Below are 44,490 nucleotides of genomic sequence, written 5' to 3'. Positions count from 1 at the left end.
CCCGGTCGCGCAGGCCTGCCGGCACTCTTAGGGGCCATGCACGCACCGACTGCCGCAGGACCGGTGGCCGGTTTGCGGTGGGTGCCGCGTCGCTCGTGATCGCTTCGATTTCGGCACCGAGCGCGGCGACCATCGCCGTATTGCGGTGCCGGACCGTCATGGCCGTGCCGTCCTGCGCCTCCTCGAAGAGGCCCACTGTCAGCGACTGCCCCGCGACCTCGACCCGGCGTATCTGCGTCCCCGGCACGGTGACGCTCGTACGCCCCCGCCTCCAGTGCAGCGCACCCCGCTCCACCCACACCCGGGTACGGCCGGTGGCCAGAACAACCCCTGCCGCACGCCCAGCATTCGATTCCCCCACGCCAGCGCATCCCAGAGCCGGAACGTCAGCCATTGAAGATCTTTAGATGAAGTAGATCGTCGTGGCCATCACGCACTCGCATGGGGCCGTTCCGACCGAGGCCACACTCGCGAGCCCGGTGGCGGCGAGAACACCCGCAGCGCCGCGAGGGCTGCGGCGACGGCGGCAGAATGGTGCGCCCTGTCTCACTGGGGGCGGCCATCTTTCGTTGTGTGACCAGTTTGCACCAATCGTCGACGAAGGCCGTGGGACGTACGGCCCCCTGCAGCATGAGGTACTGGGCCGCACACTCCCCCGCCCCCACTCCCCCGCTCCCCCGCTCCCGCACTTCAATATTTACGCCCAGCTTGGAGCGTTCGGCGCGAAGAGGAGCGCTGCGGCCACACTGCAAGCGTGGGCTCACTTCGACTGCCGGGAAGGCACTTGCTCAAATCCTTGAGCGAGCGACTTGTCCTGGGCGTCTTGCTCGGAGTCGAGCGTGGCTGTCTGCGGTCTCGTCGTACTCCTCAACCCTTGGAGTGTCCTCGGTGCAGCAGCCTTTCCCCTGAGGCTTGCCGAACCTGAAGAGCGGGCCACAGAGCTAGCCGTGCAGCGCACACCCGCCCGCGCTTGCCCGGACAGGACAGTTCGGGGGTGGCCAACCAACTATCACGCCGTGATAATCCGCCGTCGGTGGAGGCCCGGCGGAGCGGTCCGAGCCGTGAGTATCACGCCGTGATAATCCGCCGCGCCCAGTGTCGGCAAGCCGGGGGACTGGACTCCGCGGAGCCGCGAAGCCTGATGGGCGTCGTGGCAGCCGGACTCAGCGACAGGTGCCCCTCCCACCGGGCACCCGCCCTGAGTGGGGGAGTGCAACGGGGGCAGCCTCTTCTCTTCAGCCTCTTGGTCCAAGAGGCTGGCTATCAGGTCGGCGAAACCCGTCCCGGGTGACGATCCGCAACCGCCGCATCGGCGCCTCCATTTCGTACGCCGTCGGACGCGACCAACTCGGCATCGAAGGCCTCGGCGCCATCCGCTTCTGGTGGCGGCGACGAATTGGCCGACCTGCTGAAATGCGGCTCGCGCTGGGTGGAGGTCCCGCGTTGAAGAGTGGCGATTCCCCGTGAACCCTCAGACGCCGACGTCCCCGGTCCGGCTGAGTCCCGGCGGGTTCCCAGTTTGGGAACCCGCCCGCGGGTGAAGATTTCGAGCATGGTGAGGAAGTCGAGCAAGGCCCGTCCCAAGCGGCCATCTCTCCGTCTGGGAGCGATTGATACGGCGGGCATCGCGGAGCGTCTGCGCGAGCTGCATCGTCTGGGCGATGACCCGGAGTTCGAGCGATTCCCCGACCCGGCGGAGCTGTTCCTGATGCTCCGGCATGCGGAGCGGATGGCGGGTGAGCTGAAGCAGCCCACGGAATGCCCGGTCAACGTGGTCGCCGAGGCCGCCGTGCTGCGCGCCGAGCTGTGGCAGTTCCTGCGCGAGCAGGCTGATCGCGGGCAGTTGAAGGCAATCGAGACCGGCCGATCCGCCGGGGTGCCCTGGCACCACTTTGCCCAGGCGCTGTGCGTGACGTCGAAGCAGGGCGCGTACCAGAAGGCACGGCGGCTGAAGGCCGAGCAGGTCCGCGACCCCGGCGAGCGCCGTACGCCCGAGGTCGCGCGTGACCACGAGAAGCGAGTCATGGCCGAAGAGCGGGCGGAGCGGGCGCAGGTCCTGGTCCAGGAACGCCGCTTCCCGCTCGCCCAGCGGATCGGCCGGCTGCTCCTGGAGCACCGCGACGGCATGGCCATGGACAGCTGGTCGACGTACTGGCTCGGCGAGCTCGCCGAGACCATCGACAACCGGGACGACGCCACCAAGCGCGCCCGTTTCACGGGATGGGTCGAAAGCTTCGTCCGGGCCATCCAGGCGCACGCCCGCGAGCGCAACCAGCCCGCCACCACCACCGAAGGTGCGCGCCAGGCGCTCGCGCTCGCTACGGAGTTCACCTGCCAGGAGCGCCCCTGACTGACCGCTGTACGTGGTTGCGGTCGCGCTTGCGAGATGGCTACGTCATCCCAGTGTCTGTGTACGAAGCTGCAGCGGGGCCGAGATCGGGTGCCGTGACCGGGTCATGCCCTTCACCCGAGTCGCCCGCCCCGCAACCGTGCCCTGCCCCACTACCTCGGCGGACGTGGAGTTCCGTACCGACGGCCAGTAGTTGACGCCAACCAGGACGGCCCGCTTCACGGTCATGAAACAGATGAGGCGCGGCGAGGGCGCCTGGAGATCCCGAACTGCTCGGCGTACGCAACGTCATCAGAGCTCGGGTGGGCCGTCGCGGAACACTCCGGCGTACGGCAATGGCCATGCGGGCACGGCACTCATGGCGGCCGGGCGGCCGGGCGGCACCGCCGACAGGCCGCAGGTGATGGATTATCACGCCGTGATAGTCCGCAGACCCATCCGAGCGAACTGCACCAACTAACGTGTCGATGGCTTCCAGTGACCGCCAGCGTTAGTAAGGTGTCTGCCATGAGTTCTCTAGAGACCCCGAGCGACCGCGAGAAGGTCGTCTCCAAACTGCCGGGATGGCTCCGGCAGGACCTCAAGATCCGAACTGCTCAACACGGCATCGACATCCAGTACGCGGTCGAGCAGTCCATCTCCGCCTGGACCGCCCTCGCCGCCAGCCCTGCCCCGGTCGACACCGCCGGCGCGGACTCCTTCGCCACGTGGCTCCCCCCGGGCCAGTGGGAGGACTTCAGGAAGATCTGCACAGATCGCAAGGTCTCCCTGATCCAGGGGCTGGCCCAATCGGTCCAGCTGTGGCTCAACACCCATCCGGCCCCTGAGGTCCAGCGGCCCGCACACCCCCGCCGCCGGATCGTCTGCAACCAGAAGGGCGGGGTCGGGAAGACCGCCATCGCCGCCGGGCTCGGCCAAGCACTTGCCGAGGACAGCAACAGCCTCCACCCGGTGCGCATCTCCAAGCACTTCGCCGCGCACCTTGCGGAGGGGGACACCGAAACCGCCGACCCGCTGAGTGTCGAAGAGCTGCCGGGCCTGGGGGAGAGGACCCTCCTGGTCGACTTCGACCCGCAGCGTCACCTCACCAAGCAACTCGGCCAGGAAGAGCTGCCCATGGGCGGCGACAGCCTCACCAGGCACATGGCCGGCGAAGCCAGGGGCCCCATCAAAGACCTCATCGTGCCCATCGTCGACGACCGCTTCGGTGGCCGGCTGGATCTTCTGCCCGGGTGTCAGGACGGCTTCCTGCTGGATGTCTCCCTGTCCAAGGTACGGGCACGCGAGGCCGCCCTGGAACGGGCGCTGGCCCCTGTCGAAGGCGACTACGACTCCATCATCGTCGACTGCCCGCCCAGCCTCGGCCTGAGCATGGACGCAGCCATCTACTACGGGCGCCGCCGCGACGGAGAGCAGCCAGGCGCGTCAGGCGCGCTGGTCATCGTGCAGGCGGAAGACAGCTCGGCCGACGCCTACGACCTTCTCACCGCGCAGATCGAAGACCTCCGCGACGACCTGCACTTGGAGGTCGACTACCTCGGCATCGTGGTGAACCTCTACGACCCCCGCCGGGGATACATCGCCACATCCTCTCTCCAGGCGTGGATGGACATAAAGGATCCCCGGGTCGTGGCCGTAGTCGGCGACCTGACTGAACAGCGCAAGGCGGTCCGCGTCAAACAGCCGTTGCTCTCCTATGCCCCAAGGAGTGAGCAGGCCGTCACGATGCGCGCCCTCGCCCGGGAGATCTCATGAGCCGCGTAGCCGATGAACTGGGCATCGGAGCCTCCTTCGGCAGGGCCCGTCCCGTCAGCGCCCGCCGCGCCGCCACCGCCGCGGTCACCGGTGCACGTACTGAAGGCGTGCCCGACCCGACGGAACTTCCCGTCCAGGTGATCAGCCAGAACCCCGACAATCCACGCGACCACCTGCGGAACCTGAACGACATGACGCAGTCGGTCAGGGAGCTGGGCGTCATCAACGCCATCACCGTGGCGACGGTGGACGCTTACCTGGCCGAGCGCCCCGAGCGCGCCGACGAAATCGACGCGGACACCCGCTACTTGGTTGTCGACGGGCACCGCCGGCTCGAAGCCGCCCGGCGCGCTGGACTGGCCACCATCAAGGTGATGGTGGACGACGCCCGCGTCGCCACCGATGAAGGGCTCCTGGAGGCAGCGTTCGTCGCCAACTACCACCGCGACGGGCTCACCGAACTCGAAGAAGCCCACGCCCTCGAGTCGCTGGTGAAGTACTACGGCAACCAGTCAAAAGCCTCACAGCGCCTGGGCATGGCTCAGTCCACGATCTCCTCCAAACTGTCGTTCCTGAAGCTCAGCCCTGAGCTGCAGGCGGACCTGGCCGCGGGTCGCCGGAAGATCGAGCACGTCCGTAACCTCGGCAAGCTGACGCCCGAGGAACAGCGAGCCCAGGCCGACGCGCGGGCTGAAGAGGCCCGGCGCGCCGCAGAGGAAACCAAGGCGGGGCACACGCCTCCGGTGTTGCCCGTCCCCGAGCAGCAGGCGAGTGCAGAGGCGGACATCCCACCAGCTGCAGCGCAGAAGAGCAGCCTCGTCCCGGCGCCGTCGCAGAACAGCCGGCGCCCGCGCCGGTCCAAGCCCGCGGAGGAGACGGGGGAGGTGGGGGATGCGGGGGAGAACGTCCCGGACCCGCGTCGCCGACCGACTCCCGGCCAGGACAGCGGCAACAGCGACAACGGCGACAACGGCGATAACAGCGACAAAGTAGCCCTGCCCTGGGAGAGCGGTGACGCCATGGCCGAGGTACTCATTCAGCGCATGGAGGAAACAGCCCTGCGACGCCTCACCATGCGGCTGATCGAGCACAACACCGAGACGAGAGAGGGCCGGCGCGCGGACGCGTCAGCCTGAAACGTACCGGCCCCGGCCCTGCCGCGGCAGGGCCGGGGGACCCAGCCGCCTCCTCTTCCCGCAGAGGAAAGAGGAGGCGGCTGTCTGTCACCGGACCTCTTCGGTTACCCGGCGAGGGGGCGGCGACAGGTGGGGGAGTCGAGGTACGTGGGAAGCCGCTCGATGCAGGACGCGCCCTGATGGAAGCAATTCATGTGATTACTGCATGGAGAAATTTCTCTGCGCCTTCTTTTGATAGTATTCGCGTATGGCGATGACGTTGCGCGAGACCCTGCAGCTGACGGTGGCGGCGTTGATGCATGCCACGGGCGATTCGCAGAGTGAGCTCGCGGACTGCCTCGGTTTGACCCAGACGCAGGTGTCGCGCCGTCAGGCCGGTCATACGGCATGGACGCTGGACGACTGCGACAAGCTCGCCGCGCACTTCAAGCTGCCTGTCCTGGATCTGCTGGCCGGCCCGACGCGCGCCTGCGAAATGCTCCCCTCCGAGCGGCGACGCGCTGCTCGCACCGCACGCACCGCACGCCAAGGACGCGCAGCTGCCGCTCCTGCCGACGCCCCGGCGGTCGCAGCGCAGCTGGGCAGGCCGTCGTTCTCGCACGACGGGGCCGGACGATGACCGGCTTCGAGTCCATTGACGCGCTGCTCGCCTCGGCCCGGCAGGACGTCCAGCTGCCGCCGGCCGAGGAGCGGCGCACCCTGCGCGAGAGTCTGAACCTGTCGCGCGGTCAGGTCGCGGGGGTACTGGGGGTGAGCCCCTCGACGGTCGGCGGCTGGGAGTCGGGCCGGGAACCCAGCGGCGAAGTCCGCGAGAAGTACGCCTATTTCCTGCAGGGCGCACAGGCGAGACTGAACGCCCAGAGCAAGGAAACCGCCACAGTGGCGGAAGCGGACGACCGGCCGCACGAGACACCAGCGGCATCAGCGGCATCAGCGCCACAGGACACCGTCGGCACCGACAGCGGCACGGCAGACGGGGAGCCCGACGAAGTCGACACCCTCGCCTCCCCGCAACCCTGCGTGCTGTGCGGTGGGCCCGCACACCACCAGGTGGCGGGATTCCCTCAGCACCTGGACCCGGCCGACTGCGCCACCACCAGCACCACCAGCACCACCAGCACCCCCGCACCCTCAGCGGCCCCGCCTCCGCCCAGTGGCGAGCGGCCGGTGAAAGTGGTGCCGGTCGGGCATCGCGTCCAGAGTGCGTCCGACATGCCGGATCTGATCGGCCAGGCTGTTGAGCAGGCGCTGGCCCAGCACGGCGGCGATGTCGAGGCCGCATCCGCCGCGTTGATCAAACGGGCCATCCCGGACGCGATGGTCCTGCTGGACGAAACCCGCAAGGGAGCGCGCTACGACATCATCGGCCACCCCTGGATCCCCGACATCCTCCGCAAGAAGACCGCGAAGGGCGCCGACGAGATCTGGGAAGCCCGCCCGAAGTGGACCCGCCGCGCCCTCCCGCCCGGCCGCCACGAGATCACCGCGCTGGACATGAACGGCGCCTACCTGTCCGCGCTCAAGACCCATCTGCCGATCGGACAGCTGGAGCACTCCACCGGCTCCGCACACGACCGCCGCCGCGCCGGCGTCCACCTCATCACCCCGCCCGCCTGGCACCACGAGGACCAGCTCCCCAACCCGATCGGCAACCGCGACGAACCCGGACCGCTCTGGGTCACCGAACCAACCCTGCGTCTCCTGCTGCGCCTGTCGGGCCCGAAGTACGCACTGTGCGAAGCGCCCGAGATCCACGAGTCCTACACCTCCGGGGCCACGGAGAATCTGCTGGAGAAGTTCCGCATCACGCTCAAAGACGCCCGCGACCAGGCGATCGCCGACAACGACGACATCACTCTGGAGTACGTGAAGGCGATGTACTCCAAGTTCGTCTCCACCATGGGGGAGTCGAACTACAACCGGGAGCTGTACCGCCCGGACTGGATGCACCTCATCCGCTCCCAGGCCTTCGCCAACCTCTGGATGAAAGCCCTCAAGGCCCACCAGGAGGGCCTCATCGTCGTGCGGGCCATGGGTACCGACGAACTGCACGTCGTCGGCGACTGGCACAGTGTCTTCCCACAAGGCCGCGGTGTTACCGAGGTCAAGGTCAAAGACATCTACACCGTCGGCACCGACCCCGACCCCGACCCGGCAGCCGCCGGCGACAGCGACAGCGATGAGACGCGGGAGGACTAGCAGGTGCCCGAGCGCAACATCGAGTTCGGCAAGTTCGGCGCCCGCGGCATCAAAGGTTACGAGTTGGTGGCCCGTCAGCTCGACGCCCTCGCCGGTTTCATTGTCACTCCCATCACCCAGAAGCGCGGCCTCATGGCACGCCTGCACTACCTGACCCGCACCACCCACGCCCGCGAGCAGGCCCGCGCGGCTGGCCTCACCGTCACCGACCGCACCCTCAAGTCCTGGCTGGACGGCAAACGCAGCCCCTCGCGCAAGAACCTCGAGCGGATCGACACCGCCTACCGCACCGTGCGACGCCAGAACGTGGCCCGCCACCTGACCCGCCGCCTCAACAACCGTGGCCGCGGGACCAGGGTCGAGATCCACCCGCTCAACCAGTCCCAGGTTCCACGCCCGAACCAGCGCGTACTGGAATACCGCACCCTCAACATCCGCCACTGGGACCGCATCGTCCAGGCCTGGGCCGCGGGCGACGACCAGGGCCTCGACGACGCCTGGATCGACCAGATCGTCGACCTCGGTTCCCAATGGGGCCAGTACGAATACGTGTCGAACATCGGTTTCGCCGCCTGACCGATGGCGTGTAACTCGATGACCCAGATATTGCGCACCGGGGCGCGGCGGCGCCGCGGCAGTCTGGAGATCGAGCCCGGACTCGTACGGGCCGACTCCGACGAGCTGTTGCACGAGTCCCTCGACGCGCTCGGCCTGCCGAGGGAGTACGCCGCCGCGGTGCGCGGCCACCGGGACGCCCTGGACGCCCTGCGCACCTCCAACCGGTTGTGGACCTACTTCAGCCCCGCGGAGGACATCGCGCCCGGCGAGCGTACGGGCCGGTTCCGGATCGGCGGCGATCAGCACGCCGCCGTCGCGTCGGCGGACCAATGGGGGGCAGCGCGGCGCCGCGCCGGTACTGACCGGGTGCTGACGCGGACACGTTCGGGATCCCCAGGGGAAGCCCAGGTCCACATCACCATGGTCGTCTCCGCGGTCGACACAACCGAGGGCCTGCTTATCGCGGCCCCGGCCGACCGGCATCACCGGCCTGTCGTAAGCGCCGGCCGAAAGACGCGACGGGCCCCCTGGGAATCTGCCATGACATCCCAAGGGTCGGCGAACAGGTGAATGTGCTCAGATATGTACGGATGAACGTGCTCAGGAGGGCGGCGCGTCGTGTCCGGGGCGAAGGGGCCGTGGGCAAGGCTCTCGCCTGAGCGGTCCTTCATGGGACAGCGGCCAGCAGGAGGTTGAGGCGGATGCTTGTCCTTGGGCGCTCACAGATCGAGGCGCTGCTTGACGTGGACCGGCTGATCGACGCCTTGGGCCCGGCGATGGCGGACCTCAGCGCGGGCCGCGCCTCCGCGCCGAACCGCATCGCCGCGCTGGTGCCCGAACGGGAGGGGTTCCTGGCGGCCATGCCAGGTTATGCGCCATCGGCGGGGGCGCTGGTGAGCAAGCTGGTCTCTCTCTTCCCGCACAACACCGGGACACTACTGCCGACCCACCAGGCGCTGATCGTTGTGTTCGATCCGGACAGCGGCGAGCCGACGGCCTTGCTGGACGGTACGGCCATCACGGCGATGCGGACCGCGGCTTGCTCGGCGCTGTCCGCCCGGCTGCTGGCCCGTGAGGACGCGGCGGTGCTGGCGGTCCTAGGCACGGGCGTGCAGGCACGCTCCCACGCGCGCGCGATGTGCAGGGTCCGCCCGATCCGCCAGATTCGGGTGGCCGGCCGGGATCCGGCGAAGGCGGCGGCCCTGGCCGATGAGCTGTCGTCCGAGCTGAAGACCGACATCCGGGCGTCGTCCACCTACGCCGAGGCGCTGGACGGCGCGGACCTCGTCTCAACGGCCACCCACGCGCTCGAACCCGTCGTCCGCCGCCCCTGGCTGGCGCCCGGGGTGCACATCACCTCGGTGGGGTTCAATCCCGCCGGCCGTGAGATCGATGACGCCACGATTGCTGAAGCGCTGGTGTGCGTCGAATCGCGGAAGGCCGCGCTGGCGGCCTTCCCGGCGGGCACCAACGATCTGCTGATGCCGATCCGCCACGGCGTCATCACGGCCGAGCACGTCCACGCCGAACTGGGCGAAATCGTCGCCGGCAAGCGACCTGGACGCACCTCGCCGGATCAGATCACCCTCTACAAATCGGTCGGCGTGGCAGTACAGGACGCCGCCGCTGCGGCCCTGGTCGTCACCGCCGCCCGCGACCGGTCAATCGGCGAAGATGTCACGCTGCGATGACACCTGGGCCCGCGTATCGAGTCGGCTGGGGCGGCAGGCAGGAGTCCAGCGCGGCGACGTCGTCGCACAGCCGGGCCCGCCGTGGCGCACCTGGAGCTAAGTACCAGATGGCGGAGGGGACTTGCGGGCCAGGCACCGGGCGCGCGCAGGAGACCTGGGTCGAGGAGCTCCGCCTTGCCGGGCACGTAGGTGTAAAGAGCCATGAAGGGGCGTCCGAGCCGCTCGGCCACCGCGATCGCCGCTTCCGCGATGGCGCCGTCCGGCGCCCCGCGCCCCGCACTCCGCGTCCGGTACAGGGACCGTGCCGACAGAAACGTATTCACGGACACGAACAGCATTCAGGTTGCCGCACCTGTTGACGCGTGGGGAGCGAGTCTCTAGCTTCCGGGAGAAAGCGCTTGCCCCCTGTGGTCCAAAGAGTCTCCGGACCACCCGCGCACAACTGGTCTGCCGCGACCAGCATGCCCAGAGCCGCCATAGAAAGGGCCACCGCCATGCGCTTCGTCCGCCCGCCAGGTACGACATCGCGTCGCGCGGTCTCCCCGTGCGGCAGAGCCGTTCGCACCGGTGCCGCAGGTGGCGTAGCGGTCAGGGTTGCCGTGTTCGCTCTGCTGCTCGGCGCAACAGCCACTACGCCGGCCGCGGCCGCGCCCCCATCCGCGCCCCCATCCGCGCCCCCATCTGCCACGCCAATGCCGGCTTCTGCCTCGGTGGACGGATTCGCCGGTGTGGACGCCCTCGGTCAGAGCGGCACCACCGGGGGCGCCGGCGGACGGGTCGTCACGGCCGCCACCACCGCACAGTTCATCGATTGCATCTCCCGCCATGAACCGCTCGTCGTCCAGGTCAGCGGCACCATCACGCTGCCCACCGGGACCAGCGACGGCATGCACCAGGTGGCCTCGGACAAGACCGTCATCGGCCTCGGCTCCACTGCGCGTCTGACCGGAGGCGGCCTGAACATCGGTGTGGCCGTGGACGACAAGGTCACGTCGCCGCCCCCGAACGCCGTGCACAACGTCATCATCCGCAATCTGGCGATAGACGGCGCGACGGATGATCTGATTAATGTGCAGATGTTCTCGCACCACATCTGGATCGACCACAACGACCTGTCCACCGGCTACGACGGGCTCATCGACATCAAGAGGGGCTCCAGCTACATCACCGTCTCCTGGAATCACACCCACGATCACGCCAAGAACATGCTGCTGGGCCACTCCGACAACAACGGGGCGCAGGACATCGGACGGCTGAAAGTGACGTACCACCACAACTGGTACGACCGGACGTCGCAGCGCAACCCGCGCACCCGCTTCGGTGACCCGGTGCACATCTACAACAACTACTTCCTGCGCAACAGCGACACAGGGCCGGCCTGCAACACGGACTCCGGCTGCTTCATCGAGGGCAACTACTTCCAGGACGTCGAAGAACCGATGACGAACAGCTACTCCGGCCCCGAGGGCAACATCGTCGAACGGAACAACATCTTCGCCGGAGAGGAGGCGGGCGCACCGGTCGTCGGCGGCACCGTGGAGAACCCGGCCCGCGGCTTGCCGGCCGCCCACAGCACCCCGGCGGCCACCCACTGGCGGACCGCGACCACCCCCACCGGGCCGATCACCGGGAACGCCAGCGCTGCCACCGATGCCCCGACCTGGTTGGACAGCCCGCTGCCCAGCATCAACGCCACCCCGCCCAGACGGGGCCCGCCCAGGCCGGGCGCACTGCTGTCGGCGGCGGCGAGGGCCTGCCCGGCGTCCTCTGAGCTCTTCAGCACCATGCCCCCACCGTGGGCCCCCCACGGGGATACGCAAAATGCATCCATGGAACTGTCGATACGCTGAGCGTATGGATGCACGCCGAGGGAACTCCGCCGGTCTTGAGCTGAAGCACCTGCGCTGCCTGGTCGCCATCGTCGACACCGGCAGCTTCACGGACGCGGCCCTTGAACTGGGCGTCTCCCAGGCCGCCGTCTCCCGGAACCTGCTCGCCCTGGAAAAGATCCTCGGGGTGCGGCTGCTGCACCGCACCAGCCGCACGGTCGTCCCCACCACCGCGGGCGTACAGGCTCTCGCCCGCGCACGCCCGCTGCTCTCCGGCGCAGACGAACTCGTCACCGAAGCCTCCACCGGCCACAGCCGCCTGCACATCGGCCACGCCTGGTCCGCCTTCGGCCGTCACACCACCGAATTCCAGCGCCGCTGGCACCACAGCCACCCCGAGACCGAACTCCGGCTGATCCGCCACAACTCCTCCACCGGCGGGCTCACCGAGGGACTGTGCGACCTCGCGGTCATCCGCGCCCCGCTCGACCTCAAGCCCTGGTCACACGCCGTCGTCGGCCATGAGCACCGCTACCTGGCACTCGCCTCCGACGACCTATGGGCCCGCCGCCGCAGCATCCGCCTGGATGAAATCGCCACCCGTACTCTCGCCATCGACCGCCGTACCGGCACCACCACCTTGAACCTGTGGTCCGACACCGCACAGCCCGCTGTCGAGTACACCCACGACATCGACGACTGGCTCGCCGCCATCGCCACCGGCCGTTGTGTCGGCGTCACCCCCCAGGCCACTGCCGCTCAGTACCGCCGTGACGGCATCACCTACCGCCCCCTGCGCGACGCCGATCCTGTCCCCGTCCACCTCATCTGGCGCCGCCAGGATTTCCACCCCGCCACCCACGCCGCCGTCGCTCTCGCCATCGACCTCTACCGCGAGAACCGGCATGCCCCGGCGCACACGCATAAATGACCAGATACGAGAGTTCTGCGAGAGCCCCCGGAAACGATCACATTTCCCCATGTCGCCGTTTGCGAAAAGCCCTCAAACCCTGGGCGTGCGACTGAGTTCTGCGAGACCTCTGCCAGGGATGTGACGCCGATCAGCCGCACTGGCGGTAGAACGTTACGACTCCCCGAACTGTGACGCGCCCCCCATCCATGGCAGCGTTCAGACCCGATATCTGAGTTATGTCCGTCACGTTTGGGCCAAGGATGACGATCCACTGACCCGCGGGTACTGAGCCGCCGCTTCGGGCGGATCCGCTCGCAGCGACAAGCCCTTGAACAGGGGGTTTCAGGCCGGGGGAGTACCGCCGTCATCACCCGCTCAGCCAAGCACCGACTTCCCTGCTGCCCTCCGCACCGGCCCGTTCGTGCACAGCAGCGCGCCCTGGCGTTGCGGTCAGGCAGTTGTGGTCGGTCTGGTTTGTGCGTCCTTGGCCGGAGTACATGATCAGGACGAGACCGTCCGTATTCCGCCTGTCTGGCGAACTCCCAGGTGAGCGACACAGGTTGACGACCTCTCGGCGGCTGGGTCGCCGGAGCCAAGTTGGTTGATGATTCAATCATTGCACGTGCTGAGGGACCCCGGCGGCTCGGCTTCCGCGGTCGATAGGGGGCAGCATCCCCGGGGGCGGGAGCCTGGTGCCGGGAGGTGAATCATCCGCTTCCGGCCGAGAGCCGCAGAAGCTTCGGGATCGAGGAACTGGGTCAAAAATCATGTGCAAAACGTGAGCGAGGGTTTCGCCGAGAGGCGGGCCGGGCGGCTGGTCGGGCGGCAGGGCCAGATGGCGCGCAGTCCGGGCTCGTCACGGCTCAGGCGTACGAGGTCACGCAGGGCTTCCACACGCTGCGCGGCGACCACACCGGGATCGTCGGCGGCGCGATCACCTGGGCGAGCGAGCCGCCTCCCCTCCAGTAGTCCCGTAGGCGCTTGGCCATCATGTCCAGGCCCGCCGTGAGCAGGGGGCGCACACACTCTTCCTTCGAGCGGAAGTAGCGCCACAGGGTGCGCGGACCGCCTCCTCGGCGATCTCCATGCGCGTCGCTTCGCGGCGCCGCTCCGTCAACGACGGACGCCCCGTACTGCCACCGGGTCGCCCAGTCCTGCACCGGCATAGACAGGCATGGGTACTTCCCTCCGCCACTACCCGGACCTGGCGGACTGATCGCCCTCGCCATGCAGTACGGGCGCGTGCGCACCGTCCTCACCGTTCTACAAGCGGGTCCGTAAAGAGACAAAGCAGGTTCCAGAACCCGAGACACGACTCCGGGAGACCGTTGTCAAGCTGAGAAAGAACGTCGTGACCAGCGAGCCGGAATTGAGCAACTCCGCCGCCAGGTCACACCAGAGCAACACGCCGCCGGGCAACTCGGACTCCACGGCAGTACCTGCCGCCCCTGTGACCGGGCGCGTTGTTGACCCGCATGGCCAACAACGCGCTCAGGGAAAGCTGTCGGTGGCGGTGAACGTGCCCCTGCGGCCGGTGACGGTCGTCTGCGGTGGTTGGCCGGGTCAGTGGGGGGCGTGGTTTGTGAGGGTGGCGAGGAGCGTGCCGACCCGGTTTCGGAAGGCTTCATCCTGGCGGATGATCCGGTCTTCCACACCCGAGCGGACGACCCGTGCGTCGCCGTCGGCCAGTGCGGCGAGTCGCCGCATGTGGCCGTTCGGCAGGGCGCTGACGCCCAGGGCTTCCAGGGCTTCGCACGCCCCCGTCGGATCAGCTTCCTGTTCTGCCGCGTCCAGGACAGCCGCGGCGAGACCGGTACGGTCCAGTGAGCCGGGTTCCGCCACGGCCACGAGTGCCAATGCCGCCGCCGGTACCTGCACCGGGTTGCCGAGCAGAGATTCCAGGCGGGGTACCAGCGGCCGCCCGGCGGGGCCCAGAAGCGCCGTAACCCGGGCCGCCCGAACTGCGGACCACCGGGACCAGGGGCCCTGTCCGGCCCGGGCGAAGATCGAATCGAGGGCGTCGACCACCGTGGCGGTGTCCTGCGTGATGCGCCACAGTGCTTCGGCGAGTGCTGTGTCCGCGTCCAGTACGGGGTTGGCAGCACCGCCGTCCGCACCGCTGAGTGCCGCGCGCAGCACCGGAGCCAGGGCCGACGCCTGGGGGCCGAGCGCACCTGCCGTCGCGGCGGCCTCCCGGAGTTCGCGGGAACCGCGGCGAAGGTCCTGGGTAAGGCAGTCCAGCAGAATTCCGTGCTCGCCGGTGAGGTCGTACAGGGCCTTCGCCGCCGGGAGCGAGCCGTTTTCGGCGGTGGCCCGCAGTTCCGTGACCGCCCGTGCGCGCTCGCCGGGCGTACAGTCGCCCGCGATCGCCGTAATGGCCCGGGCGGCCTGCCCCGGAAAGCGGGGGAGCGCCGCGTACAGCTGCGGCAGGGCCGCTGCGGCCCGTACGCCCCATCCGGCCAGCAGGTTCGTCAGCTGCCACGGCTCGTTGCCGCTCAGGGCTTCCGGCTGGGAAAGGCGGCGCCGGACGGAGCCGAGAAGCTCATCGTCGTACGGGAGGGGGGAGCCGGCCGGCATCAGGAACCCGGCAGCGGCATCGAGAGCACGCGGGCGCCGTCCCAGCCCACGAGCCAGGAGCGGAGCACCTTGGTCCGGCGCCACCAGCACGAGCGCCGCCAGGGCCCGGTCCGCACGGTTGTCGTCCTGCCCCGGGTTCCTGCCGGCGAGCGGGGCCAGTGTGTGCGCGGCCTGTGCGGCGGCGGTCCCCAGACGCCCCAGGAGAGACGACACGGCGACCACGGCCTCGTCGTCAACAGCCGCCGCGATCAGGCCGGGCATCAGCCGCTGCGGGGCCCTGCGGGAGAGCATGCAGGCACGATCAGCCGCCCACAGTGCCTCGGCACGCACCTCGGCCCGGTCGTCGTGCAGGGCGGCATCGAGCAGCGCGAAAACAGCCTCCCGGTCCGTGTCACGGTCGCGGCTCAGCAACACCTCCACGACTGCGGCCAGCGGCTCGTTGCGTTCCAGGTCGAGACGGCCCGTGAACAGCGGGTCGGCGGGCAGGAGGGACAGCATCGTCGCGTGGTGTTCGTCAGTCCAGGACAGTCCCGCGTCGAGGCAGGCGAAGACGGCGGCCATGCGCAGCTCGGCCGGCTGGGACGGGCCCAGGACGGTGGCGGCAGCGACGGCGCCGAGTGACGGGTCCAGCCGGGAGATCCCGGTCAGCACCTCGGCGCGCACGAGGGGCTCGGGCTCCTTGTCCCAGCGCTTGCGGAGCGCGGGGAGCGTGGCCGCGGTCGCGCGGGTGTGGGACACAGTCCAGGCGGCGGCCTGACGGACCTCCGGGACCGCGGCATCGAGCAGCGGCAGCAGCAGCGGAAGCTGCTCGGCCACGGCCGCGCGGACCGTACCCGGTGCGACGCCGTGCTCGTCCTCGCTCTCGGCCATGCCACCGAGCAGCATCAGCACACCCTCCGTCTGATGGCCCGCGACCGCGATCCTGGCCAGAAAGAGTACGACCTCCGCGCTGGCCGCGTAGACCGTCCCCTGGTGCAGCACGCTGCCGTACAGCTCCGAGAGCGCTTCGCCCGCCGCGTCCACGTCGGCCCCGGTGAGGGCCCGCAGCAGGTCGGCAAGATCCTCCGCGCTGCCGTAGGCGTGGGAGAAGGCAGACCAGGGATGCGAGTCCAGGCCATCGAGCGGGTGTGCGAGTTCCATGCAGAGCATCGTGCCAGCCGGGTCCGACATCAACGCTGTCGGCCACCTCCAGCGCTCAAGAGACCAACTGACGCGCTCACGGGCCAACTACACCGCCCAATCACAGCCCCCGCCCGCCCCGATCGGATGCACCGTCCATGAGACCGACCCCGAGCGGTTCGCCAATGGAGTACGGGAGTTCCTCTGCTGCCTGGCCGAGCACCAGGGCGAGGGTGCTTGGCCGAGCTGACGGCACGCGGGAGGCTCGTAGGACAGGGGCCCCTCGGGGGCCGCGAATGAGCAGGTCAGGTTTCCGGCAGGGAGGCCCAAGGGCAGCAGATCCGCCACTTCGGCCTCGCGGCCACAGCTCTCAGTCAACTCAACCAGCGCTTTCGCCAGGAACCAGTCCTCGGTGCCCGGGCCGAGCAGCGCGATCACCTCGTCGGTGCGCCCCATATGGGCCTGCAGCCGCGCAAGGTGTTCCAACGCGAGCCGGTCCCCTGCCTCGGCCAGTGGGCGGACGAGGGTGATCGCATCATCGGTGCGTCCCCATCGGTCGAGGAAGCCGGCGGTTGTCTTGACTGCCTGCCACCAGCCACTGTCCGTGAAGGGGGCGAGCACGCTCAGAGCCGCGTCGCGCTTCCCTTGTTCGGCCAGTTCCTTGGCCAGGTGGTGGGCACAGAACCAGTCGCCGCGCTCGGCCCGGTGCCGGAACTCGTCGAGATGGCCGTACTCCACCAGCAGCGCCACCGCCCACGGTGGGACGCAGCCTTCGTGGGTGCGGTATTGCCGGTCGAGTTCATGAACATTCACGACGGTGGATCTTAGGCACCGCCACCGAACCGGGGTCTTCGCCGGCCTTCGCGGCGGCGCACCGAGCGCAGACGGGGCTGGGTGCGGGTGTCCTGCTTCATGTTCTTCCGGTACTGGCCGCAGTGTGGCTGTTGCCACGGGTGCGTGTGGCGGGCTTCTGCCAATGCGTGGGGGTTCGGGTCTCGCAGCTGTTTCAAATACCGTCTCCAGCGTGGCGAGGTTCCACGCCCGGCTCCTCCTTCGCCTGGTGCTCCGAGTAGCGGCGAACAAGCGCGGACCTATAGCGCCTTCACACGTACAGCACGTCACCGGCCCCTGCCCCAGCCGGGCGCGGCCGGCGAGCGCCTTGACCATGCCGACCGGGCCAGGCCCTCACGCCACGCCGGGACCTGTGGCTTCGCCTTCGCCGCCCCCGGCCTGCTCCTCGCCAGCAGGCACCGTCCGGTCGTCCTGAGAGTGGTACTGCCCGGTCTCATCCGCCGGGGCCGGTACCTCGCCGACCGCGAGCAAGGATGACCACTCTTCCCCTTCTGGGCCGGTCACGTCGCGAGCGGTGGTACGTAGGTGCGCCGGCGGCGCAGGTGTAACCGCACCAGCCGCAGGCGGCGCGACTCGCGGGAGCACAGCGCCACCTCGGGTGCGAAGCGGCGGTCGTTGTGTTCGTACACCTGCGTGAAGAGGAGACCGGCTTCAGCCATCGCGTCCACCGCTGCACTCCTGCTGCCCTGCGCTTCGAGGTGGTGGGCGTAGTCGAACAGAACTCGTGCCAGTTCGCGTTTGTGCCAGAGGCTGTGCGGAACCACTTCCCGGTACAGCTCGACAGCCATCCGCATGCTGTCGACCGCCTGGGCGTGGCGTTGGGACGCGTAGTCGGTTCTCGCCTTGTTCGCGTGCGATTCCGCCTGCTTCAGCTGACCCTGCTGATGTCTTCTTCTCGCCTCTTCGATTCGTGCGGCCTGCCGGGTGAGGTCGTTCGCGGAGTGAGTTGCGGAGGTCACATCGGCCAGACCCTGGGCGGCAAGCAGGTCGAGCACCGCCTGACGCCCGGCCGCTACCCGATCAGCAGCCGCCCCACCGCATCCTGCCGCCGGATACGGAACGCATCAGGCTGTTCACGGCGAAGCGCCGGACCCTGGTCGTACGGCGCGACGGCCGCGACCCGACCGGTCTGGGCGACGGGCGCCGCCCCCGCCCCCTGCCCCGGCCGGGCCCTGGATCGCAGCCCGCCGCAGCCCGTCGTAGCCCGCCGCAGGCCTTCCTCAGCCGAACGTCGCCGTGATCAGCGGGGCGGTCATGGCGCGGATCTCCAGGTCGGTGGTGGCGGCGACGGCGTGCAGGGCCACGTAGTCCTCCAGGAGCTGCATCTCCTTGACCTGGACGACGTTGAAGACGGATCCGGCGTGCAGGCCGGCCACCGGCTGGCGGACCTCCTCATCGGAGTTGCGGTGGGCCATGGGGTGATAGCCGCCCCAGTCCGGGACCCGACCACGAAAGCGGCCCGGAAGGTTCTGGGCGGCGCCGATGGCCACCGCCCAGCCGGTCCACCACAGGTCGCGCGCCGCCTTGGTCGTGCCCACCTCCGGCTCCCTCATCATCGCGGCGGCCGGCCAGTCCAACGCCGCCTTGGGATCCGCGGGCTGGTCGCCGGATGCGGCCAGGTGCCCGGCGTCCATCAACTCCAGCACCATCGTCGACTGCGCGGCCGCGCGCGGCGAGCGCACCACCTCGGCGCCGAACCACGTCGCCGCGATCGCCACCTCGGCCTCCGTGGCCCCGGCCGGGCGGGCGCCGTCGACGATCCCGCGGATCCGGCCCACCTGCGTACTGATGGCGGCGAGCGGGGTCGGCGCGCCCAGCACGGCCTGCTCCCCGTCCAGCCGTGCGGCCAGGGCGTCGTACTTGGCGGCGTCGATGCCCAGGGCGCCCACCACGAGCCAGCCGTCGCGGGTCACGGTGATCAGCGCGGGCCCAGCGTTGATCTGGGCCACCACATCCGTCCGGGCGTCGCGCAGCAGGTCGTCGTACTCGTCCTGCGCCTTCGTGACGGCGACCTCCGCCGCCGACAGCTCGGCGATGAGACTCTCGGGCACCGGAACATCCTCGCCCTTCGCCTGGGCCTTCGACTGCCTCACCTTCGCCTGGGCGTTCTGCTGCCTCGCCTTGGCCGCGATCTTCCCCGCGTTCGCCAGCACCCCGTCCAGCTGGTCCCGGTCGGAGCGGAACGCGTCGACCGCGACCGCCACCTGCTTCCACGCCCCGAACCACTGCGCCCGGGACATGGGCGCGTACGGTACGGCCGGGTTCAGCACGACCGCTGGGACCGCCGTCCACGCGGCCGTCGCCAACTCGTCGAGCACCTTCAGCCGATCTGTTCCGCTCACGACGCTCCCCCTCACACCCCGCCCGGTCCGGCCCCTGACCCGTCGACCCCCGACGGCACCGTCAGCGAGGGTGCCCACGTTCCCCTGACTCGGTCCCCGCCGCTACACCCCCGGCCCGGTTGGTCACATTTGGCTTATTCCGGATTGATTTCCACCCCAGTACGTCCCGGCTGTCCCGGCTGTCCCGGCTGTCCCGGCTGTCGCGACCGTGCGCGGACCGGGGGCGTCGCCCGTCTTGGTGGAGTGCGTGCGTAGCCCTCGGCGCCGCCGTGCAGCCACTGACTGGACCGCCTACCTTCAGGCCCGCCGACGAGGGCAAGGAGCCGACCACCGGAACCCCATGGCGCCTGCACGGGTGATCTGCTGGGGTTGCGCCGGCCTCGCTCTGACCGTTGGCGGCAGGCGTCCGGAGTCATGCCGTGCCGGGTGCGCGTGGGACGTCAGGCCGGCGGCGGCGGCGGTGCTTGTTGCGGCGGTGCTTGCGTCGCGGTGATGCGCGCGGCGAGCGTGGTGAGTTGCTGGACCAGCGGGTCGGGGGCGGATCTGGTCATGGTGGTGAGCTCGATGGCCGTCGTCCTGTGGCTGAAGGGCCGGAAGCTGACGGCCGGGCGGACAGCGGCGGCCGCCGCGGGCACGACGGTGACGCCGAGGCCGCACTCGAACATGGCGATCTGCGAGGTCACCGACCGCGCCCAGTGGGCCGGGACAGGGCTCAAGCCGGCGGTTCGCCCATCGCGGCCATGGCGTCGTGGTAGTCGGGCGAGATACGGCGGTGAAGCCACACCCACGTGTCGCCCGAGAGGTCCGCAAGGTCCGCAAGGTCCGCAAGGTCCAGTGGACCGGCGGTGCCGACTGCGGGGTGACCGGCGGGGAGGGCCGCGACGAACCGGTATGACTGTGGGCTGGTGCAGTGGAGACATGAGCAACTCATCTCTTCTGGAGCGTTTCGCGGCGGTCGACTCCGCCGCGGTCAGCGACGCACTCGACCAGCTCGGCCTACCGGCTGGTGTCGGGGGCATTGGGCCGGTGTGGGGCCCGGCATCCGTGGTGGGTTTCGCCGTCGCCGTCGGGCTCGAACCACGCGCCGACGGACCGGCCGGAGCCCACATCGCCACCACCGCGATCGAGGCCTCCGACAGCCAGAGCATGATCGTCATCGACAACCAGGGCCGCGCCGACGTGTCGTGCTGGGACGGCATCCTCAGCCTGGGCGCGGCGCAACGCGGCGCTCGCGGTGTCGTCGCCGACGAAACGGGTCTCGTCGTCGTCCCGCTTCGGGAGCCCCGTCACGGTTGGCGGCATCACGGTCCGCACGCGCGATCTCATCGCCGGGGACATCGACGGCGTCGTGGCGCTCCCCGCGGCCGACGCCGACCGGATCCTCGACCACGCCCACGCCCGGGCGGCCCACGAGAACGAGCTGATGCAGCAGCTGCGGGAGGGCCGCAGCACACTCGATCTGTACGACTTCGACGGCGCCGGTCACGGTCGCGGCCGGAGAGCCACAGGCAGCCACCAGCGAGACACAGCCGCTGAACGCCACACAAGACACCGGCCCACGTCGCCTCGCCTGGAGCAACCGGTTGGGGGCGGATCCTGGCCGAGCAGGGGCCCGTCAGAGTGTCACGGCTTGCGGGCGAGGCCGCCGTGCTCGCCGATGGGTTCCGGGGTGGGGGAGGTGGGATCCGGGCGCCAGAGGGGGACGGGGACGACCCCGGGGTCTATGAGGTCCAGGCCGTCGAAGAACGCCGTGATCTGGCCGACGGTGCGCAGGATGTACGGGACGGCGCCGCTTTCGTTGTAGGCGTCCTGGGCCTGTTCGAAGACCGGGTCGATGCCCCGTGAACCGTCGTTGATGGAGAGGTAGCTGCCGGACGGCAGTGCGTCCATCAGGCGGGTGACGATGGAGCGTGCCTGGTCGTCGTCGGCGACGTGGCCCAGGATGTTGCTGAGGATGAGGGCGGTGGGGCGGGTGAAGTCCAGGATCTCGGCGGCGGCAGCCAGGATGCGGTCCGGGTCCAGCACGTTGGCGTCGACATAGGCAGTTGCCCCCTCAGGGGTGGAGGAGAGCAGGGCGCGGGCGTGTGCCAGGACCATCGGGTCGTTGTCGGCGTAGACGATCCGGGTCTCAGGTGCGATTCGCTGGGCGACCTCATGGGTGTTGTCAGCGGTCGGCAGGCCGGTTCCGATGTCCAGGAACTGCCGGATGCCCGCCTCGGTGACCAGGTACGTGATGCTGCGGCGCAGGAAGGCGCGGCTGCTGCGGGCGATGGTGACGATGCCGGGGAAGACGGCGGTGTACGCGTCGCCGGCCTCCTCGTCGACGGGGTAGTTGTCCTTCCCGCCCAACCAGTAGTTCCAGATCCGGGCCGAGTGCGGCACCGAAGTGTCGAACTTCTGACGCGCTGCGGGTCCGGGCGGCGTCGCATGGTCGGTCATGAGTACGGTCCGTCTTTCAGCCGAGGCATGGGTTGTTCAACGCGCAACAACTTACTGTCCGAACGGCCCGGTTGCATACACCAGTTCACATTTCTGGAGAGTTCGCGGGGCCGAACATCCTCACCCGCACGAAGGGCATCAGGCCCGCGTCGATCCGGGCGGTCACCGTCGGATCGATGATCACCCCCAGTCGTACGAGGTCGTCCCGTTCACCGACTACCACGTCGACGCCGTGGCCCGGTTCGTCAAACCCGGCACCGTCGTCATCAGCCGCCCGCCGACCAGTACCAAGCCGGACCTGTGGACACGGGCCTACCACCAGGCACGCCAGGTCCTTGAGACCGCGACCGACGCACACGGCCGCAAACTCCAAGTTGTCGAGCTGCCCGAGCCCGAACCCACCCGAATCGGTAAGCGAGGACGGTACTTCCTCGCCACGTACGCCAACTGCTACGTCGTCAACGGCGCTGTGATCCTCCCCCGCTTCGGCGACCCGACCGCAGACCAACGCGCCGCCTCCATCATCAAAGACCTCCACCCAGGGCGCGCTGTCGTCCAACTGGAGATCAACACGCTCGCCGAGGGCGGCGGAGGCATCCACTGCGCCACCAAGCAGCAGCCTTCGCCCCTATGACCAGCGGGGACAACCCCTCGTTGACATCTCGCACGAACTGTCAACAGCCCTCTGGCGCAGGACCTCCGAGCGCGCTTTCTTGCCGAGCGGCTGCCCGACCCCGACCCAGTCGTCGCCGGGTACGCCCTGCGCGCCGCCCGTGTCCGCCCGTGTCCGCCCGTGCCGGACGAGGCGGTGGAGGCGGCGTACGACGACGCACCAGCCGCTCTGAGGCACGGGCTGGCACGCCTGCTCTCCGCCGACTGCCCAGGTGACGAGGGCGCCGGTCATGTCGAGCGGGGCCGTCGAATAATCCGGTGCCCTGCCGTCGGTGGAGGTGCAGACTCGCTCCATGGCGGACATGCGGGCGTTCCGGGACGAGGTGAGTGGCTGGGCGGCCGGCGGTCCCGGCGGGCCGGCGAGTGATCTGGCTGTGCGACTGGGGGTGCGGACAGCGGTGCTGCTGGAAGGGCCAAGCGACCTCGCTGCCGTTGAGGCGCTGGCCGCACGGCGTGGCCGGGACCTGGCCGCCGAGGGGGTGTGCGTCGTGCCGATGGGCGGGGCGATGAGCGTCGGCCGCTACGCCGACCTCCTCGGGCCGCCCGGCCTTGGCCTGCGCCTGGCAGGACTGTGCGACGAGGGCGAGCAGCGCTTCTACGACCGCGGCCTGAAGCGGGCACGGGCGCCGCGCCGGGGCTTCTTCGTGTGCGTGACGGACCTGGAGGATGAGCTCATCCGCGCGCTGGGCACGGCAAGGGTCGCGGAGATCATCCGGGCCGAGGGCGACTTCCGTGCCTGGCAGACCTTCCTGCGCCAGCCCGCACACCACGGTCGGCCCCGGCAGCAGCAGTTGCGGCGCTTCCTTGGCACGAAGAAAGGCCGCAAGATCCGCTACGGCCGCCTCCTCGTCGAGGCCCTCGACCCCGAACAGGCACCGGCCCCGCTCGACGACCTCCTCACGAGCCTGTGACTTTGGTGGACGAGGAGGACTGTTGTGACGACAGTGGTTGAGCGCGGGTCGTTAATGAGTTGACCGGGTGGCGCCGTCTGGGCAGGCTCCAGCCACGACCTGGATGAAAGCCTTCTTGCTGGTGGACTGCCCTACCCGATCGGCGGGTGGGACAGCGAGTCAGCAGCTCGGAGATCCCGAAAAATGACTTCTCACCTCCACGCGCTCTGTTTCGACGCGAACGACCCGCTCCGTCTCGCGCGCTTCTGGGCCGGCGTCCTGGGCTGGGAGATGGCCGACGACTCCTACGACGGCATCGCGCTCCTGCCGAGCGATGACACCGGGTTCCGGATCCGGTTTCTTTCGGCCCAGGAGCAGAAGGCAGGCCAGAACCGGATGCACTTCGATCTGACGAGCACGTCCCTTGATGACCAGCAGCAGGTTGTGGCGAGGTCGCTCGGACTCGGCGCCCGGCACATCGACATCGGTCAACGCCCGGAGGAGGGTCATGTGGTGCTCGCCGACCCCGAAGGCAATGAGTTCTGCGTCATCGAGCCGGGCAACAACTTCCTTGCTGACTGCGGATTCATCGGAGCGCTTGCGTGCGACGGTTCGCAGGACGTCGGGTACTTCTGGAGCCAAGCGTTGGGCTGGCCGTTGGTCTGGGACCAGGACCAGGAGACCGCGATCCGCTCGCCGCGCGGCGGTCCGAAGATCACGTGGGGCGGTCCGCCACTGATGCCGAAGACCGGGAATAACCGGCTGCATTTCGACCTCGCTCCACCTGTCCACGGTGATCAGCAAGCGGAGGTCGACCGTCTCGTCTCCCTCGGGGCGACCCGAATCGACAGCGGCCAGGGCGAGGTCAGTTGGGTGGTGATGGCCGATCCCGATGGCCAGGAGTTCTGTGTGCTGACCCCCCGATAACGCGACCGATCCGGGGGCGGCGACCCTCCTCACGGCGGGACGAGCCATGGTCGTACGGCTCACTCGCGTTGCTGAAAAACGTGCGCCGCCCCCGCCGCTACCACCGCGGCCTCCTGCGGGCCCGCCTCATGGCCTGCTACGAACGCAAGCGTGCCGAAGGCAAGGGGCACAAGCAGGCCGTGCTATCACTCGCCCGTCGCAGAGCCAATGTTCTGTGGGCCATGATCCGCGACGGAGCGTCCACGTCCGGCCTGCTGAAGGGCGAGGCGGCAGCGAAGGGGTTCGGATCCGGTTGCCCCAGCCGACCGTGGCGATGTAGGCCCATCGGACGGCGTCCCAGCCGCGGTCACTGCCACCAGGCGGTGAATGCACCAACGACGATCAGGTTCTATCGAGTGCCGGCAAAGCCGGCAACCAAGGGGCTGCACCGCATCCCGGTCGAGACGAAGCCTGAGCTGTGCGCAACGCAGGTATCGCCCCGATGGCCCTTGAAAACCGATCGGTTTTCCTTTCGCCGGAATCGAGTTAACCTCGCGGTATGACCACCGAGGCGAAGCCAAGTCCCCGAGAGCGGCTGCTGGAGGCGGCGGCCACGCTCACCTACCGAGACGGTGTCGGCATCGGCGTCGAGGCACTGTGCAAGGCGGCGGGGGTGTCGAAGCGCTCCATGTACCAGCTGTTCGAGAGCAAGGACGAACTGCTGGCGGCAAGCCTGGAGCAACGCGCATCTGCCCACGTGGCGACACTCCTGCCCGCGGCGGACGATGGCCGTTCACCCCGCGAGCGGGTCACACACGTCTTCGAGCAGGTGGAATTGCAGGCGGGCGGGCCCGAGTTCCGAGGCTGCCCGTACCTGGCTGCGCAGATCGAGCTCAAGGATCGGAGCCACCCCGCAAGCCAGGTGGCCCACCGGATCAAGGAGAACCTGACAGCCTTCTTCCGTACCGAGGCCGAACAGGGTGGCGCAAGCAATCCCGACCTGCTGGCCCGGCAGCTCAGCTTGGTCTTCGACGGCGCCAGCGCCCGCGCAGGGATCGGAGCCGACAAGCTGACAGGGCTCATCGCGCCCACGGTGGCCACCCTGCTCGACGCGGCAGGCATGCACTGACGCATTGCCTTTTCGAGCAGGCTCGGTCACCGATGTGCTCCCCGGGTTGATGCCGGTTTGGGGCAGCCGGAGCAGCTCGCATGACTGCGTGCCCCTTACTTGCCGGCGCCCAGGGGAAGCCCGATGGCCGTATGAGTGTTGTTGAGCATGCCGCAAGCGAGGAAAGTTGTGGCCTCGTTGACATCGGCGCCCAGCGGCAGGCGCACGGTTTCCCAGAGCCTCATCCAGCCGGCCGGACGAGCTCGCCGATCAGGTCATCACCCTGGGCCCCGGCGGCGGCCACGATGGCGTATCCCTGCATCTGCATCAGGAACGTTTCGGGGGTGCGTCGAGATCAGACGCGTGTAAGCGTTCGTCATTGCGTGGAGGGCCTGCTCTCCACCCTCCACCCCGTTGGCCGCCCGGTCGAAAGCCAGGCGGGTGTCTTCTATGCTCCGCATCAAGGCGGCGAAGAAGATCGCCTTCTTGCCCGGGAAGAGCCGGAGGACGTAAGGCTGCGTGACACCGACGGGCTTGGCGACGGCCTCGACAGAGGTGCCGTAGTAGCCCGGGAGCGCGAACTCGGCGATCGCTGCGCGGGTGACGCTCTCACGTCTCTTCTGCACGCTGATCCCGCCCATGCCGTCATTTCATGCGGCAAGCCGCCTGAAAAGCGCGGGCCTACAGACCCATTGCTCCCGCACCGTACGGCGCAATGCCTCGCGCGGACGCGCGGACGCGCGGTCGAACGCACCGACCTGCCGGTGACGGATCGACCTGAAGGCAGCCGGTGACGTGGCCCGGATCAGTTCCCTGCCTGAGCTTGCACACGGAAACCGATCGGTTTACGGTGAGGGGAAACCGATCGGTTTCAAAATGCCTCAGGGAGCCTGTGATGACGAAAAATCGGCCGGTGGTACTCGTGACAGGTGCGTCATCCGGCATCGGAAGGGCGACCGCGTTCGCGCTGGTCGAAGCGGGTTTCGACGTGGTCGGCACAAGCCGTGACACCTCGCGCGTCACGCCGCTCGACGGTGTGACGTTCCTTGACCTCGACGTGGCCAGTGACAAGTCGGTCACAGCCGCGGTCCAGCAAGTGGTCGACCGGTTCGGGCGGATTGACGTCCTGGTCAACAACGCCGGTATCGGCTTGACGGGGGCAGCGGAGGAAAACTCTGTCGCACAGGCCCAGGGCGTCTTCGACATCAACGTCTTCGGCGTCATGCGCACGGTGAAGGAGGTCCTGCCGCACATGCGAGCCCGGGGAAGCGGACGCATCATCAACCTCTCGTCGATCTTCGGTCTCATCCCGGCGCCATACCTGGCTGTCTATGCCGCGTCCAAGCATGCGGTCGAGGGGTACTCCGAGTCCTTGGACCACGAGGTCCGGGAACACGGCGTGCGGGTCCTCCTCGTCGAACCCGGCGGGACCAACACCGGGTTCGAGGCGAACAGCACGCAGCCCGATACGCCCCTGCAGGTCTACGAGAAGCAGCGCCGCATCGCCGACCAGGTGATCGCGACGGCGGTCAGGGACGGCGACGCCCCCGCCACCGTCGCCAAGGCGATCGTGGCGGCAGCGACGGATCGGAATCCGAAGCTGCGGTACACCACTGGCCCGCTGGCCGGGCGCATCAGCACGCTGCGCCGCATCGTGCCCTCCCGGATCTTCTACACCCAGATCCGCAAGTACAACCGGCTGGCCGGCTGACGCAAAGGCTCACGCGGAGGCAGCCATCGAGCGCAACGACTTCGCCTTCGTCGACCGGCTCCGGCGGGACCGGGACCCTGACCTACTACCGCGTTGAACGACGGCATGGACGCCATGTCAAAAATGACATCCAGCGAACAAGGGCACCCGGTGCGTGCGTTCGTGCGGCAGGACGACGAACGCGCGCACTCGCTGCGACAGGCCGGGGCCGAGGTCTTCGTCAATATCTCCGAGTACGAGCAGTCGTTCATGTCGTGCCGACGACGCTGTGGCGGGCTGAAGGGCGCCCGCGACGTCAACCTCTATGCGACCGCGCCACCGAGGTAGGCCTCACCGCCCGCCGCATCACCCGCATCCCGGTAACTCCCGGTGTTCTGTTGGTATCGCGGGGCGTCAGCCTCGCCGTTTCGCTCGGGGACGGCCGGCTATGAGTCGGAAATGCCAAAGTGCCTTCCTGACCTGGGACGATGAACCTTGCTGAGGAGTTCTGTCGGTCCAGGCGGAGGGCACTTTCTACGTGCGACTATCGGGTTGCGTCCCAAGGTCCAGGTCAGTGCCTGTCAGTGCCTGTCAGTGGGTGGCCCTACGGTGCAACCATGGATCTTCGGGGAAAGACAGTTGTGTTGATGGGCCGGTTCCACGGCCTGTCGCAGGCCGAGGCGAAGGCCGGGCTCGAGGCGCTGGGCGCGCGGGTGACGAGAACGGTGTCCAGCAAGACGGACCTGATCTTCCGCTCGCATGATGTGGCCGGTCACAAGATCGGGGCGGCAAGCCAACTCGGCATACCGATCTACGACTGGAACACGTTGCGGGCCATGCTCAAGCAGGCGGCCGAGGCCTCGGCCGGCGTTGAGCCCGGCGCCGATGAGCCGAGCAGCTTCCTGGACCACGCGTCGCTGGCATCGGCAGCGGACCCGGACTCGCTGCTGGGCGTCCTGGGGGAAGCGGACTGGTCCGCCTTCGTGTCCGAGCGGGACCTGCTGCCGCTGCGGAATCGGCTGCAGGAATTGGAACGGACGCACGGAGTCACCGAGGTGCACCGCTTCGCCACTGAGGGGATTCGCAGCCTCGGCAGCACGCGCCTGCAGCATCCGTTCCGCCACTTCACGGAGATCGATCACTACGCCATCAGCCCGTGTGGATGCTATCTGGCGACCGGCAGCTGGTGCGGCGACGACTACCACCGCGGTGGTGCGCTGCAGATCTGGGAGATCGCCAGCGGTCGTTGCGTCAACGTTCTCGACCGGATCCAAGGCGGCGTCGGCTGGCCCGGCTACGACAACACCATCCAGTGGTCGGCTGACAGCACCCGTGTAGGGCTCGCCTACCACACCAACCACGTAGGGGTGTTCGATCCGTTCGGCGGCGCGACACACACCTACCCCATCGCCAGTGCGCAGGTGACGAATGGGGCGAGCAGGCCGCCAGGATGGGCGCTGGCGCCCGATGGCCGGAGGGCGTTCATTCAGTCGGCGTCCCCCTGCGCGGTCAAGGGCTGCGTCGTTCCGCTGGAGGCGGGCGATCTGTTGTGGATGCCCGAGGACGCGCCGCCGTCGCATCAGTATCTGCTGACCGAGGAGCTTCCCACGGAGTTCGGGGAGCAGGAGGACGACGACGCCGGGTTGTGGCTGGAGGGCGTCAGCTGGTCGCGGGACGGCAGTCGGCTCCTTGCGTACGACGCGAAGCGCCGGCAGACCTTCGCGATCGACATGACGACCAAACAGATGAGGTGGCTGACCAAGGAGCAGCGACAGGAGGCGGGTGTCTGGCACGGCGCCTCAGCGGTCGGCGGCTCGGGCAGGGTGCGGGTCTCCGTGGGATCGACCGGTGTGACCTTCCATCGGACCGACACCGGCGCGGTGTTGAGCGATTTCGAATTCCTCCGCGAACCACCGGGACCTCGGTGCGTGGAGCACGAGTACGCGTTCGACGATCACCCCGTCAACTTCGCGCTGGACGACGACACCTGGTGCGCGGCCTTCGAAGAGGGGGTGGTCATCGCGCCGTCGGACCGCAGGGAAGACCTGGAGGCGGTGCTGGCCTGGTCCGTCGACCGGCGTTTCGCCTGGCCGGTGCAGTGGGGCGGGCTCGAGATCGTGCCGGACGCGAAGGCCGCCGCCGAGCTGCTCGGGGATCGCGGCCTCGGCTGGTACGTGCAGGAGTACGTCGGGCAGCAGGCCCGGGATGCGGAGGCGAGCGCTCAGGCAAAAGGCGACGGGTCATGGCCACCGCCCAACACGGCGACGCTGGATGAACTGTTCTCGGCGGCGCGAGACTCCGTCTCCGATCTCAGTAGCAACTCGAACTACCACGTCTGCGAGCACCTCCGCCATGCGGCCCGGCTGCGGGCCCGACAGGGGGAGGTCGGCGGGGCCTTGGAAATGCTCGACGCGATCCCGGAGACGGACCAGCGCGTCGCGGCTTCCGCTGACGTGGCGATGATCCTGGCCCGTGCGGGACGAACCGACGAGGCGGGTGTGTTCTTCGCCGACGTCGAGGCGGGCGCGGAGGCGGCCCTCGGACCGTACAACGTCGCTGACGTGGCATCCTCGGTCGGCGGCGCCCACCACGCCATGGGCGATACGGCCGCCGCCGACGTGTGGTTCGCCCGCGCCCGCGACGCGATCGAGCCGGAGGCCAACGCGTGGCAGAACCGTCTCACGATCATCTGGGCGCTCACCGAGTGCGGACGCGAGGACGAGGCCCGAGTGCTGTGGGCACGCGGCGAGGAGTGGCGGAAGTCCCCCAGCACGTCCTACTCCGTGCCGTGGCTGCTCTACCTGCTGGGCACCGGTCGGCTCGACATGGCCGAAGGGTTCCTCAAGGATTGGGCCCCGGACTGGGACTGGTGGATGTCGCCGGTGATCGGCATACTGGCCGACCTCGGCCGGACCGATCTGCTTCGCTTGGGCCCGCCCGATGTCCCGGAGTTGATAGTGGAGTCGCGATACGAGAATGCCTTGCGGATCGCCGAGAAGCGCACGAGGCGGACGCTGCCGGCGACGCCGAGCGAAGCCGACCTCGCGGCCCTCGCGGAAGCGCACGCCGAGCTGCTCAAGACGCCACGGGCCAAGCGCGAAAGGCCGACCGAGCTGCTCATCGAGCAGGCCGCGGAGTGTGGGCACCTCAGCGCGGTGCTGGACCTGCTCGGCAAGCTTCCTTCGCCCCGCGATTTCAACGGCCGGCCGTCGTCAGCGTTCTCCGCGCTGTGGCGCTCCGCCACGGGCCAGGACGTGGCGCCGTGGTGACGCACGTCTGACTCGCGGTCCGGCGCCTCTCCTCGGCCCCCCTGCGCGGCCACGAGCCCTGGAAGATCTGGAGCAGCAGCTCGCCCGACGGCACCCAGCCCTCCGACGAGGGCGCGCCTCCTCCCGTACGGGCTTCGAGACCACCCTCGTCGAGATCAACGGCGTCCCGGAGTACGTCGTCGCCGAGGCACTCGACGCCGCCGGCAACATCCTCCGCACCTCTTCCTCGATCCCGGTCCGTGGCTGACCCCTTCCGCGGCGCTTCGTCGTTTCTTCTGGCCGTGCCGGGGATTTGGTCGTTGACAGGTCTGGCTAATTTCCAGGGCGCCGCGGCCCAGGCGCTTCATCTCGCGCACCACGAGGGTGACCTTTCGGGCCCAGCGAGCGGTGCACAGCGCGCGGTGTGGTACTTGAGCGCGACCTTGCAGGAGGGTGTGCGGCGGGTGAGCCCGCCGGGGCCCTGCAGGTGGACATCAGGCAGGCGTGCGACCCGACGAGCAGGTACGGGTTGGTGATCACGCGCCGACTGTTTCACGAGTCCGTTTCACGAAGTGAGGGGAGGAAACGACCCGTGAAACAAAGCGACCGGCGGCGACATCGGCGGCGCCCGGTGTTGAAACGGGACCACCTATGAAACGCGGCTGCGGACCGGATGTGGCTTTCTCGTGCGCCATCAGCTGCCGGTGTCCGTCGTACTGCGGGACGGGAGCGTCGGTGCGATGTCCGGACTGCCGCCCACGGATTCGGCGCGCTCCACGGTGTCGACCATCGGGGGCAGTATCTGCTGGAGCAGGAGCAGTTCACGAGTCCGGGTTTCGCCGTTCCCGCGGGCGTCCGACCGCATCGCTCCACCGCGTGCCGTCGGCGGTGAATGTTCTTGAACAGCGGAGAACCCCCGCCGGAGGAATCGCGGCTGTCCGCCGACAGGGAAGCTGTCCGCGCCGAGGACGTTCAACAGAGCCAGCTTGTCGTAGCTGTCAGTGCCGGGCGTCGCGGTGAAGATGAGCAGGGACTGCGACTGGTCGGGGTTCTGCAGGTTCTGGCAGAACAGGTCGATGCGCCCGACCTGTGGGTGAACGATCCGTTTTGCCTCGCCCCAGTGCAGGCCGACCTCCTGCCGGTCCCACACTGACGCGAACTCCGTCTTCCGGTTGCAGTGCCTCCCGCCGGGCACGCAGGAAGGCGCCCAACGACGCGCGGTCCACCGTCTGCTCAGATGGGTCCCCCCAGGGGGCGAGTGCCGTTTCGGACGCCGGTTGAGGCCGCCGTACGTCCACCGGCGTCGCAGCCGCGAGCGACCCCAGCCACTGACTGCGAATCAGTGGCTGAGCGGGTCCTTCATCCGCGTTGCCGGGTGCCGTCCACTGGTCGTTGCGGAACGACGTAACGCGTTCCGCAACGACTGGGGCGCGCAGCGACCGACACCGCAGTGACTGAGACGAGAGGGGCCCCATGGCCAAGTGGACAGCTGCCGACCTGCCGGGCATGACCGGCAAGACGGTACTCATCACCGCAGCCGGCAGCGGCAGCGGCCTGGTCACTGCCCGCGAGCTTGGGCGCGTCGGCGCCCGTGTCGTGCTGGAGGTGCGCAGCCCGGAGAAAGGCCGCCGGGCGATCCCGGGGATGCCCGGCGACTTCGATGTCCGGCGCCTGGACGTGGGACGTCCCGGCGGCGCGGACCGCGGACGGTTTCGACGTGCAGACCGCGACGAACTACACCGGACCATTCGTCCTGACCAACCTGCTCCTGCCGCACCTGACCGGCCGCGTCATCAGCGTGACCAGCCGGCTGCACCGGCAGTCCAAGCTGAATGTGGGCGACTTCGACCGGCGGTCGCGCAGGTACCACCGGATGAACGCCTACCGGGACTCCAAGCTCGCGGTCGTGCTGTTCCCCCTGGAACTGCAGCGGCGGCTGACGGCGTTGGGCAGCCCGGCCCGGTCGGTGCTCGCCCACCCCGGCATCGCCACGACGTCCCTGGCCGCGCACTCGTCGGCGAACGTCATCAGCCGCTTCACGTTCCTGCGGCCGGCGACCTGTGGCTGGCAACCGTCGTGCTGACGGGAACCGACCGATGAACCACCTGGAAGCGGCCGACCACGCGGACATCTTCGTCCCGCACGCCTTCGCCGAGCAGACCGTCGACCTCGGTGAAATCCGCATGAACTACGCCGTGGCCTGTGACGTGTCCAACCCCGCACTGCGGCTCCCCGCCGACCGATACCAGAACGCCGGCGCACCCCATAATTGCAGGGCGCCGGCCGCGAGCCCATCGGGCACAAGCAGCGGTTGAGGGCCGCACTCCGCGCTGGGGTGCGGCCCTCGGCGCATGTGCTTACGAGGTCCAGCCGCCGTACGGCACGGTGATGAGTTCCATGGCGTGGCCCACCGGGTCCATGAAGTACACGCCGCGGCCGCCGTCGTTGTGGTTGAACGTGCCAGGCTGTTGCTGGCGCGGGTCGGCGTAGTGCTCGATGCCGCGCTGCCTGATCTGCGCGTACGCCGCGTCGAACTCCTCCTCGGAGATCAAGAAAGCGTAGTGCTGGGGGGTGATCCTGTCCGCGGGGATCGTGGCGAAGTCCAGCGTGACGCCGTTGCTCAGGTCTACCGCGATGAACGGGCCCCACTCGGCGGTGATTTCAAGGCTGAGCAGGTTCGCGAAGAATTCTGCGGACTCCCGGTTGTCCCGGGCGTGGACGATCGTGTGGTTCAACTCGACTGACAAGGAATGCCTCCGAGGGCATCTCCCGACACCTCCATGCCTCACCCAGCCGGTGACCGACACGCGATGTCGCCGTAGATCCTAGTCGTTGTTGTCTACGAAGTGAGTCGGCGGTAGTTGATGAGGGCTGCGGCTATACCGACGAAGGCCGGGAAGTGCTCGGCCTTGCGTTCGTAGCGGTGATGCAAGCGACGGCATCCGGCCGGCCAGGACACCGTCCTCTCGACGACCCGGCGGTGGCGGATGCCCTTTTTAGGAGCCATCTGCGCAGGTGGTCGTAGTCGTAGCCCTTGTCGGGTGGGTGTTTCTGATCCACGGCTCTGAGCCTGTACCTACGCTGGCGTGGTGTCTTCGGGCACCGGGCACCGGGCACCTTCCGGTGAATACGCGGCCGAGTTGGTCGTCCAGCGCGGCAAGGATCGCCGGTTTCGGTGTGGCGTTGGGGTCGATGTACGCATGCGGGGCGAGCCCTTCGGTGAACGCCACGATCCGCAGGGCCTGGTCGGCGGCGTCGACACCCTCGGCGACCTCGCCGCATACCGTGCCATTGCCGATGGCCTGGGCAACACGCGAGTGGATGCCCGCGAGGGTCTCTCCGAACGGCGGCGAGACGGGCGTTGTGCGCGGCCTGGTCTGCGAAGGCGAGACAGACCAGGAACTCGGCGGACCGGATGGCGTCGCCGACCGGTCCGCCGGCACGCTGATGGAACCGGACCTGAAGTTCCGCACAGGGGAGTGTCGCCAAGATCTTCACCGCAACGGCCGTCCTGCAATTCGTCGCCGAGCGCCGGTTGCGACTCGACGACACCGTGCAGAGCCTGTTGCCCGACCAGGTCCGCACCGGCAACCGTCGGCTGTTCAACCACACGAGCGGGCTGTACGACTGCATCGACGGGCTGCTTCCCCACTTCCGCGTGCTTGACCAGTACTGGCCCCGCGATCGGCATCGGCCTTGCTCAATCCCAGTACTGCGCGGCTCCCGGCACCCGGTTCCGGTGCACCAACACCAACACCAACAACTACCTGCTGCTGCTCGACCTGATCGTCGAACGGATCACCGACCGCGACCCGCGCACCAACCTCGAACGCCGCGTCTTCGCGCCCCTCGGGCCGCGTGACAACTCCTACCCGCCGGCTCAGACCGTCCTCGGCACGACCGCGGCCGACACTGCACGCTTGTACCGGGCCCTGCTGCAAGGGCGCCCGCCGCCCACGGACCTTTCCACCGCTTTCCGGCCAGTCTCCCCACATACACCGAGCCAAGACAGTCCTCTTCCGGATAATCCACCAAAGAACCAATTGCTACGCTGGTGGACATGACCGCCATGACACCCACGCGCACAGAACCGGACCTGTCGTTCTTGCTGGATCACACCAGTCATGTCCTGCGAACCCGGATGTCGGCGGCGCTCGCCGAGATCGGGCTGACCGCGCGCATGCACTGCGTACTGGTCCACGCCCTGGAGGGAGAGCGCACCCAGGCGCAGCTCGCCGAACTCGGGGACATGGACAAGACCACGATGGTGGTGACGGTAGACGCCCTGGAGAAGGCCGGTCTCGCCGAGCGACGGCCCTCCGCCCAGGATCGGCGGGCCCGGATCATCGCAGTCACCGAAGAGGGTGCCCGCGTCGCCAGGGGGAGTCAGGAGATCGTCGACGGCGTACACCGGGAGGCACTGGCAGCGCTCCCCGAGGGTGACCGAGATGCCCTGCTGCGGGCACTGAAGCACCTGGTCGACGGAGTTCTGGCCAGCCCCGCCGCGAGCCCCCGGCCGGCTCGGCGGGCACGCCAGTAAGAAGAAATCCGACCGAAAGAAATAGTCTGCAACAAAACCATCTGCTACGGTCACTCCTGTTGTCCCACCCGACAGGAGAAGCCGCATGTCCGTCAACCCCGCTCCCCCTCCCGCAGCTCCCCGCTCACGCTGGCTGGCCCTCGGGGTCATCGCCACAGGGATGCTGATGATCATCCTCGACGGCAGCATCGTGACCGTGGCGATGCCGGCAATCCAGGATGACCTGGGCTTCTCGCCCGTCGGCCTCAGCTGGGTCGTCAACGCCTACCTGATCGCGTTCGGCAGCCTGCTCCTGCTCGCCGGTCGGCTCGGCGACCTGATCGGCCGCAAGCGCATGTTCCTGGCCGGCACCGCCGTCTTCACCGCCGCCTCGCTCCTGGCGGGCATCGCGACCTCTCCCGCTGTACTGATCGCCGCCCGGTTCCTGCAGGGGATCGGTAGCGCGATGGCCGCCGCGGTCAGCCTCGGTATCCTCGTGACGCTGTTCGCCGATCCCAAGGAGCGGGCCAAGGCGATCGCCGTCTTCAGCTTCACCGGCGCCGCCGGGGCGTCGATCGGCCAGGTGGTCGGCGGTGTCCTCACCGACGCCCTCAACTGGCACTGGATCTTCTTCATCAACCTGCCGATCGGTTTCGTGGCCCTCGCCGTCGCCATGCCCGTCCTGCCCGCCGACCGAGGGCTCGGCCTGAAGGCCGGAGCCGACGTCATCGGCGCCCTCCTGGTCACCGCGGGGCTGATGCTGGGCATCTACACCGTCGTCAAGGTCGAGGAGTACGGCTGGACCTCGGCGCCCACGCTCGGCTTCGGCACCCTCTCGCTTCTCCTGCTCGCCGCGTTCGTCGCCCGTCAGGCCACCGCCAAGACCCCGCTCATGCCGCTGCGGGTCTTCCGGTCGCGCAGCGTCGCGGGAGCCAACCTGGTCCAAGTCCTCATGTTGGCCGCGTTGTTCTCCTTCCAGATCCTCGTCGCCCTCTACCTGCAGGAGGTCCTCGGGTACGGCGCTGCCGAAACCGGCCTGGCCATGCTCCCGGCCGCCGCCGTCATCGGCGCGGTCTCTCTGAGCATCTCCGCGCGGCTCAACGCCCGCTTCGGCGAGCGCAATGTGCTGCTGGCGGGACTCGTGCTCCTGATCGGGGTCCTCGGGCTGCTCACCCGCGTACCCGTCCACGCCAACTACGTCACGGACCTGCTCCCGGTGATGCTCCTCGCCGCCGGCCTCGGACTCGCCCTCCCGGCGTTGACCATCCTCGGCATGTCCGGCGCGAAGGATGAAGACGCCGGGCTCGCCTCCGGGTTGTTCAACACCACCCAGCAGATGGGGATGGCCCTGGGCGTCGCGGTGCTCTCCACCCTGGCGGCCTCCCGCAGTGACGGCCTGCTCGCGAAGGGCAAGAGCCGGGCCGAGGCACTGACCGGCGGCTACCACCTGGCCTTCACTGTTGGCGCGGGGCTCCTCGTCACTGCCTTCGTCGTCGCGTTCACCGTACTGCGCCAGCCGAAGCCGCCCATCGCGGAGTCGGCGGACGACGCCCCGGTTGCGGTCCACGCCACCGTCGCCTGATCTCCGTCCTGCCTGATCCTCTCCGGTACCAGCGAAAGGCCCCTCCCACATGAATGCGCCCACGCCCACGACCGTGATCGAGAACGAGAACGAGACGAATGAGAGCAAGCCGGGCCCCGGACCCGCGCCCCGGGTGCTGACGGAGCAGGAGCTTGCCCGGCTACTGGAGGAGCAGCAGTTCGGAGTACTCGCGAGCGTCAAGCGCAGCGGCCACCCCCACCTGTCGACCGTGCTCTACCGCTGGAACCCCAAGGAGCGCGTCCTGCGGATCTCCACCACGGCCGACCGCATCAAAGTGCGCCAGCTGCGCCACGACCCGCATGCCGCCCTGCACGTCAACGGCCCGAACGTCTGGTCGTTCGCCGTCGCCGAGGGCGAGGCGGAGGTATCGGAGGCGACGACCGTGCCGGGTGATGCGATCGGACGCGAGCTACTGGCCCTGACCCCCGGCTTCGAGGATCCGGAAGAGGAGACGACCTTCCTGGAGCAACTGGTGGCGGATCGACGCGTGGTGATCAGGATCCGGGTGTCTCGCCTGTATGGAACGGCCCTGGACATCCCCGATGAGGATTAGGACAGCCCGGGAGGGCCGCCACGGCAGTTGAGCTTTCCCCTGAAAGAAGCCACAGCATCGATCCGACCGGGCGAACGTGTCCGGCATGAAGAGGGGCGGGAATGCGGTTGCTGACCATCGGGTCAGCGCAGGGTGGAGCTGGACACGTCGATGCCGGACGGCTAGACAAGCACACGAAGTCCCTGGTGGAGACGGATTTCTTGGTCGAAAACCCCTCTACCAGCAGCTTCGCTGCCCTGTCAGCTCAACCGGCGTGTGGATCGGAAACACCATTGAACCCTTACGGCGCGCCCGGGCCTACCCGGGAGTGGTGAAGCGGGCCCGCCACAGGTCGCGGAGCAACGCCATCTCGGCCATGTGGTGGATGAATTCGAGGGTGGCCGCCCCCGACAGCACGGTGATGAATGGGTCGTCGGGGTCGGAGCCGTACGGGTACTGCGAGAAGCCGACCGTGTCGAGCGGTTCGTCGGTGATGGCGGCGACGCTGTCGCGCCGGCGGTCGATCAGCGCCCAGAACCGCTCGAGTGCCAAGGCGGCGGAGGGGGTGAGTCGACCAACAGCTTCGGCTCCTGCCGCCGTTCACCGAAGGTCCACTCGCATCCGCCCGCGAAGCTGAATTGCAGGTGCCCCAGCCGCCACGCGATGGTCGTGACCGGCGCTTCGCCAGGCTCTGGCGCACCGGTGTGGGCGAGGATCTGCTCGACCCGCTCGACATTCACGCTCCAGTCATCGGCGATCTTGGCGACGGTCATGCCGCCGGCGGCCTGCCGGGCAACCTCGGCGTACTCGTTTGCCGGGATGTCCGGGTCGCCCAAGTCGAGCACCCACTCACCCGGCCCGAACGCCCTGGGCGTCGCCGAGGTCGACAGCTGCTTCGAGGTCGCGCAGCTGATGGGAGGAGGCAGCCGAGGCAGCCGGGTCGACGGGACGTTGGGGGCGAGGGTTGATTCCGTCTGCGGTGAGCGTCGTGTCCCTCGGCGCGCCGTCATCCTTTCGGCGGCACGAGGGCGAGCGTGGATCGTCCGCCGGCTCAAAGCCCGGTTCAGGGCGCCGACAGCCTGGCCCGCTGGGAGGCCGTCAGTCATCCGCGACCGCTGTCAGCAAGTGCATGCTTCCTCTGCCTTCTGTGTGCGGAAATCTATGTTGGATGGAGTAGACATTGGGTGGTGGTGTGGTTATGGTTTCTCTCGCAGCCAAGATCGAGCAGGGCCCGGCAGAGATGAACTGCCGGGCAGCAGTACGCAGTTCGGTGCGGTGGTGGAGTTCCGAAGCCAGGGTTGTTGCAGGACGGCGACGGAACTGACGACCGGACCGGGTGGCCCGCAGTGATCAGGGGCCGCCATGAGCAGTAGGCAGTTCCGTAGGTGCAGTACGCAGCAGCGCAGTACCCAGAGGTCTCTCAGTAAAGGCGCCGGCTGCGGGCGCGCGTGCTGAGAGGTCCGGCAGTGGGGTTCCAAGCCAGAGCAGACGCAGGACGGGCGACGGGGCTGGCTGCCGGACGAAGTGGCTCTAGAGGCCACGAGCAGGTCGCATCACCAGCAACACCCAGCAGTTCGCAGCACAGCAGTTTGAAAAGCAGTTGATTCCAGAGGGAAGAACGGAGGATTCGAGCGCCATCAGGATCGCCCGGGCGGCAGCACAGCCCGGGTACGCAAGACCTCAGATAGGCAGGTGGTCTCCGGTCACGCACCGCGATCCCCGCACCCCCGCCCAGCAATTTCCCGGGCAGGGCCTGCGGACACAGTAGGCCGGCGCAGCATGAGGGCCGGCAGATGGTGTTGAAATTCCTTCGGGGCCTTGGTGCCGTACGGCACCAAGGCCCCTCCATGCGTTCCCGCCCACCCAATGCGCTCACCAGCGAGGTGAAATGACAGCAGACGACTCCCTTGACCGTCTCGATGACGACGACTACCCCGCCTACACCATGGGCCGGGCCGCCGAAATACTCGGCACCACCCCCGGCTTCCTCCGCGCCCTGGACAAAGCCCGCTTGATTGCACCGCCGCGATCCGAGGGCGGCCACCGCCGCTACTCCCGTTACCAGCTCCGTATCGCCGCCCGAGCCCGTGAGCTCGTTGACCAGGGCACCCCCATCGACGCCGCCTGCCGCATCGTCATCCTTGAAGACCAACTCGAGGAAGCCCAGCGCATCAACGCCGAATACCGCCGCGCCGCCAACTCATCGCATCCTCCGGCCGCAGCCTGATGCCGGCGCGCCTGCCGGCATCAGGGGGCGCCCGCGCTGAACGGTCCGAAGCCTCCCCGGCTGCTGCTGGTCGCCCAGTCCGTCACCGCCCACTCCCTGGGCGGCCCGGAGATGCGCGAGTGCTTCTCCACCCGCATCCTGGTGCGCTACACCCTCAACGCCTGGCGCATGCCGCCCGGCGAGAACTGCGAGAACTGCGGGTACGCAGCCTGCACTGCGAGGGCACCAAGGTAGGGACGCAAGACCCAGCCTGCTGTGGGCCCTGAGCTTCGCCCTGAGGGGTGAGGCCTGAAGGACTTCCGTCGCGCCGAGACCGAGGGCTGGTTCTCGTACGCCCGCGCGGATATCGAGGTCGCCGACGTCGCCGCGTCGGTACGCCTCGCGTTCGACAAGCCCGCTCGCCCCAGAGCCCAGCTGCTCACCGCCGACACCATCGATCAACTCCTGGCCCTGGAGGGCCGCGAGGAGGACGGCCCAGGCGTTCGCACCGCGGCGTCGGTGAACTCTGACCTGGCCTTTTGTCATACGTTCGGCCGGGGTGAGGGCAAGCACCAGATGGTGCCCGGCTTGCCGTACTCGGTGGTGGCCGCGCTGGAGACGGGCCGCACTTCCTGGACGGCGGTGCTGGACGCGGCCCGGCTGGAGCCCGGCGCCGACGTCGCCGCGGTGACCACGGTACAGATCCGTGAAGTCGTCGAGCAGCTCATCGCTGCCGGGCAGTGGCAGCCGGGCGATCCCAAGGTCCTGGTCGTGCTGGACGCCGGCTACGACGCCCCCGCGTTGCCCACCTGCTGGCCGGGCTGCCCGTCGAGATCCTCGGTTCACAGGCCGAGGACGAAGCGACGGTGCCTCGGCCCCGGTCTCGGCCGCCTTCGCCCACCCCGTGCGACCGGGGTCTCACCGCCCCGCCTGGACGGCGAACGCATGCTGCCGGGCACCTCTCAGGCGTCGGCCGGCGCCACGCGGTCAGGCCGGCTACTCGGGCTCGGCCTCCACGATACGGACGTCCTTGGCGATCGGGTCCTCCGCGACCCTGGCCCGGTAGCGCTCGGCGCCGGCCAGGTCGTAGGTGTCGTACGACGCCATCGAGCTGCCCTCGTAGGTCCACTCCACGCGGTACCGCTCCGGCACCCGATTTCCCTCCCACGCGCTCCACCCGCCGGAGCGCTGTCCGACGCGGACCGTACCCCGCCCGTCGTTCGCACCACACACGTCGACGAGCAGTGTCTCCGGCCCAAGGTCTGTGGTCCAGGAGAGTCTGCCGTTGGGTTGTCCCCACTTGTTCCCGACCGATGCTCGCGCCACGGCTCAGGGCAGGGCCCGAGGTGGCGCAAGCGTACCCGGGGGTACCGATGATGGTGAACAGCCCCGCAGCGGCAGGGATGTCGGCCGCTGTTGATATACGTGTCCCATGACCGTCTTCCGTGACTTCAACTTCAAGCTCCTCGTCATCGAGAAGCTCATGTACTGGGACAAGACGCTGCCGCCTGTGTTCAGCCTGAGGGAGCACATGCGGGCACATGGCGTTAATGACCTCGACACTTACGTCGAGGACAACGAGTTGGAGTACACCATCCTCGACGAGGCCCGCGCGTACTTCCAGGAGCTGAATATCCCCGCAGAGCTGCTCGCTACCGTGGAGGAGTTGACTTTCGACGGCGGGCATCAAGTCTTCATGGAGTGTGCCCCGGTCTGGGACGGCGAGGACGACCTCTTCGACGTCCGCTCCCTCGACGACCTGGACCTGCTGCCGAACCTCAAGCTCTTCACCGGCGGGCGCGCGCTGGAGCACATGATCCCCGGCTCCCTGGAGATCCTGGCTGCCAGGGGTATCGCGGCACGCTACTAGGCCGTGTCCGGTCGATGAGTTGAGTCGTTGATGTGGCCGTTCCTGCCGGTAAGCAATGGTCGTTGTGGCCGGTGGCGGATCAACCTACCTCGACGGCGAACTCGAAACCGACCTGCGCGTCTCCCTCTACTGGCTCCAGGAACGTCGCTCTCCGGATCCCACCGAGGCTCTACCCAGGCTGTAGTCCGCCCGGGTTTTCGGATCTACTCGTCAGGCCTGGTTGACGAGGCGACCCACCCGCAGGAGCGTCGATGCCGCCGGCTGGAGCGCCCGACCTCACCGTCGCCTGCGCCGTCGCCGCCATGTGCCTGATGGACGGCGGCGTTCGGGTTGCCACCCGCGAGCGGCTCACGGCCCTGGCCCGCGGGCCGTGCGACCCGCGGGGCGCTGCCGCCCGCATCGCCGAACAGCTGCGCACGTGGCGGCCCTGAACTCCGGCCGCGAGCTTCAGGACGCGTCGGCCTTGCGCCGGCCCCGTTTGCCGCGGAGGGCCTTGATGAGCTCTGGCGTCCGTGGCGCGCTGGTAGAGCTCTGCCCCGACGCCTGGTGGGGCATCGCGACTCGATATGACAAGACGCCTGAGAGCTATCTCGCCGGCCTCCACCTCCGCACCTCGATGATCTGGACCAATGACCTCCTGCACGCATCTGGTTGATCACAACCAAACAGGCCCTGCCTATACGGCCTTGGGCTATGGGTGGGCGGCCATGCGGATGCTGATCGTCGGGGGCGGCGAGTACCTGGGCGGTGAGCTGGTGCGCCGGGCAGTGGCGGCCCGGGCACGAGACGGTGGCCGCGAGCGACGGGAGTGTCAGACCCTGGGTCTAATGTTCCGTCACATGCCCGCAGCCACCACGACGTACACCTACCGTGCCCCGTCCGCCTTCGACGCCGCCGTGCACGCTCTCGCCCTGCAGACCAGTGGGGGACGCACCCCGGCCGGGGCCGCCGCGAACCCCCGCTTCTTCGACGGGGTCCTCACCGAACCCGAGGCGTCCGCTGCGGCGCTGCTCGCCGTCGCCGACGTGGCGGCCGCCCGGTACTACGATCCCCGGCTGAGCGGGGCCGCGAGCCTCGATCCTGTGGTCACAGCCGGGGGCGGCTGGCTGCGGTTCGAGTCGTTCTCGGGCTGCTGCGGCGTGCACGCCCGGCTGGACGTGCCCCCAGCCGGACTGGACGGCGGGGAGGTCGGCCGCGGCACCACGAACGTCGACATCAACCTCCCGCTGCGGGACGCCCTCGGGCGGCTGACTGCCCGTGAGCCGCTCGGCCTCACCGTCGGGCCCGACGAACTCGCCGTCCGAACAGGCGGCGACCGGATCGTCGAGAAGAAAGTCCCGCTGCCCGACCGCTGGATACGCGGCTTCGCCGAGACACCGGTCATCGCCTCCCAGTTCGACCTCCGCGCCGAGGTGCCCGCCGCCGAGGCGCTCCGCTTCCTGCGCACCCTCCCGCGGGCCGGTTCCGGCAACGCCTCGCGCGGCGCGGGGTGGGTCCTCGCCAACCACGGGCGACTGCGCACCACGTCCCGGCCCGTGCCGGGGGCCGTGTGCCTGCCCGGGCCGCAGCGCCTCACCGCGCTGCGCCGCGTGCTGCGCCACGCGCGCGGCCTCCGCCTCTACGGGCCGCCGGTGACCACCCGCAGCGACACGCAGGCCGCAGCGTGGGAGATATCCCTCCCGGCCGGCCTCCGGCTGACGCTCACGCTGTCGCCCGAGACGGGTCGGGGGTTCTCAGGAGAGGGAGCGGTGTTGGACGATCTCGCCGGGCCGGACGTCGAGGCCGATGCCGAGCTGCTGTCCGTCCTGCTCGCCTGGGACTCCCGGATCGACACCGCCGAGCTGGCTGCCGAGGCAGGGCTGACGGTCGAACGCACCCGCGCCGCGCTCACCCGGCTCGGAGCGGACGGCCGTGTGGGCTACGACCCCGCCGCGACCGCGTACTTCCACCGCGAGCTGCCGTTCGTCCCCGGCCGGGCCGAGGACCACAATCCGCGGCTGCGGGCCGCACGCGCGATCGTCGCCGCGGGCGGCGTGCGCAGCCTGGGCCCGGGCCTCGCGGAGGTCACGACGACCGACGGGCGCACGCACCGGGTGCGGGGCGACGCCGGAACCACCCGTGGGGCGTCGGCGTGTACGTGCCAGTGGTGGGCCGAGCACCGGGGCCGCCGCGGGCCCTGCAGTCACGCCCTGGCCGTGCGCATCGCCGCGGACAACGCGGGGACCGGGGCGACCGCCCCTGGCAACACCGGAGCGGCCCAGGGCCGCTGACCACCCGACGTACCCACCCGACGCACCCACCCAGTGCCCGGCGCGCACCGCATCGCCTCGATCCGCACCACGTACCGACCGAACCACCGCACGGGAGAGTGCCGCCACACATGTCCGACCACCCGCTGTTCACGCTCATCGACAACGGCGACTACCGCGCCGTCCCCGATGCCCTGGCCGCCATGACCGCGGACGAGCGCCGAGCCGCCGTTCCCGAGCTGAAGGCCGCCCGCGCTTCCCTCAGCAGGATCAGCCTGTGGACCTACGACGACCCGCGCCGCATCGCGGTCCAGCTCGCCGGCGCGGGGTGCCTCGCCAGCGCCCCGGCCGTCGCCGAGTGGCTGCTCACGGGCAAGACCCGAGTCACGAGCATACCGAGCTGGCGGCCCGACGCATCCCTGATCGCCTGTCTGTTCGCCGACGGGCCCGACACCCGCGACACCGACTTCCAAGCCGGGCTCGTCCGGCGGATCGCCGACAGCCGCCTCGACGATGGCGAACTGCCCTACTACCACCTAGTCGTCGAGCTGATCCGGCGTTCCGGCTGCCCCGTCCCGACCACCGACGCGTTCGTCCTCACGTGGGCCCGGGAGACGGCCAGCCGCTACGACATCGACACCACCCCGCCGACCTGGGACAAGCGCCCGCTCGCCGTCGTCCTCGCGGACAACCCGTTCCTGCGGCCCCTCACCCACCGCCTGTTCGAGATCGACGGGGTGCCGGGCTACACGAATCTGAGCCCGTACTCCCGCGACGACCCGGACTACTCCTGGCCTGCCGCGCTCGCGGCGCTCGCCTCCGACGGCACCCTCGACGCCTGTCGCCTCCACGACGCCGTGCTCGCTTCGCTGGTCCGCGGCACCGGAGCGGCCGCGGACGTCCGGTTCCGGCTGTGGACGCTGGAGAAGCTCGCGCCCTCGGCGGAGGAGTGCGCGAAGTACGAGGACGACTACGTCCGGCTGCTGCTGGACGGCCCGTCCACCGTCGCCGCCCACGCACAGCAGGTGCTTGGCGGGGTGCTGACGCCCGCCCGGGTCGTCGAGGTGTCACGCGATGCGCTGCTCCGCCCGGAGAAGAAGCTGGTCCGGGCCCAACTGGCCTGGCTGGACCGGGTTGTCCGGCAGGATCCCGCGACCGCGGGCGCCGCGGTCGCGGTACTGACGGAGGCACGGGACTCGCTGGAGGACGCGGCGCTGCGCGAGCGGGTCGAGCGGCT

Annotated in this window: 44 protein-coding genes and 7 pseudogenes (1 of these 51 cut by a window edge); 34 read left to right on the top strand and 17 right to left on the bottom strand. The window is 69.0% G+C overall.

Features of this window, described 5'->3' with window-relative positions; genetic code table 11:
* A partial coding sequence (locus ACIHCQ_RS32645; protein ID WP_399670508.1) for a hypothetical protein occupies nucleotides 1–361 on the bottom strand: 361 nt, incomplete at its 3' end.
* Nucleotides 362–1,287: 926 nt separating this feature from the next.
* Here ACIHCQ_RS32645 and ACIHCQ_RS32640 point away from each other — a divergent pair.
* The 10 genes and pseudogenes from ACIHCQ_RS32640 to ACIHCQ_RS32595 all read left to right on the top strand — a co-directional run.
* Complete coding sequence (locus ACIHCQ_RS32640; protein ID WP_399670506.1) at nucleotides 1,288–1,467, top strand: hypothetical protein; 180 nt, start codon at nucleotides 1,288–1,290, stop codon at nucleotides 1,465–1,467.
* An 85-nt stretch (nucleotides 1,468–1,552) separates the two neighbouring features.
* Nucleotides 1,553–2,350, top strand: a complete 798-nt coding sequence (locus ACIHCQ_RS32635; RefSeq protein WP_399670503.1) for a hypothetical protein — start codon at nucleotides 1,553–1,555, stop codon at nucleotides 2,348–2,350.
* Between the two features lie 507 nt (nucleotides 2,351–2,857).
* Nucleotides 2,858–4,105: a ParA family protein gene (locus tag ACIHCQ_RS32630; RefSeq protein ID WP_399670500.1), complete on the top strand. Its 1,248-nt coding sequence runs from the start codon at nucleotides 2,858–2,860 to the stop codon at nucleotides 4,103–4,105.
* A complete protein-coding gene (locus ACIHCQ_RS32625) occupies nucleotides 4,102–5,241 on the top strand; it encodes a ParB/RepB/Spo0J family partition protein (protein WP_399670498.1) in 1,140 nt (379 codons plus the stop codon). The genes ACIHCQ_RS32630 and ACIHCQ_RS32625 overlap by 4 nt, the downstream gene beginning before the upstream one ends.
* A 247-nt stretch (nucleotides 5,242–5,488) precedes the next feature.
* On the top strand, nucleotides 5,489–5,860 hold the full coding sequence (locus ACIHCQ_RS32620; protein ID WP_399670495.1) for a helix-turn-helix domain-containing protein: 372 nt from the start codon (nucleotides 5,489–5,491) through the stop codon (nucleotides 5,858–5,860).
* A complete protein-coding gene (locus tag ACIHCQ_RS32615) occupies nucleotides 5,857–7,440 on the top strand; it encodes a helix-turn-helix domain-containing protein (protein WP_399670492.1) in 1,584 nt (527 codons plus the stop codon). The genes ACIHCQ_RS32620 and ACIHCQ_RS32615 overlap by 4 nt, the downstream gene beginning before the upstream one ends.
* A gap of 3 nt (nucleotides 7,441–7,443) precedes the next feature.
* Nucleotides 7,444–8,016 carry a transcriptional regulator gene (locus ACIHCQ_RS32610; RefSeq protein ID WP_399670489.1) on the top strand — a complete coding sequence of 191 codons (573 nt, stop codon included), beginning with the start codon at nucleotides 7,444–7,446 and terminating at the stop codon, nucleotides 8,014–8,016.
* An 18-nt stretch (nucleotides 8,017–8,034) separates the two neighbouring features.
* Nucleotides 8,035–8,568, top strand: a complete 534-nt coding sequence (locus ACIHCQ_RS32605; protein ID WP_399670486.1) for a hypothetical protein — start codon at nucleotides 8,035–8,037, stop codon at nucleotides 8,566–8,568.
* Between the two features lie 131 nt (nucleotides 8,569–8,699).
* Nucleotides 8,700–9,689 carry an ornithine cyclodeaminase family protein gene (locus ACIHCQ_RS32600; RefSeq protein WP_399670483.1) on the top strand — a complete coding sequence of 330 codons (990 nt, stop codon included), beginning with the start codon at nucleotides 8,700–8,702 and terminating at the stop codon, nucleotides 9,687–9,689.
* A gap of 461 nt (nucleotides 9,690–10,150) precedes the next feature.
* A pseudogene (locus ACIHCQ_RS32595) lies at nucleotides 10,151–11,098 on the top strand (polysaccharide lyase family 1 protein); the annotation flags it as partial.
* A gap of 140 nt (nucleotides 11,099–11,238) precedes the next feature.
* Here ACIHCQ_RS32595 and ACIHCQ_RS32590 read toward each other — a convergent pair.
* A pseudogene (locus ACIHCQ_RS32590) lies at nucleotides 11,239–11,475 on the bottom strand (EamA family transporter); the annotation flags it as partial.
* 68 nt (nucleotides 11,476–11,543) lie between these two features.
* On the opposite strand from ACIHCQ_RS32590, the gene ACIHCQ_RS32585 reads away from it, so the two are divergent.
* Nucleotides 11,544–12,449, top strand: a complete 906-nt coding sequence (locus tag ACIHCQ_RS32585; protein WP_399670478.1) for a LysR family transcriptional regulator — start codon at nucleotides 11,544–11,546, stop codon at nucleotides 12,447–12,449.
* 845 nt (nucleotides 12,450–13,294) lie between these two features.
* On the opposite strand, the gene ACIHCQ_RS32580 is transcribed toward ACIHCQ_RS32585, so the two are convergent.
* From ACIHCQ_RS32580 to ACIHCQ_RS32555, 6 genes are all read right to left on the bottom strand, one after another.
* The gene (locus ACIHCQ_RS32580; RefSeq protein ID WP_399670475.1) at nucleotides 13,295–13,453 is read right to left on the bottom strand and encodes a hypothetical protein; all 159 of its coding nucleotides are present in this window, start codon (nucleotides 13,451–13,453) and stop codon (nucleotides 13,295–13,297) included.
* A gap of 541 nt (nucleotides 13,454–13,994) precedes the next feature.
* Nucleotides 13,995–16,148 carry a hypothetical protein gene (locus ACIHCQ_RS32575; RefSeq protein WP_399670472.1) on the bottom strand — a complete coding sequence of 718 codons (2,154 nt, stop codon included), beginning with the start codon at nucleotides 16,146–16,148 and terminating at the stop codon, nucleotides 13,995–13,997.
* An 87-nt stretch (nucleotides 16,149–16,235) separates the two neighbouring features.
* A complete protein-coding gene (locus ACIHCQ_RS32570) occupies nucleotides 16,236–16,940 on the bottom strand; it encodes a hypothetical protein (protein WP_399670469.1) in 705 nt (234 codons plus the stop codon).
* 539 nt (nucleotides 16,941–17,479) lie between these two features.
* Complete coding sequence (locus tag ACIHCQ_RS32565; RefSeq protein ID WP_399670466.1) at nucleotides 17,480–17,974, bottom strand: hypothetical protein; 495 nt, start codon at nucleotides 17,972–17,974, stop codon at nucleotides 17,480–17,482.
* 225 nt (nucleotides 17,975–18,199) lie between these two features.
* Nucleotides 18,200–19,321: a hypothetical protein gene (locus ACIHCQ_RS32560; RefSeq protein ID WP_399670463.1), complete on the bottom strand. Its 1,122-nt coding sequence runs from the start codon at nucleotides 19,319–19,321 to the stop codon at nucleotides 18,200–18,202.
* A 440-nt stretch (nucleotides 19,322–19,761) separates the two neighbouring features.
* Nucleotides 19,762–20,004 carry a hypothetical protein gene (locus tag ACIHCQ_RS32555; protein WP_399670460.1) on the bottom strand — a complete coding sequence of 81 codons (243 nt, stop codon included), beginning with the start codon at nucleotides 20,002–20,004 and terminating at the stop codon, nucleotides 19,762–19,764.
* An 89-nt stretch (nucleotides 20,005–20,093) separates the two neighbouring features.
* On the opposite strand from ACIHCQ_RS32555, the gene ACIHCQ_RS32550 reads away from it, so the two are divergent.
* Nucleotides 20,094–20,216 (top strand): hypothetical protein, encoded by a 123-nt coding sequence (locus tag ACIHCQ_RS32550; RefSeq protein WP_399670457.1) that lies wholly within the window; start codon nucleotides 20,094–20,096, stop codon nucleotides 20,214–20,216.
* Entirely contained in the window at nucleotides 20,213–20,857 is a 645-nt protein-coding gene (locus tag ACIHCQ_RS32545; RefSeq protein ID WP_399670455.1) for a hypothetical protein, read from the top strand. Before ACIHCQ_RS32550 ends, ACIHCQ_RS32545 begins: the two co-directional genes overlap by 4 nt.
* An 87-nt stretch (nucleotides 20,858–20,944) precedes the next feature.
* Here the strand turns inward: ACIHCQ_RS32545 and ACIHCQ_RS32540 are convergent, their stop codons facing one another.
* Together ACIHCQ_RS32540 and ACIHCQ_RS32535 are read right to left on the bottom strand one after the other, a co-directional pair.
* The gene (locus tag ACIHCQ_RS32540; RefSeq protein ID WP_399670452.1) at nucleotides 20,945–21,760 is read right to left on the bottom strand and encodes an SAM-dependent methyltransferase; all 816 of its coding nucleotides are present in this window, start codon (nucleotides 21,758–21,760) and stop codon (nucleotides 20,945–20,947) included.
* Between the two features lie 85 nt (nucleotides 21,761–21,845).
* Nucleotides 21,846–21,983, bottom strand: coding sequence for a hypothetical protein (locus ACIHCQ_RS32535; protein WP_399670449.1), 138 nt, complete (start codon nucleotides 21,981–21,983; stop codon nucleotides 21,846–21,848).
* Nucleotides 21,984–21,992: 9 nt separating this feature from the next.
* Here ACIHCQ_RS32535 and ACIHCQ_RS32530 point away from each other — a divergent pair, with 9 nt between their 5' ends.
* From ACIHCQ_RS32530 to ACIHCQ_RS32510, 5 genes and pseudogenes are all read left to right on the top strand, one after another.
* Nucleotides 21,993–22,394, top strand: a complete 402-nt coding sequence (locus tag ACIHCQ_RS32530) for an agmatine deiminase family protein (protein ID WP_399670446.1) — start codon at nucleotides 21,993–21,995, stop codon at nucleotides 22,392–22,394.
* A 331-nt stretch (nucleotides 22,395–22,725) separates the two neighbouring features.
* Nucleotides 22,726–23,343 carry a TOPRIM nucleotidyl transferase/hydrolase domain-containing protein gene (locus ACIHCQ_RS32525; RefSeq protein ID WP_399670443.1) on the top strand — a complete coding sequence of 206 codons (618 nt, stop codon included), beginning with the start codon at nucleotides 22,726–22,728 and terminating at the stop codon, nucleotides 23,341–23,343.
* 183 nt (nucleotides 23,344–23,526) lie between these two features.
* Nucleotides 23,527–24,249, top strand: coding sequence for a VOC family protein (locus ACIHCQ_RS32520; protein WP_399670440.1), 723 nt, complete (start codon nucleotides 23,527–23,529; stop codon nucleotides 24,247–24,249).
* A 77-nt stretch (nucleotides 24,250–24,326) separates the two neighbouring features.
* A pseudogene (locus ACIHCQ_RS32515) lies at nucleotides 24,327–24,488 on the top strand (IS110 family transposase); the annotation flags it as partial.
* 299 nt (nucleotides 24,489–24,787) lie between these two features.
* Entirely contained in the window at nucleotides 24,788–25,357 is a 570-nt protein-coding gene (locus ACIHCQ_RS32510; RefSeq protein WP_399670437.1) for a TetR/AcrR family transcriptional regulator, read from the top strand.
* Nucleotides 25,358–25,614: 257 nt separating this feature from the next.
* On the opposite strand, the gene ACIHCQ_RS32505 is transcribed toward ACIHCQ_RS32510, so the two are convergent.
* Nucleotides 25,615–25,977, bottom strand: a complete 363-nt coding sequence (locus ACIHCQ_RS32505; RefSeq protein WP_399670434.1) for a TetR/AcrR family transcriptional regulator — start codon at nucleotides 25,975–25,977, stop codon at nucleotides 25,615–25,617.
* Nucleotides 25,978–26,231: 254 nt separating this feature from the next.
* Here ACIHCQ_RS32505 and ACIHCQ_RS32500 point away from each other — a divergent pair, with 254 nt between their 5' ends.
* The 3 genes from ACIHCQ_RS32500 to ACIHCQ_RS32490 all read left to right on the top strand — a co-directional run bounded on the left by ACIHCQ_RS32500 (nucleotide 26,232) and on the right by ACIHCQ_RS32490 (nucleotide 30,295).
* Nucleotides 26,232–27,047 carry an oxidoreductase gene (locus ACIHCQ_RS32500; RefSeq protein WP_399670431.1) on the top strand — a complete coding sequence of 272 codons (816 nt, stop codon included), beginning with the start codon at nucleotides 26,232–26,234 and terminating at the stop codon, nucleotides 27,045–27,047.
* Nucleotides 27,048–27,170: 123 nt separating this feature from the next.
* Nucleotides 27,171–27,374, top strand: a complete 204-nt coding sequence (locus ACIHCQ_RS32495) for a hypothetical protein (RefSeq protein ID WP_399670429.1) — start codon at nucleotides 27,171–27,173, stop codon at nucleotides 27,372–27,374.
* A 269-nt stretch (nucleotides 27,375–27,643) separates the two neighbouring features.
* A complete protein-coding gene (locus ACIHCQ_RS32490) occupies nucleotides 27,644–30,295 on the top strand; it encodes a BRCT domain-containing protein (protein ID WP_399670426.1) in 2,652 nt (883 codons plus the stop codon).
* A gap of 673 nt (nucleotides 30,296–30,968) precedes the next feature.
* Here ACIHCQ_RS32490 and ACIHCQ_RS32485 read toward each other — a convergent pair.
* Complete coding sequence (locus tag ACIHCQ_RS32485; RefSeq protein WP_399670423.1) at nucleotides 30,969–31,469, bottom strand: hypothetical protein; 501 nt, start codon at nucleotides 31,467–31,469, stop codon at nucleotides 30,969–30,971.
* A 465-nt stretch (nucleotides 31,470–31,934) separates the two neighbouring features.
* Between ACIHCQ_RS32485 and ACIHCQ_RS32480 the strand changes: the two genes are divergently transcribed.
* Together ACIHCQ_RS32480 and ACIHCQ_RS32475 are read left to right on the top strand one after the other, a co-directional pair.
* A complete protein-coding gene (locus ACIHCQ_RS32480) occupies nucleotides 31,935–32,357 on the top strand; it encodes a hypothetical protein (protein ID WP_399670420.1) in 423 nt (140 codons plus the stop codon).
* Between the two features lie 13 nt (nucleotides 32,358–32,370).
* Nucleotides 32,371–32,589, top strand: coding sequence for a hypothetical protein (locus ACIHCQ_RS32475; protein WP_399670417.1), 219 nt, complete (start codon nucleotides 32,371–32,373; stop codon nucleotides 32,587–32,589).
* A 42-nt stretch (nucleotides 32,590–32,631) separates the two neighbouring features.
* Here the strand turns inward: ACIHCQ_RS32475 and ACIHCQ_RS32470 are convergent, their stop codons facing one another.
* The 3 genes and pseudogenes from ACIHCQ_RS32470 to ACIHCQ_RS32460 all read right to left on the bottom strand — a co-directional run.
* A complete protein-coding gene (locus ACIHCQ_RS32470) occupies nucleotides 32,632–33,021 on the bottom strand; it encodes a VOC family protein (RefSeq protein ID WP_399670415.1) in 390 nt (129 codons plus the stop codon).
* 92 nt (nucleotides 33,022–33,113) lie between these two features.
* Nucleotides 33,114–33,397, bottom strand: a pseudogene (locus tag ACIHCQ_RS32465) (IS5/IS1182 family transposase); the annotation flags it as partial.
* 65 nt (nucleotides 33,398–33,462) lie between these two features.
* Nucleotides 33,463–33,717 (bottom strand): annotated as a pseudogene (locus ACIHCQ_RS32460) (TetR family transcriptional regulator C-terminal domain-containing protein); the annotation flags it as partial.
* 219 nt (nucleotides 33,718–33,936) lie between these two features.
* Here ACIHCQ_RS32460 and ACIHCQ_RS32455 point away from each other — a divergent pair.
* From ACIHCQ_RS32455 to ACIHCQ_RS32440, 4 genes are all read left to right on the top strand, one after another.
* Nucleotides 33,937–34,338 (top strand): hypothetical protein, encoded by a 402-nt coding sequence (locus ACIHCQ_RS32455; RefSeq protein WP_399670538.1) that lies wholly within the window; start codon nucleotides 33,937–33,939, stop codon nucleotides 34,336–34,338.
* Nucleotides 34,335–34,814 (top strand): MarR family winged helix-turn-helix transcriptional regulator, encoded by a 480-nt coding sequence (locus tag ACIHCQ_RS32450; RefSeq protein ID WP_399670412.1) that lies wholly within the window; start codon nucleotides 34,335–34,337, stop codon nucleotides 34,812–34,814. Before ACIHCQ_RS32455 ends, ACIHCQ_RS32450 begins: the two co-directional genes overlap by 4 nt.
* 85 nt (nucleotides 34,815–34,899) lie before the next feature.
* On the top strand, nucleotides 34,900–36,375 hold the full coding sequence (locus ACIHCQ_RS32445; RefSeq protein ID WP_399670409.1) for an MFS transporter: 1,476 nt from the start codon (nucleotides 34,900–34,902) through the stop codon (nucleotides 36,373–36,375).
* 49 nt (nucleotides 36,376–36,424) lie between these two features.
* On the top strand, nucleotides 36,425–36,949 hold the full coding sequence (locus ACIHCQ_RS32440) for a TIGR03618 family F420-dependent PPOX class oxidoreductase (protein WP_399670406.1): 525 nt from the start codon (nucleotides 36,425–36,427) through the stop codon (nucleotides 36,947–36,949).
* A 297-nt stretch (nucleotides 36,950–37,246) separates the two neighbouring features.
* Here ACIHCQ_RS32440 and ACIHCQ_RS32435 read toward each other — a convergent pair.
* Nucleotides 37,247–37,806, bottom strand: a pseudogene (locus tag ACIHCQ_RS32435) (DinB family protein); the annotation flags it as partial.
* Between the two features lie 1,010 nt (nucleotides 37,807–38,816).
* Here ACIHCQ_RS32435 and ACIHCQ_RS32430 point away from each other — a divergent pair.
* Nucleotides 38,817–39,155: a helix-turn-helix domain-containing protein gene (locus ACIHCQ_RS32430; protein ID WP_399670403.1), complete on the top strand. Its 339-nt coding sequence runs from the start codon at nucleotides 38,817–38,819 to the stop codon at nucleotides 39,153–39,155.
* A 498-nt stretch (nucleotides 39,156–39,653) separates the two neighbouring features.
* Nucleotides 39,654–39,878: pseudogene (locus ACIHCQ_RS32425) on the top strand (transposase); the annotation flags it as partial.
* A gap of 252 nt (nucleotides 39,879–40,130) precedes the next feature.
* Here the strand turns inward: ACIHCQ_RS32425 and ACIHCQ_RS32420 are convergent.
* Nucleotides 40,131–40,286, bottom strand: coding sequence for a hypothetical protein (locus tag ACIHCQ_RS32420; RefSeq protein WP_399670535.1), 156 nt, complete (start codon nucleotides 40,284–40,286; stop codon nucleotides 40,131–40,133).
* A gap of 280 nt (nucleotides 40,287–40,566) precedes the next feature.
* Between ACIHCQ_RS32420 and ACIHCQ_RS32415 the strand changes: the two genes are divergently transcribed.
* From ACIHCQ_RS32415 to ACIHCQ_RS32395, 5 genes are all read left to right on the top strand, one after another.
* Nucleotides 40,567–41,004, top strand: a complete 438-nt coding sequence (locus ACIHCQ_RS32415; protein ID WP_399670400.1) for a DUF6892 domain-containing protein — start codon at nucleotides 40,567–40,569, stop codon at nucleotides 41,002–41,004.
* A 251-nt stretch (nucleotides 41,005–41,255) separates the two neighbouring features.
* Nucleotides 41,256–41,435, top strand: a complete 180-nt coding sequence (locus ACIHCQ_RS32410; protein ID WP_399670397.1) for a hypothetical protein — start codon at nucleotides 41,256–41,258, stop codon at nucleotides 41,433–41,435.
* Between the two features lie 65 nt (nucleotides 41,436–41,500).
* Nucleotides 41,501–41,659: a hypothetical protein gene (locus tag ACIHCQ_RS32405; protein WP_399670532.1), complete on the top strand. Its 159-nt coding sequence runs from the start codon at nucleotides 41,501–41,503 to the stop codon at nucleotides 41,657–41,659.
* A 184-nt stretch (nucleotides 41,660–41,843) separates the two neighbouring features.
* Nucleotides 41,844–43,274: an SWIM zinc finger family protein gene (locus tag ACIHCQ_RS32400; RefSeq protein WP_399670394.1), complete on the top strand. Its 1,431-nt coding sequence runs from the start codon at nucleotides 41,844–41,846 to the stop codon at nucleotides 43,272–43,274.
* 110 nt (nucleotides 43,275–43,384) lie between these two features.
* Nucleotides 43,385–44,490, top strand: partial view of a hypothetical protein gene (locus ACIHCQ_RS32395; protein WP_399670391.1) — the 5' portion only. Its footprint extends 1,330 nt past the window's final position; 1,106 of the gene's 2,436 nt are visible here — the first part of the coding sequence; its start codon is at nucleotides 43,385–43,387; its stop codon lies beyond the right edge, outside the window.

The organism is Streptomyces sp. NPDC052236, from assembly GCF_044548015.1.
GTDB lineage: Bacteria > Actinomycetota > Actinomycetes > Streptomycetales > Streptomycetaceae > Streptomyces.
The sequence above is the reverse complement of the archived record's forward strand: the minus strand, read 5'-3'. Positions and strand labels throughout refer to the sequence as shown.

Excerpts from the sequence above, each read along its gene's own strand:
- ACIHCQ_RS32575 (WP_399670472.1), bottom strand. The coding sequence starts at position 16,148 with ATGGAACTCGCACACCCGCTCGATGGCCTGGACTCGCATCCCTGGTCT.
- ACIHCQ_RS32540 (WP_399670452.1), bottom strand. The coding sequence starts at position 21,760 with ATGACCGACCATGCGACGCCGCCCGGACCCGCAGCGCGTCAGAAGTTC.
- ACIHCQ_RS32405 (WP_399670532.1), top strand. The coding sequence starts at position 41,501 with ATGAGCTCTGGCGTCCGTGGCGCGCTGGTAGAGCTCTGCCCCGACGCC.
- ACIHCQ_RS32490 (WP_399670426.1), top strand. The coding sequence starts at position 27,644 with ATGGATCTTCGGGGAAAGACAGTTGTGTTGATGGGCCGGTTCCACGGC.
- ACIHCQ_RS32505 (WP_399670434.1), bottom strand. The coding sequence starts at position 25,977 with ATGGGCGGGATCAGCGTGCAGAAGAGACGTGAGAGCGTCACCCGCGCA.
- ACIHCQ_RS32585 (WP_399670478.1), top strand. The coding sequence starts at position 11,544 with ATGGATGCACGCCGAGGGAACTCCGCCGGTCTTGAGCTGAAGCACCTG.
- ACIHCQ_RS32545 (WP_399670455.1), top strand. The coding sequence starts at position 20,213 with ATGACTGTGGGCTGGTGCAGTGGAGACATGAGCAACTCATCTCTTCTG.
- ACIHCQ_RS32620 (WP_399670495.1), top strand. The coding sequence starts at position 5,489 with ATGGCGATGACGTTGCGCGAGACCCTGCAGCTGACGGTGGCGGCGTTG.
- ACIHCQ_RS32520 (WP_399670440.1), top strand. The coding sequence starts at position 23,527 with ATGACTTCTCACCTCCACGCGCTCTGTTTCGACGCGAACGACCCGCTC.
- ACIHCQ_RS32495 (WP_399670429.1), top strand. The coding sequence starts at position 27,171 with ATGACATCCAGCGAACAAGGGCACCCGGTGCGTGCGTTCGTGCGGCAG.
- ACIHCQ_RS32450 (WP_399670412.1), top strand. The coding sequence starts at position 34,335 with ATGACCGCCATGACACCCACGCGCACAGAACCGGACCTGTCGTTCTTG.
- ACIHCQ_RS32415 (WP_399670400.1), top strand. The coding sequence starts at position 40,567 with ATGACCGTCTTCCGTGACTTCAACTTCAAGCTCCTCGTCATCGAGAAG.
- ACIHCQ_RS32635 (WP_399670503.1), top strand. The coding sequence starts at position 1,553 with ATGGTGAGGAAGTCGAGCAAGGCCCGTCCCAAGCGGCCATCTCTCCGT.
- ACIHCQ_RS32625 (WP_399670498.1), top strand. The coding sequence starts at position 4,102 with ATGAGCCGCGTAGCCGATGAACTGGGCATCGGAGCCTCCTTCGGCAGG.
- ACIHCQ_RS32445 (WP_399670409.1), top strand. The coding sequence starts at position 34,900 with ATGTCCGTCAACCCCGCTCCCCCTCCCGCAGCTCCCCGCTCACGCTGG.
- ACIHCQ_RS32600 (WP_399670483.1), top strand. The coding sequence starts at position 8,700 with ATGCTTGTCCTTGGGCGCTCACAGATCGAGGCGCTGCTTGACGTGGAC.
- ACIHCQ_RS32500 (WP_399670431.1), top strand. The coding sequence starts at position 26,232 with ATGACGAAAAATCGGCCGGTGGTACTCGTGACAGGTGCGTCATCCGGC.
- ACIHCQ_RS32615 (WP_399670492.1), top strand. The coding sequence starts at position 5,857 with ATGACCGGCTTCGAGTCCATTGACGCGCTGCTCGCCTCGGCCCGGCAG.
- ACIHCQ_RS32410 (WP_399670397.1), top strand. The coding sequence starts at position 41,256 with ATGCCGCCGGCTGGAGCGCCCGACCTCACCGTCGCCTGCGCCGTCGCC.
- ACIHCQ_RS32510 (WP_399670437.1), top strand. The coding sequence starts at position 24,788 with ATGACCACCGAGGCGAAGCCAAGTCCCCGAGAGCGGCTGCTGGAGGCG.
- ACIHCQ_RS32605 (WP_399670486.1), top strand. The coding sequence starts at position 8,035 with ATGACCCAGATATTGCGCACCGGGGCGCGGCGGCGCCGCGGCAGTCTG.
- ACIHCQ_RS32475 (WP_399670417.1), top strand. The coding sequence starts at position 32,371 with ATGAACCACCTGGAAGCGGCCGACCACGCGGACATCTTCGTCCCGCAC.
- ACIHCQ_RS32430 (WP_399670403.1), top strand. The coding sequence starts at position 38,817 with ATGACAGCAGACGACTCCCTTGACCGTCTCGATGACGACGACTACCCC.
- ACIHCQ_RS32480 (WP_399670420.1), top strand. The coding sequence starts at position 31,935 with ATGTCCGGCGCCTGGACGTGGGACGTCCCGGCGGCGCGGACCGCGGAC.
- ACIHCQ_RS32400 (WP_399670394.1), top strand. The coding sequence starts at position 41,844 with ATGCCCGCAGCCACCACGACGTACACCTACCGTGCCCCGTCCGCCTTC.
- ACIHCQ_RS32440 (WP_399670406.1), top strand. The coding sequence starts at position 36,425 with ATGAATGCGCCCACGCCCACGACCGTGATCGAGAACGAGAACGAGACG.
- ACIHCQ_RS32525 (WP_399670443.1), top strand. The coding sequence starts at position 22,726 with ATGGCGGACATGCGGGCGTTCCGGGACGAGGTGAGTGGCTGGGCGGCC.
- ACIHCQ_RS32630 (WP_399670500.1), top strand. The coding sequence starts at position 2,858 with ATGAGTTCTCTAGAGACCCCGAGCGACCGCGAGAAGGTCGTCTCCAAA.